Annotated in this window: 50 protein-coding genes (1 of these 50 running past the window's edge); 41 read left to right on the forward strand and 9 right to left on the reverse strand. The window is 39.6% G+C overall.

The annotated features are described in order from the left end of the window. The first annotated feature begins 530 nt into the window (after positions 1–530). From A5888_RS20565 to A5888_RS20600, 8 genes are all read left to right on the forward strand, one after another. Complete coding sequence (locus tag A5888_RS20565; protein WP_086349300.1) at positions 531–1,454, forward strand: helix-turn-helix domain-containing protein; 924 nt, start codon at positions 531–533, stop codon at positions 1,452–1,454. Between the two features lie 231 nt (positions 1,455–1,685). Further along, positions 1,686–2,771 carry an ABC transporter ATP-binding protein gene (locus tag A5888_RS20570; protein ID WP_086349301.1) on the forward strand — a complete coding sequence of 362 codons (1,086 nt, stop codon included), beginning with the start codon at positions 1,686–1,688 and terminating at the stop codon, positions 2,769–2,771. Next, positions 2,768–4,054: an ABC transporter substrate-binding protein gene (locus A5888_RS20575; protein WP_086349302.1), complete on the forward strand. Its 1,287-nt coding sequence runs from the start codon at positions 2,768–2,770 to the stop codon at positions 4,052–4,054. Before A5888_RS20570 ends, A5888_RS20575 begins: the two co-directional genes overlap by 4 nt. Further along, a complete protein-coding gene (locus A5888_RS20580) occupies positions 4,047–4,919 on the forward strand; it encodes a carbohydrate ABC transporter permease (RefSeq protein WP_086349303.1) in 873 nt (290 codons plus the stop codon). Before A5888_RS20575 ends, A5888_RS20580 begins: the two co-directional genes overlap by 8 nt. Next, complete coding sequence (locus A5888_RS20585) at positions 4,916–5,737, forward strand: carbohydrate ABC transporter permease (protein ID WP_086349304.1); 822 nt, start codon at positions 4,916–4,918, stop codon at positions 5,735–5,737. The genes A5888_RS20580 and A5888_RS20585 overlap by 4 nt, the downstream gene beginning before the upstream one ends. A gap of 53 nt (positions 5,738–5,790) precedes the next feature. After that, positions 5,791–6,687 (forward strand): prenyltransferase, encoded by an 897-nt coding sequence (locus A5888_RS20590; protein ID WP_086349425.1) that lies wholly within the window; start codon positions 5,791–5,793, stop codon positions 6,685–6,687. Further along, a complete protein-coding gene (locus A5888_RS20595) occupies positions 6,684–7,514 on the forward strand; it encodes a hypothetical protein (RefSeq protein ID WP_086349305.1) in 831 nt (276 codons plus the stop codon). The genes A5888_RS20590 and A5888_RS20595 overlap by 4 nt, the downstream gene beginning before the upstream one ends. A 243-nt stretch (positions 7,515–7,757) precedes the next feature. Then, positions 7,758–8,201, forward strand: a complete 444-nt coding sequence (locus A5888_RS20600) for a GNAT family N-acetyltransferase (RefSeq protein ID WP_086349306.1) — start codon at positions 7,758–7,760, stop codon at positions 8,199–8,201. Between the two features lie 74 nt (positions 8,202–8,275). On the opposite strand, the gene A5888_RS20605 is transcribed toward A5888_RS20600, so the two are convergent. The 6 genes from A5888_RS20605 to A5888_RS20630 all read right to left on the reverse strand — a co-directional run bounded on the left by A5888_RS20605 (position 8,276) and on the right by A5888_RS20630 (position 14,197). After that, complete coding sequence (locus tag A5888_RS20605) at positions 8,276–8,461, reverse strand: hypothetical protein (protein ID WP_086349307.1); 186 nt, start codon at positions 8,459–8,461, stop codon at positions 8,276–8,278. A 97-nt stretch (positions 8,462–8,558) separates the two neighbouring features. Continuing rightward, positions 8,559–9,032 (reverse strand): TspO/MBR family protein, encoded by a 474-nt coding sequence (locus A5888_RS20610; RefSeq protein ID WP_086349308.1) that lies wholly within the window; start codon positions 9,030–9,032, stop codon positions 8,559–8,561. Positions 9,033–9,175: 143 nt separating this feature from the next. Continuing rightward, positions 9,176–10,042 (reverse strand): restriction endonuclease, encoded by an 867-nt coding sequence (locus A5888_RS20615; RefSeq protein WP_339101822.1) that lies wholly within the window; start codon positions 10,040–10,042, stop codon positions 9,176–9,178. A 99-nt stretch (positions 10,043–10,141) separates the two neighbouring features. Further along, a complete protein-coding gene (locus A5888_RS20620; RefSeq protein ID WP_086349311.1) occupies positions 10,142–11,137 on the reverse strand; it encodes an aldose epimerase family protein in 996 nt (331 codons plus the stop codon). Next, positions 11,118–11,798 carry a beta-phosphoglucomutase gene (gene pgmB / locus A5888_RS20625; protein ID WP_086349312.1) on the reverse strand — a complete coding sequence of 227 codons (681 nt, stop codon included), beginning with the start codon at positions 11,796–11,798 and terminating at the stop codon, positions 11,118–11,120. The genes A5888_RS20620 and pgmB overlap by 20 nt, the downstream gene beginning before the upstream one ends. A gap of 116 nt (positions 11,799–11,914) precedes the next feature. Continuing rightward, positions 11,915–14,197 carry a glycoside hydrolase family 65 protein gene (locus A5888_RS20630; protein ID WP_086349313.1) on the reverse strand — a complete coding sequence of 761 codons (2,283 nt, stop codon included), beginning with the start codon at positions 14,195–14,197 and terminating at the stop codon, positions 11,915–11,917. Positions 14,198–14,434: 237 nt separating this feature from the next. On the opposite strand from A5888_RS20630, the gene A5888_RS20635 reads away from it, so the two are divergent. The 4 genes from A5888_RS20635 to A5888_RS20650 all read left to right on the forward strand — a co-directional run bounded on the left by A5888_RS20635 (position 14,435) and on the right by A5888_RS20650 (position 19,552). Next, complete coding sequence (locus tag A5888_RS20635; protein ID WP_086349314.1) at positions 14,435–16,606, forward strand: PTS transporter subunit IIBC; 2,172 nt, start codon at positions 14,435–14,437, stop codon at positions 16,604–16,606. Between the two features lie 210 nt (positions 16,607–16,816). Continuing rightward, a complete protein-coding gene (locus A5888_RS20640) occupies positions 16,817–17,653 on the forward strand; it encodes an endonuclease/exonuclease/phosphatase family protein (protein ID WP_086349315.1) in 837 nt (278 codons plus the stop codon). A 219-nt stretch (positions 17,654–17,872) separates the two neighbouring features. Further along, on the forward strand, positions 17,873–18,889 hold the full coding sequence (locus A5888_RS20645; RefSeq protein ID WP_086349316.1) for a LacI family DNA-binding transcriptional regulator: 1,017 nt from the start codon (positions 17,873–17,875) through the stop codon (positions 18,887–18,889). A gap of 258 nt (positions 18,890–19,147) precedes the next feature. Further along, positions 19,148–19,552, forward strand: a complete 405-nt coding sequence (locus A5888_RS20650; RefSeq protein ID WP_086349317.1) for a hypothetical protein — start codon at positions 19,148–19,150, stop codon at positions 19,550–19,552. Positions 19,553–19,881: 329 nt separating this feature from the next. Here A5888_RS20650 and deoD read toward each other — a convergent pair whose 3' ends face one another. Together deoD and A5888_RS20660 are read right to left on the reverse strand one after the other, a co-directional pair. Further along, the gene (deoD, locus tag A5888_RS20655; RefSeq protein ID WP_086349318.1) at positions 19,882–20,586 is read right to left on the reverse strand and encodes a purine-nucleoside phosphorylase; all 705 of its coding nucleotides are present in this window, start codon (positions 20,584–20,586) and stop codon (positions 19,882–19,884) included. 173 nt (positions 20,587–20,759) lie between these two features. Next, positions 20,760–21,470 carry a Crp/Fnr family transcriptional regulator gene (locus A5888_RS20660; protein WP_086349319.1) on the reverse strand — a complete coding sequence of 237 codons (711 nt, stop codon included), beginning with the start codon at positions 21,468–21,470 and terminating at the stop codon, positions 20,760–20,762. Positions 21,471–21,569: 99 nt separating this feature from the next. On the opposite strand from A5888_RS20660, the gene A5888_RS20665 reads away from it, so the two are divergent. The 29 genes from A5888_RS20665 to A5888_RS20805 all read left to right on the forward strand — a co-directional run bounded on the left by A5888_RS20665 (position 21,570) and on the right by A5888_RS20805 (position 56,790). Continuing rightward, entirely contained in the window at positions 21,570–22,766 is a 1,197-nt protein-coding gene (locus A5888_RS20665) for a phosphopentomutase (protein ID WP_086349320.1), read from the forward strand. Further along, the gene (locus A5888_RS20670; protein ID WP_086349321.1) at positions 22,763–23,782 is read left to right on the forward strand and encodes a BMP family lipoprotein; all 1,020 of its coding nucleotides are present in this window, start codon (positions 22,763–22,765) and stop codon (positions 23,780–23,782) included. The genes A5888_RS20665 and A5888_RS20670 overlap by 4 nt, the downstream gene beginning before the upstream one ends. An 89-nt stretch (positions 23,783–23,871) precedes the next feature. Further along, positions 23,872–25,392: an ABC transporter ATP-binding protein gene (locus A5888_RS20675; protein ID WP_086349322.1), complete on the forward strand. Its 1,521-nt coding sequence runs from the start codon at positions 23,872–23,874 to the stop codon at positions 25,390–25,392. Then, positions 25,393–26,466, forward strand: coding sequence for an ABC transporter permease (locus tag A5888_RS20680; RefSeq protein ID WP_086349323.1), 1,074 nt, complete (start codon positions 25,393–25,395; stop codon positions 26,464–26,466). Continuing rightward, positions 26,467–27,420: an ABC transporter permease gene (locus A5888_RS20685; protein ID WP_086349324.1), complete on the forward strand. Its 954-nt coding sequence runs from the start codon at positions 26,467–26,469 to the stop codon at positions 27,418–27,420. A 14-nt stretch (positions 27,421–27,434) separates the two neighbouring features. Next, entirely contained in the window at positions 27,435–28,721 is a 1,287-nt protein-coding gene (locus A5888_RS20690; RefSeq protein WP_086349325.1) for an NCS2 family permease, read from the forward strand. Between the two features lie 24 nt (positions 28,722–28,745). After that, a complete protein-coding gene (locus tag A5888_RS20695; protein WP_170924784.1) occupies positions 28,746–29,546 on the forward strand; it encodes a histidine phosphatase family protein in 801 nt (266 codons plus the stop codon). 349 nt (positions 29,547–29,895) lie between these two features. Then, positions 29,896–30,636: an ATP-binding cassette domain-containing protein gene (locus tag A5888_RS20700; protein WP_086349327.1), complete on the forward strand. Its 741-nt coding sequence runs from the start codon at positions 29,896–29,898 to the stop codon at positions 30,634–30,636. Then, positions 30,633–32,279, forward strand: coding sequence for a hypothetical protein (locus A5888_RS20705; RefSeq protein ID WP_086349328.1), 1,647 nt, complete (start codon positions 30,633–30,635; stop codon positions 32,277–32,279). Before A5888_RS20700 ends, A5888_RS20705 begins: the two co-directional genes overlap by 4 nt. A gap of 355 nt (positions 32,280–32,634) precedes the next feature. Continuing rightward, positions 32,635–33,330, forward strand: coding sequence for an ABC transporter ATP-binding protein (locus A5888_RS20710; RefSeq protein ID WP_086349329.1), 696 nt, complete (start codon positions 32,635–32,637; stop codon positions 33,328–33,330). Between the two features lie 9 nt (positions 33,331–33,339). Beyond that, a complete protein-coding gene (locus A5888_RS20715) occupies positions 33,340–36,030 on the forward strand; it encodes an ABC transporter permease (protein ID WP_086349330.1) in 2,691 nt (896 codons plus the stop codon). A 56-nt stretch (positions 36,031–36,086) separates the two neighbouring features. Continuing rightward, entirely contained in the window at positions 36,087–36,245 is a 159-nt protein-coding gene (locus tag A5888_RS20720) for a hypothetical protein (RefSeq protein ID WP_170924785.1), read from the forward strand. 154 nt (positions 36,246–36,399) lie between these two features. After that, on the forward strand, positions 36,400–37,491 hold the full coding sequence (locus A5888_RS20725; RefSeq protein ID WP_422389759.1) for an AAA family ATPase: 1,092 nt from the start codon (positions 36,400–36,402) through the stop codon (positions 37,489–37,491). A 46-nt stretch (positions 37,492–37,537) separates the two neighbouring features. Further along, positions 37,538–38,347: a nicotinamide riboside transporter PnuC gene (pnuC, locus tag A5888_RS20730; protein ID WP_170924786.1), complete on the forward strand. Its 810-nt coding sequence runs from the start codon at positions 37,538–37,540 to the stop codon at positions 38,345–38,347. 247 nt (positions 38,348–38,594) lie between these two features. Next, complete coding sequence (locus A5888_RS20735) at positions 38,595–39,386, forward strand: NUDIX domain-containing protein (RefSeq protein ID WP_086349333.1); 792 nt, start codon at positions 38,595–38,597, stop codon at positions 39,384–39,386. A 723-nt stretch (positions 39,387–40,109) separates the two neighbouring features. Further along, positions 40,110–41,222: a tyrosine-type recombinase/integrase gene (locus A5888_RS20740; RefSeq protein ID WP_086349334.1), complete on the forward strand. Its 1,113-nt coding sequence runs from the start codon at positions 40,110–40,112 to the stop codon at positions 41,220–41,222. A gap of 763 nt (positions 41,223–41,985) precedes the next feature. After that, the gene (locus A5888_RS20745) at positions 41,986–42,678 is read left to right on the forward strand and encodes a winged helix-turn-helix domain-containing protein (RefSeq protein ID WP_086349335.1); all 693 of its coding nucleotides are present in this window, start codon (positions 41,986–41,988) and stop codon (positions 42,676–42,678) included. A 143-nt stretch (positions 42,679–42,821) separates the two neighbouring features. Beyond that, positions 42,822–44,159 carry a pectate lyase-like adhesive domain-containing protein gene (locus A5888_RS20750; protein ID WP_086349336.1) on the forward strand — a complete coding sequence of 446 codons (1,338 nt, stop codon included), beginning with the start codon at positions 42,822–42,824 and terminating at the stop codon, positions 44,157–44,159. A gap of 45 nt (positions 44,160–44,204) precedes the next feature. Continuing rightward, positions 44,205–47,051: a WxL domain-containing protein gene (locus A5888_RS20755; protein WP_086349337.1), complete on the forward strand. Its 2,847-nt coding sequence runs from the start codon at positions 44,205–44,207 to the stop codon at positions 47,049–47,051. A 12-nt stretch (positions 47,052–47,063) separates the two neighbouring features. After that, positions 47,064–47,447, forward strand: a complete 384-nt coding sequence (locus A5888_RS20760) for an LPXTG cell wall anchor domain-containing protein (RefSeq protein WP_086349338.1) — start codon at positions 47,064–47,066, stop codon at positions 47,445–47,447. A 3-nt stretch (positions 47,448–47,450) separates the two neighbouring features. Then, complete coding sequence (locus A5888_RS20765; RefSeq protein ID WP_086349339.1) at positions 47,451–48,257, forward strand: WxL domain-containing protein; 807 nt, start codon at positions 47,451–47,453, stop codon at positions 48,255–48,257. A 32-nt stretch (positions 48,258–48,289) separates the two neighbouring features. Then, complete coding sequence (locus A5888_RS20770) at positions 48,290–49,051, forward strand: WxL domain-containing protein (protein WP_086349340.1); 762 nt, start codon at positions 48,290–48,292, stop codon at positions 49,049–49,051. 110 nt (positions 49,052–49,161) lie between these two features. Then, positions 49,162–50,256 carry a DUF916 and DUF3324 domain-containing protein gene (locus A5888_RS20775; protein WP_086349341.1) on the forward strand — a complete coding sequence of 365 codons (1,095 nt, stop codon included), beginning with the start codon at positions 49,162–49,164 and terminating at the stop codon, positions 50,254–50,256. 21 nt (positions 50,257–50,277) lie between these two features. Continuing rightward, positions 50,278–50,955 (forward strand): hypothetical protein, encoded by a 678-nt coding sequence (locus A5888_RS20780; RefSeq protein WP_086349342.1) that lies wholly within the window; start codon positions 50,278–50,280, stop codon positions 50,953–50,955. Between the two features lie 23 nt (positions 50,956–50,978). Further along, positions 50,979–51,764 carry a signal peptidase I gene (gene lepB, locus A5888_RS20785; RefSeq protein ID WP_339101823.1) on the forward strand — a complete coding sequence of 262 codons (786 nt, stop codon included), beginning with the start codon at positions 50,979–50,981 and terminating at the stop codon, positions 51,762–51,764. A 56-nt stretch (positions 51,765–51,820) separates the two neighbouring features. Continuing rightward, positions 51,821–52,417 carry a signal peptidase I gene (lepB, locus tag A5888_RS20790; protein WP_086349426.1) on the forward strand — a complete coding sequence of 199 codons (597 nt, stop codon included), beginning with the start codon at positions 51,821–51,823 and terminating at the stop codon, positions 52,415–52,417. A 21-nt stretch (positions 52,418–52,438) separates the two neighbouring features. Beyond that, positions 52,439–55,042: a YfhO family protein gene (locus A5888_RS20795; protein WP_086349344.1), complete on the forward strand. Its 2,604-nt coding sequence runs from the start codon at positions 52,439–52,441 to the stop codon at positions 55,040–55,042. Further along, positions 55,035–56,018: a hypothetical protein gene (locus A5888_RS20800; protein ID WP_339101824.1), complete on the forward strand. Its 984-nt coding sequence runs from the start codon at positions 55,035–55,037 to the stop codon at positions 56,016–56,018. The genes A5888_RS20795 and A5888_RS20800 overlap by 8 nt, the downstream gene beginning before the upstream one ends. 28 nt (positions 56,019–56,046) lie before the next feature. Continuing rightward, entirely contained in the window at positions 56,047–56,790 is a 744-nt protein-coding gene (locus tag A5888_RS20805; protein ID WP_339101825.1) for a hypothetical protein, read from the forward strand. A gap of 184 nt (positions 56,791–56,974) precedes the next feature. Here the strand turns inward: A5888_RS20805 and A5888_RS20810 are convergent, their stop codons facing one another. After that, positions 56,975–57,671, reverse strand: the 3' portion of a protein-coding gene (locus tag A5888_RS20810) for an Rgg/GadR/MutR family transcriptional regulator (RefSeq protein WP_086349347.1). 158 nt of this gene lie beyond the right edge of the window; only the last 697 of its 855 coding nucleotides appear in the window; the start codon falls outside the window, past its right edge; the stop codon is at positions 56,975–56,977.

Raw genomic sequence — 57,671 nt, forward strand, 5'->3', positions numbered from 1 at the left:
TACTTAGGACTACGGCATGTAAATGTCGTGGTCCTTTTTCTTTGTTCACAATTCCAAAAACGTAAGATGTTTGAGTTTATTACTGAAATTGTTGTTTTCTTAAATAATATTTTATATTAAAACTTTTAATATATCGTTTACATATAGTTTTTCAAACTTAGTTTAAAGATTTATTTTTGCTTCTATAAAACAAGTATTATAAAGAAAGACAGATTGTTATTAGCGCAATTTTTTGTTATAATAAGCTAATTATATTTGTGCTGTAGCTAAGTGATTGTTGCGTTCGTTTCAATGTGCAATAAACAGAAACTTTCACGTAGTGCTTACTAATAATCAGACGGTTCATTGCTTAAAATGAAGAAAGCACTCTTGGTGCACCTCTTTTGGTAGATACGCAAGCTTAATGTGAGCTTGCTTGTTCGTATTTCTATGAGATGTTGAAAGGGGCACAAACTAAATTTTTCAGTTAGTATTTTCGCGTTATTTTTTGTTTTGCCAAGGATAACATCATTGGATAGAGGGGGGAAAGAATGGATATTGGAGAGACATTAAAGTTCATTAGGAAAAACAAAAAGCAGTCACAGAGAGAAATTTCTAAAGGATATCTTGATTGGACAGCGTATTCGCGAATTGAAAGTGATGAACGCTCTGTTCGGCTCAATGATCTACAGAGTGTGCTAAATAAAATGTCTGTGAATGTACATGAATTTTTTTCCTTTGCTAAATTTGATTATGAGCAGCAGCAGTTTAGAGAGCTGTTTGTTCGCTGTAAGGATCAACCGGAGAACGAGAAGCTGAAAAAACAGTTGATTGCTTACTATAAAAAGCTGGCTATCAAGCCGACGAAAGATTTACGGGAGCTGTCCAATCATTTGGCCATAAAGAGTTGTTTTCATGAGCAGTGGGAAGAGATTCCAGCAATAAGCGAAAGTGACAAGAATTTGGTTTACCGATTATTGATCAAGAAAAATTACTATTTTCAATATGACTATATTATATTGGCTAACATGATTCCTTATTTTTCTGAGTCGCAAGCGAATGCAATCATAAAAAAGGCAATTCCAATCAAAGATGAGGAAAAAAGAGATGAGACAACGAAGAATAGTGCATTTAACGCGTTGTTGAATCTGATTCATGTCAGAATCTATGAGGGCGAGTGGCTTCTTGTAAAGAAATATGTGAAGTTGGCGAAAAGACAACCTGGATTTTTAAAAAGCTATAAACACAAACTAATTCTTTATTATTTAGATAGTCTGTTCACATTTCTTCTGACAGAGGACCCAAAAGCTTTAGAGAAAACGCAATTATTCATAAAATTAACAGAGGATATAGGAGACCAAGGCAAGGCGGAAGCTATGCGCGAAGAATTGGCTTTGCTTATTCAAAAAAAGAACAATACATCTGCTGTTGAAACGATAACTCAACGACCACTCACTTTAATTAGAGAAGGGTAATCTTATGTCAGGCACTTTCCCAAAAGGTAAAAATACTTTTTAGGCAGTCTGACATCTGGTTGCTCCTTTTTTTTACCTCTTCAAGTGGTAGGGAAAGAAAAGCTATTTCTCATGTGTCCCTCATTTTACAAGAAAAACACAAGAGATATTTTGACAATTTCATGGAGTAATAGTACCCTAATAGAGGCTTTGTTATAGTTTTCACGAATGAATCAGGAAAGGAGTCAGCCATTGACCTATGTAGCGTTGCAGAGCCTCTCAAAACAGTATGTTGGCAGAGAGGAATGGGCTTTAAGAGAGTTTCAGCTTTCAATAGAAAAAGGGGAGTTCATCGCAATTGTTGGACCGAGTGGGAGTGGTAAATCGACACTTTTGAATATGCTGACTGGATTTGAAAAAATAACAGAAGGAACGTTTGTCTTGGATGGTGAGGATGTGACCGCTGCTTCGCCAAAGGATCGGAATATTGCTATGGTTTTTCAGGAGTATGCTCTTTTCCCACATATGACAGTCGAAGAGAATATTTCGTTTGGCATGAAGGTTCGCCGTGAAGAGAAGCAAGCAATCAAAGAAAAGCTGCATTGGGCAGTGGAGAGTCTTGAACTAGGAGAGCTGTTGGGTGAGAAACCGAAAAATCTTTCTGGTGGTCAGCGACAGCGTGTTGCCTTAGCGAGGGCGATCGTCAGAGAACCAAAATTATTCTTACTGGATGAACCGTTGTCCAATTTAGATGCTAAGCTGCGTGAGCAGACGGGGACTTTGATTCGTCAAGTGCACGACAGGTTGGAGGCGACAACAATTTTTGTCACGCATGCGCAGGATGAAGCAATGACCTTAGCCGATCGAGTGGTGGTGCTGAAGGACGGTGTGGTTCAACAAGTTGGAACGCCGCGTGAGATATATGAATCACCGGTCAACTTATTCACTGCAAGCTTTGTCGGGCGACCTGAAATCAATCAATTTGCAGGAGATATTCTTGCGGACGGCTCGCTTATGATCCATTCTGAGCAGATCAGTTCGGCACATTATTCAGCAGAAGAGCAACCAGTGACCGTTGCTATTCGGAGTGAAGATATTCATTTGACGAATAAAGCAGAGGGGTTAAAAGGGCTCGTTCAGAAAATTCGCTATATGGGCAGTGATCAGCTGCTTTCAGTTTTGTGGAAAAAAGAATCATTGATTCTTAGGGTTTCGGCAAATGTGGATGTGGCGATTGGACAGGAAATCAATTTTATAGTTGATCAAAAAAAACTGTTCGTTTTTAGTTGCACCGATCAGAAAAAAATAAATGAAACACAAACGGAGGAAAATAAATGAAGAAGTTTTTGACTGCAGGGGTAGTGCTTGGATTAAGCTTGGTACTGACAGCATGTAACACTGCGAAGGATGAAAAAAGTGAGACGAGCGAGGAGACAGTGAGCGGAGAAATTACGGTTGTAACGAATCGTGTAGATGCCGATGAGCTGTATGAAAAAATCGAAACAGCGTTTAAGAAGAAGTATCCGGAAGTAACGGATATCAAGTGGGAGGCATCAGGTACTGACTACGACCAATACATCGCAACCAGAATGAATACAACGGACTATGGCGATGTTGTTTTCATTCCGTTTTCAATGGCGGGCACTCCGACAGACTATGAAAAATACTTTGAACCACTTGGTAAAGTGGATGCAATGGAGAAGGACTATATTGATGTGACGGAAGCTGATTATGAGGATACGGTTTATGGCCTCCCGACTGTTCTGAATTCTTTGGGCTTGGTTTATAATCAAACTGTTTTTGAAGAAGCAGGAATCAAAGAGCTGCCTACCTCTACGGATGAGTTGATTGTTGCAGCGAAACAGATCAAAGAAAAGACCGGAGCGATTCCATTTTATACAAACTACCAACGACTAGCGGTCTGGGCCGGTGCACTTTCTTCTTATGGTGGTGAGGATTTCAAATCAGCGACCTTGGAAAAGGGCACTGCGTTTTCAGAAGGTCAGCCAATTCGCGAAGTGATGGATTTGATTTATGAACTGGCTTCAAATGGCTTGATCGAACCTGATCCGGTGACTCTGGAAGGACAACAAGCACAGCAACAGTTGGCGGATGGGAAAATTGCGATGTTGATGAGCGGATCACAGGATGTAGCGCCGATTCAAGCTTTGACGGATGAAAAAGAGACGATCGATATCATGCCATTCCCTGTTTTACTCGATGACAAAACAAGTCTTGCGTTAGGTGCACCGTCTGTTATTGGGATCAATAAGAATACAAAGAACAAAGCAACAGCAAAAGCATTTTTGGAATTTTTCATTTCTCCTGAAAGCGGCTTTGCGGCAGATATGGGTGGAATGACCCCGGTTAAATCTGAGCTAAATGAAGAAGAAAAGAAACTTGTTGAAGAAAATAATGTGATTTTGACCGCACCCGCAGCTTCAGCTGAAGTTGAAACACGCTATTCTGCTATTGCTAATGAAGCAGGCGTCGCTCGTCTGACGGATGCGTTGCAGAAAATCGTCAACATTGGTCTGTACCCTGAGCAAAATGAAAGCTATGATGCGTATGTAAGTAGCTTAGAATCGAAATGGGAAGCAGCTGCTAAGAACCATGAGTGATCAGCTGACACGTGAGGAGAAGAGAATCATTTTTCTCTTTCTCCTTTTTCCTGTTGTATTGATGCTTCTTTTCGGTCTGATTCCGATACTGATGTTGGTTTATAACAGCTTTACCGATTGGGATGGTCTATCTGCTGAGAAAAATGTGGTCGGCTTTGCCAACTATATAAAAATCATAAAGGAGCCTGCCTATTTTGCGGCCTTCAAAAATAATCTTTATTATCTAGCTTCAGGCATCATTCAAATCATTTTGGCGTTGCTGCTAGCTGTGATTTTGTCGATGAAAACAAAAGGAAAGACCTTCTTTAAAGCAGTATTTGTTTTTCCTATTCTAATCAGCGGAGTTGCTGTATCAATGATTTTCCGACTGTTCTTTGAGCCGGACGGTTCATTTGATCAGCTGCTGCAGTTTTTCCATCTCGGCAAGCTTTCACGCTATTGGCTAGGTGATCCACGTCTGGTCAATGTTACCTTGGCATTTATTTCTTTGTGGCGTCATTTAGGGACCAGCTTCTTATTGTATTTTTCTGCAATCCAGAGTATTCCAACCGTATATTATCGAGTCGCCGAGTTAGAAGGGGCAAGCTTCTGGCAGCAGCTGCGTTGGATTATTTTACCTAATATCCGTACAGTATTGAAGTTGAATTTTGTGTTATTGACGATCGGTGCAGTCTCAGCCTTTGAGATCCCATTGATCATGACGAATGGATCAAATGGAACAACAACATTTTTACTCCAAACAATGAAAACTGCATTTGATCAAAAGCTGGTAGGACTTGGCTCGGCAATGGCGGTTGTCATGACACTACTCATTATTTTATTGAGTGTGATTCAACAGAAATTTCAGCAGGAGGAAAAGAGATGAAGCGATTTATTCGTATAGGTATAAAATATGTTTTGTTGCTTTTCTGGCTGTTCGTTTGTTTGTATCCGCTGCTTATCGTTTTGCTGGGGTCCTTCAAGAGCTATGAAGAATTTAATGCCAGCTCGGGTTTGACACTTCCAGAGCAGTTGGATTTCACCAACTACCAATTGGCGTTTCAACAAGGAAAAATCGTTACTGGCTTTATCAATACGTTTATTTTGGTTTTCTTTGGTGTCATTGGCAGTGTGCTGATTGGGTCGATGACGGCTTACGTCTTGAATCGTTTTTCTTTCCCTTTTAAAAAGCTGTTGATCGGTGGGTATTTTCTACTGTCGATGGTACCAATGGTCGTGTCGCAAATTTCGACCTTTAAAATCATTGTTGCATTAGGCTGGTATGACAAGCTGATAGCGCCAATCATTATTTACTTGGGGGCAGATGTCGTGATGATTTTTATCTACTTGCAAATGTATGAAAAAATTCCAAGAGAGCTGGATAAAGCAGCGATTTTAGAAGGAGCAAGCTATTTTCAAGTGTATTGGAAGGTGCTTTTTCCCTTATTATCACCTGCAACAGCTACTGTAAGTATGTTGAAAATGATCAGCATCTATAATGATTTTTATCTCCCTTTTCTTTATCTTCCGGGAGAAAATCATGGGACGATCGCGACTTCTTTGTATCGTTTTATCGGGCCAAATCAGACGAACTGGCAAGTCATTTGTGCGCTGATCATTATCAGTATTATTCCTATGTTGATTTTTTATCTTATTCTGCAAAAATATATTTATAATGGTTTGGCTGGAGGTGTCAAAGGGTGATACAGGAAGCATTCATATATTTAAGAGGTTTTGCGAAACGGAGCTATTCTGTGATGGAGATTCGAACCGGCTTTGCTACAGGACTGCCTGTGTTGAGCGGTGGTTTGTTTGGGGCCTGTCTCGTTGGTCAAATCAAGCTGCTTGAGTTGCTGTTGTTTACGATCGCCGGTTTTTCCTTTAACATTATTGCGAACACAGCCAATGAAATGAGAGCCTTTTTGGCCAACGAAGAAAACGAGGAAACGTTTACTGGGCATAAAGGAAGCGAGGGGCTGGTACGTGGGGATGCCCGTTTTACGGATGCTGTGCTGATTCTTCTTTTGATGCTGGGGCTTGGAGGCGGAAGCGGCTTACTGCTTGTCTGGCTGACGAAAAGCGTCTGGCTGTTTTTCTGGGGCTGTGTGTCAGTAGTTGCAGCAGTCACCTATTCGCTGGGACCGAAGCCCTATTTATTATACCCAATTACAGAGCTGGTTTCTGGCTTCTTTGTAGGCGGCCTGAGCTGCTATTTATCTGCCTATGTACAGACCGGTTACAATAGCTGGGTCCTCGTTTGGTATAGCTTGATTGCGATGATTTTTACGATCTTTTTGATGTCAACGAACAATATTGGCGACTATAAAAAAGACATGGGTGTTCGTGTTACATTGCCGCATGTGATTGGCTTTCGTAATGCCATCTTATTGTTGATTCCAGAAGCGATCATCATGCTTCTCGCATGGACCGGATTATTTTTTCTACAAGTCATTCCTTGGTGGCAGTACCTTATTGGCTGGTTGATTTTTTACCGTCAAGGGTACGTCAGGTGGTATAAGGATTACTACACTATTCAAGAGGTTTATCCTGAAATGGGGAGAGAATATGGGCCACGACCACTATTATTAATTTATCATTTTCACGGATGGATGAGCCTGCTTTTCATTATTCGATTGTTAGGAGAGAGACAATGACTACGATTCGACTATATCAAAATAAAGTAAACCCTTTAGTTTTACCAGTGATTTTGGCTGATCGCTTGGGCTATTTCGAACGTCGCCAAGTACCTGTTGCGCTTGAGCTTTCTGAGACCTTCCAATTTCATTCGAATAAAAGCTTCGTAGGCAATAATGTGGAGGCGGTGATGGGTGATCTGACCTTTTTCTTTGATTATTTGAACCAAGGGAAAGAAGCTGTGGTGACCTCTACCTTGACTCGGACAATCAAGCTGATTGGCTACCCGGAGACCGCAAGGAAAAAAGGAGTACGTGTTGGTGCCGCCAGTAAGGGGCTCTTTCCATTCTTTCTTGAGTATGACTTGAAAAACCGTTTTGATGCTCCTGAAATCATTTGGATTGATAATACCTTTGAACGTATTGAAGCACTAAGAAAAAATAAAATCGATGCCCTGGTTGCAATCGAACCATTTATTCATCAAACGATGCAGGAACTACCTGTTGATGTCCTTTGGGATTCGAAAGATAGTGACAAAACGATGGTTATGTGGTGCTTTGATAAGAAATTTTATTTGGAGAATCAAGCACTTGTTCAGAATTATCATCTGGCATTGGAAGAAGCAGCTGTTGATTTTAATCAGTTGTCACCTGAAGAGAAGATGAAGACCTGTATTGAGGTTGCCGATTATACAGCAGAAGCGGCACAAGAGATGAGAAATTTCCTATTTGAGCCTCAGAAAAATTATTCAAAAAGAGATTTTCAATTATTGGCTGATTGGCTAGCTGCTCATGAGAAGCTAGATAAACGAGTAGACGCAAAAGGGTACATTGCAGATATTTTTTAGCATTTTACTGTAGCTGATTTACGGAGCTGTATAGAGTAGAAAGAGAAGACGTCAATTAAGTCATTCGTATCATAAAGTGCTGTCTATTCACAGGATAAATCTACAGTACTCCGATTGTTTCTCTTTACTTAAGTCATTCGTATCATAAAGTGCTGTCTATTCACAGGATAAATCTACAGTACTCCGATTGTTTCTCTTTACTCAGGTATAATTAAGTAAATTTGATTTTATGGAGGTTAGAAAGTGAAAATTGTAGAGGCAAGAAACAGAGACGCATTGTTGATAGAACGGTTAGTAGTGATCTGGGAAAGTTCAGTAAAGGCAACGCATCTCTTTCTATCAGAATATGAAATAGAGAACATTAAGCAATATGTACCGCAAGCATTAAAAGAAATCCCTCATCTAATTATTGCAGAAAATGAGGAACAAGTTCCTATAGGATTTATGGGAATTGTAGAGAACCATCTTGAAATGCTCTTTATTTCTCACGAAGAAAGGGGAAAAGGAGTGGGGAAAGAATTGCTTGAATATGGAATAGAAAAATATTCGGTCAATGATTTAGCAGTTAATGAGCAAAACCCTCTTGCTAAAGGCTTTTATGAACACATGGGATTTGAAGTATATAAAAGAACAGAACGTGATGAACAAGGGAATCCGTATCCACTTTTATATATGAAATTGAATTGATACATTTCAATTTTTCTACAAAATGAGACCGCCAAACATTGTCGTGTTTGACGGTCTCCATTTTGTAGTACTAATTATCTAATTGCATCCAATGCCTCTTCTAAGGCTTCTACTTTCGCGTAAAGGCGTTGAATTTGAATTTCATTTTCGATATAGTTGATGGAATTGCCCAATTGCTCTTGCCGACGATCTTCTAAACGTTCTACTTCTTTTTTTGCTTCATTTGCCAATTTAGTGATTTTATCAATTGATTCTGACATAGGTTAATCCCTCCATATTCTTTATTCTATTTTCAGTTTACGCTTGCCTTATAGTATATTCAACTATTCAGCTTCGCCGGAAGTAAAGCGACCCTCACTAATTGAGCAAAGCCAAGCCAATGGAAAGATACGTAGCAAAGCTGATCCAAATCAGATAGGGGATGAGCAGATAGGCAGCCCAAGGTCTGACCTTATGGAAAACAACGATGGACAGAAGAACAAAACCATCCAGAAGCAGACAGACAATAACACCTAGCCACATGTATTCGCCACCAAAGAAAATCAAGCTCCAAATGAAATTGATCACCAGTTGGATAAAGAAAAGGCCTACAGCTTTTTGTTTGTCTTTTTTTTGCTGTTCGGCGGTCAATAATAGAAATAGGCTGACCCCCATAAGAAAATAAAGAACGATCCATACCATACCAACCAAACTTCCCGGAGGAGCAAATGGAGGTTTAACCATTTCTGCATATTTCCCGCTGATATCGCCTGTTAGAAATCCTGAAAGGCTTCCTGTCAGCTCGACTCCAATCACACAAGCTAGAAATAAAAGCACTCGTTTTATTGTCATATTTCTCTCTCCCTTCTATTCAAGTGTACAAGAAAGAAGCCACATTTTCTAAAATAAGGCTTGGCTGGAGCAGAATAAAAAAGCAGTTGGTCATCTAGAGAACCAAACTGCTTCAGTTTAAGAAAACGAATAGAACGACTTTATTAGAAAGTGTTTGTAATCGCTGAGAAACTGCTTTTACATTTTTCAGAGGTTTTGTTATCAGGACAAACAAAAGCAAATTGATGAGAATTTCTGAATTTGACCAGTTGAAGTGTTTTTCCACAATGCACGCATTTTGGAACAGTGAATGCCTTTTTGCGCTTCTCCTTTTCATAATTTGCACACCCAAGAAAATAGCTGTAGTTTCTGCCTTTTTTTACTGCCAACACATTTCCGCAATTTTCACAAGAGCAGGTCATTTTACCAGCTTCGGGTTTAACTGTGGATTGATTGACCGCATCCTCTGGTTTCCCTGATTGCAGAGTAAGCTCTAAGTATTTATCGTAAATAATGGTTGGGTTATTTGCAGTTATAAATAAGAAAATATCTTTAAAGTTTAATGTTAGAATATTTGCCTTTTCAGCGTACCGTAAAGCAGGGCCATCGAAGTAACCTGTGGTAATAATACATATTTTAGCGTTTGGTGCACGATAAATTTCTTTTCCACCGGCTGTCTTTTCTACCATTTCTCGGGTAACATAGTACTGTTTTTGTCCATGTCTTCTCTTTTTCGCCTGAATAAGATAAAGAGGAGGCTCGGACTCATGCCGACGAACAACTAAATCGATACCATAATCATTCGATTTTTTTGTCAATGATACTAAGTAGCCGGCATTTCGCAGTAAGCGTGCCAATAAGTCTTCAAACTCTTCACCAGTCATATGTTGAAAGTTTAACAGTTCTGTTAACAACTCGTTACTGGGAACATTTCCATTTGGGGCTAGTAAATCATTTATTTCATTTTTTTCGTTTGTCATCTTTTCAATGGTCGCATTTTTTTCTTTTGAGAAAGCTCTAAAAAAACCCATGATCTGTCACTCCTTTGCATATCCTTAATTCTAACATATTGTTATGCATAGAGACTATAATTCATAGGTTTTTTTGTTTTTTTATTTCATTCTTTTTGCTTAATTAGTATCTACTGAAAATTTAAATGAAGTGCAATGCTCTATTTTTGTTTGTGGTGGCGCTTCTATTGAGCCCCATTCTGGGTGATGGACAATATCTGGTATTTCCTGTGTTTCTAAGGCAATGCCAAGGTTACTGCGCATTGTTTGACCATTGACTAGGAAATCATCATTGAAGCCGGTTGCTGTAAAAACGACCACACTTTGCCGATTGGTTGATAACTCCATGACTCTGCCGCTATTAGGCTCGCTCAAAATAATTTGAGGTGTATCAATACTTAAGAGAAAGGGGTCATCAATGCCTTTGGAGATTTCTGATAAAGCTGCACCGATTTTTTTTGATTCTGTAAAATCATAAGGTGTCCCTTTGACTGTTGCGATTTCTCCCGTCGGAATAGCTTCATCGTCTGTTGCAATCATTTCCGCAGCATTTACTATCAGTGTGTGGCTTGTAATGTCAGCTTTGGCATTTCCTGAAAGATTAAAATACGCATGATTGGTTGGGTTGATCAGTGTTTGCTGCTCTGTACGATAAATCGAGGTCATGTGTAAAGTGTCTTCTGTTAGTTCATAATTGACGATAGCGGTGATTGGTCCAGGATAGCCGGAAGTCTTGTCAGTAAGAGTGAAGCTTACACCGACAGATGTCTCTGTTTGGAAGGTTTCGTAAGACCAATACTGAAAAGCCCAACTATTAGAGCCGCCGTGAATATGATGGGGACCAGCATTTTTTTCTAATTGAATAGCCTGCCACTGTCCATCTTTGATTCGTCCAGCAACAGGGCCGACGAAAGCCCCAAAGAAGGCTTTATCCTGTAAAATGGCATCCTTATCATCCAGAGAAAGCAGAATATTCTCTGATTTTCCGTCTCTATCGGGTGTAAACAGCTGATAGAGACGGGCTCCGAAATTCAAAAAAGTTGCTTTAAGCGGACCGTTTTCCAACGTAATCAAATCAAGCTTTCCGTGATAGCGTTTATGAATAGTGATAGTCATTTTTATTGCTCCATAGCGTTTCTAAATAGGTCAGAGTCAATGCCGCTGTTGTAGCGACAAGGGGAATATCTGATCCTAGATCTTCTGACTGACCAACACCGATTGGAAAGGCACCGCTTTTTTTTATTGCGAGGATACCGGCTTGTGCATCCTCAATGCCGATACAGGCTTCGATTGGAAGGGCAAGCTGATTAGCCGCTGCTAAGAAAATATCTGGTGCCGGTTTTCCTGCTTTAAGAGAAGCAGGATCAACGATTGTATCGAAATACTCAGATAAGCCCATTTTATCAAGAAGGGCAGGGCCGTTTTTACTGGCAGAAGCTAACGCGGTTTTTATGTGATTCTTCTTTAAGTCCTTCAGTAGTTCTAGGATTCCTGGGAAAACATCTTTCGGTGAGACTTCTTGAATCATATCCACGTAATTGTCGTTTTTTCTTTGGGCCAATGCAGCGAATTCTGCATCTGTGTGGTGATCCTGTTGTCCACCTTGGGCTAAAATCAAGCGTAGGGAATCCTCTCGGCTAACGCCTTTCAGTTGTTCGTTGAACGCTCGATCAATCGAGATACCCAACTCTTCTGCAAGCTTTTTCCAAGCCTTATAATGATATTCCGCTGTATCAGTGATCACACCGTCTAAATCAAATAGTACACCTTGAAACATTGTGTTTCCTCCTTTGTTTTAAGTGATCGAAACCGAAGAAACCAGCGTACTGCTAAAAATACAAAGCTTCATTTCATCGGTTCGAACACGTTTTTTCCTTTTGGTGATCGGTAATCTTAACTACGTTGCAAAGGCAGAATGAGCTTATCTGACAGCTCTCTTGTTTCTTCGTAAACCTTCAAAGTTAGAGGCGTGCCTTCAAGAAGCTCAATGGTCAATTGCTTTCCAACCTCAATAGCTAATAGACGTCCACGATAGTTGATATGGAACGCATATTTTGTCCAGTCAGATGGTAGAAAAGGGGCAAAGCTCAAGGTTTCGTTTGCGGTTTTCATTTGCGCAAAGCCTTGAACGATAGCCAGCCAGCTACCAGTCATTGATGTGATATGCAAGCCATCTTCAGTATCATTGTTGTAGTTATCCAAATCCAATCGCGCGGTTCGCTGATACATTTCGACCGCTTTTTCCTCCATACCTAGCTCAGCTGCCAGAACAGCGTGGATACTTGGAGAGAGAGAAGACTCATGAACAGTCATCGGTTCGTAAAAATCAAAATTTCGCTTCTTTTCTTCTGCGGTATAGTCCTCACCGAAGAAATAGATCCCTTGCAATACATCTGCCTGTTTGATGAAGCAAGAACGTAAAATCTTATCCCAAGACCAATTCTGGTTTAGCGGTAAATCTTTTGGATCTAAGTCTGTAACAGGTTTAAGGTCCTTATCAAGGAAGGTATCGTGTTGAACAAAAACGCCAAGCTCTTTGTCTTCGGGATAATACATGTTATCAATGATGTCCTGCCACTGAGTTAATTCCTCTTCGGCTATCGTCACGGTTGTTTGTGCAGCATGCTTTTTATAGCTTTCACTTGTATAACGTAATACCCAAGCAGCAATTGTGTTTGTATACCAGTTATTGTTGATGTTATTTTCGTATTCATTTGGTCCGGTCACACCATGGATCATATATTTTCCGGCTCTTTTAGAGAAATGGACTCTGTCAGCCCAAAAACGAGCAACCTCTGTCAACACCTCCAAGCCTTTTGTCTGCAAGTAGGTCGTATCGCCTGTATAATTAGTGTAGTTATAGATGGCATAAGGAATCGCACCATTTCGATGAATTTCTTCAAAGGTAATTTCCCACTCGTTATGGCATTCCACTCCGGTGAAAGTCACCATCGGATAAAGTGCACCTGCCAAGCCTTGCTGCTGTGCGTTGTGTTTTGCTTGCGGCAGCTGATTGTAGCGATAAGTCAACAAATTTTCAGTCACTTCGGGTTTTGCTAGTGCCAGATAAAGAGGGACGGCGTACGCTTCTGTATCCCAATAGGTGGCGCCACCGTATTTTTCTCCGGTAAAGCCTTTAGGACCGATGTTTAAGCGTTCATCTTCTCCATAATAGGTAGCAAATAATTGGAATAAGTTGAAGCGAATCCCTTGTTGCGCTTCATCATCACCTTCGATCACAACATCTGCCAAAGCCCAGCGCTCAGCCCATGCAGCAGCTTGTGCTAATTTTGCCTGTTCATAGGAAACACTCTCTGCTGCACGTAACAGTTCTTTTCCTTTTTCAACTTGCTGTATGTCTTTGACGTTACGACTTGTGACAACGATCACGCGTTTGGTAAGAGAGAGCTTCTCGCCATGTGTAAGATCGAATGAAAAGCTTTCTTCAATAGTTAAGTCGGATGCTGTTTTCTTTTTAGCTATAGGAGCTGTTGTTTCATGGCTCATTAAGCTAGTCACGGTGAATTGCTCGATGCCAAAATCATTAGGGATCGTACGAACAGTTAAGTAGCTGTCCTCTTCAGAGGAGGTACTTGCCTGTTGGGATTCCCAGAACATTTCTTCGTAATTACTATCTTCATTGTGAACGTGGTTGTCCAGTTTAGAAACAACGCGCAGGACAGCATCGCCTTCAAGCAGCTCGGCTTCCATTTTAATCAGCGCCAGCTCTTTCGTTTCTAAGCTTAAGAAACGTTCGAAATGAAAACGAACTTTACTATGAGCCACTGTTACAGTAAATTCTCTGGTCAGCACACCGTTTTTCATATCTAGTTCCAAATAAAAGTCTTCGGCATCAAGTAGCGCAAGATCGATTGGGGTATCGTTGACGAATAGCTCCATTGATAGAAAGTTGACTGCGTTGATTACTTTACCAAAATAATCAGGATAGCCGTTTTTCCACCAGCCGACGCGTGTCTTGTCTGGGTACCAAATACCCGCCAAATAGGTTCCTTGATGATGGTCACCGGAATAATGTTCCTCAAAGTTTCCCCGCATCCCCATGTAACCATTTCCTATACTAGTCAATGATTCCTGTAGCCGTAATTGTTCTTTATCTAACGTGGTCGTTGTCAATTTCCAAGGATCGACAGCAAATAATCGTTTTAGCTGTTTCATTATTTAACACTCCTTTTTTGTGATATTCATTTTATGCTTTAACAATAAACGCAATCGGTTTCGTTGTCAACTGTAAAAATGATTTATTAGTAATATACATTGGAAACTCATATTTATATGGTGCATCAATAAAAATAATATTTTCTCTTTACATTTTGAAACGAAGGTTATATAATCTAGTTACGAAATCGATTGCGTTAAGTGCGACAATTGATAATTGAAAAGGAGAGGGAGACAATGAAAAAATTTATTAACTTCGAATTTCTGCAAAAGTTCGGCAAAGCGCTGATGGTCGTTGTAGCGGTTATGCCGGCAGCAGGGTTGATGATCAGTTTAGGAAAATCATTGCCGTTGATCAATGCAGATATGGGCTTTTTAGTAACAACAGGCGGTGTGATCGAGAGTATCGGTTGGGCTATTATTGGGAATTTACATCTATTATTTGCACTTGCCATTGGAGGTAGTTGGGCGAAAGAAAAAGCCGGTGGTGCGTTTGCGGCAGGTATCTCGTTTGTTTTGATTAACCGGATCACGGGTTCGATATTTGGTGTGACATCAGAAATGCTGAATAATGAAGACGCTTTTACTCACACCTTATTTGGAACGAAAATCATGGTAAAAGGATTTTTCACTAGTGTTTTAGAAGCACCGGCCTTAAATATGGGTGTGTTTGTTGGGATCATTGCTGGATTTGTCGGGGCAGCAGCCTTCAATAAATACTATAACTACCGGAAGCTGCCGGATGCTTTGTCCTTCTTTAATGGCAAACGCTTCGTCCCATTCGTTGTTATTGCGTGGTCAGTCATCGTTTCATTAGTTCTTGCAGTCGTTTGGCCTTACATCCAAGCGGGGATCAATAACTTTGGATTGTGGATCGCCCAATCGCAAGAGACAGCACCTGTACTGGCACCATTCTTGTTTGGTACACTAGAACGGCTGTTACTACCATTTGGTCTTCATCATATGTTGACGATTCCAATCAACTATACACAGCTAGGTGGTACCTATGAAATTCTTTCAGGCGCACAAGCAGGAACGCAGGTATTTGGTCAGGATCCTCTTTGGTTAGCATGGGCAACAGATTTAGTCAACTTGAAGGATGCAGGGGACGCCAGTCAATATGCATATGTGTTGAATAACTGGACACCGGCACGTTTCAAAGTAGGGCAAATGATTGGTTCTTCAGGTATTTTGATGGGTATGACGTTGGCAATGTATCGAAATGTCGATGCGGACAAACGTCATAAATACAAATCTATGTACGTTTCAGCTGCATTAGCAGTATTTTTAACAGGGGTTACCGAACCCTTGGAGTTCATGTTTATGTTTGCCGCAGTTCCGCTTTATGCTGTGTATTCAGTGATTCAAGGACTGGCTTTTGCAGCGGCGGATATTATTTCTCTTAGAGTCCATTCATTTGGGAATATCGAGCTCTTGACACGAACACCATTAGCTATCAAAGCGGGATTAGGCGGTGATCTGATCAACTTTGTTCTGGCCACGATTCTATTTGCTGTAGTGACGTATTTCCTAGCGAATTTCATGATCAAGAAGTTCAACTTTGCGACACCTGGTCGAAATGGGAACTATGAAAATGATGGAGATACTGATAGTAGTGGTGGAAACACCGCGATCGCTTCCGACCAACAGGTGATCGATATCATCAACCTATTGGGTGGTAGAGAAAACATTACAGATGTGGACGCTTGTATGACCAGACTGCGTGTTACTGTAAAGGACACAACTCGTGTAGGTGCAGAGCAGCACTGGAAACGGGCAGGCGCAATGGGACTGATTCATAAGGATAACGGGGTTCAGGCTGTTTACGGTCCGAAAGCGGATGTTTTGAAATCAGATATACAAGATTTATTGGAGTCAGGGGCTGAAATACCGACTTCGAATTTTGAACAACAAGTAGTAGAAACAGCGGATCAACCAACGGCATTTACCGGAGCAGTGGAGGACTTGATCGCTGTTGCTGAGGGAGAAGTTATTCCGATAGAAGCCGTTGCAGATGAAGTATTTTCGAAAAAAATGATGGGAGATGGTTTTGCTGTCGAGCCTACGAGTGGTGCTATTTATGCACCGGTTTCAGGAACGGTCATCAGCGTATTTCCTACGAAGCATGCCATCGGACTACAAACAGATAGCGGGCTTGAAGTACTTGTTCATATGGGCCTAGATACAGTGGAAATGAAGGAGTCAGCTTTCACGATTTTTGTGAAGGATGGACAAAAAATTACTGCCGGCGATAAAATTGCAGAGGCGGATTTGAAGAAAATCAGAGCCGAAGGCAAAGGAACAACAATCATCGTTGTTTTCACCAACAGTGAGAAAATCCAGGAGATGCATTTGGATAAAAAAGGAATTCAGACTGGAAAAACGATTATCGGCTCTGTAAACTTATAGACAGAAATACGCTTGGAGCAGAAGTGACCAGTCTGAAATAGAGGTTGGGACAAACACTTATGAGTGTTTGTCCCACCGTTTATCCGGTTTTAGGTGTATAGAGGTGTGTGGGATTGAGTTATGTCCCACACTCTTTGCTTTTTTAGCTAGTTAGAGAAATCGCTCTGGCGGATACTTATTCCATATATGACAGTGAAAGGATATATGATGATGAAAATACTCACATTAAATACACACAGCTGGCTTGAAGAAGAGCCAATAGAGAAATTAAATCAGCTGGCAAGGACGATTGTTGACCGTGACTATGATTTGATCGCTTTGCAAGAGGTCAATCAAAGTATCACCGCAGAACCAGGACAAACGGATGCCTATTTTCATGATGCCTCTTTAACAGATTTATTCGTACACAGAGATAATTTCGCATTGCTGCTTTCTAAAAAGCTTCAAACCTATGGCAAGAGCTATCACTGGTGTTGGTTGCCGGTACATATAGGATATGATCGATTTCATGAAGGACTAGCGTTGTTTTCAAAACATCCCATCGAGCCGGAGGGCTTTTTAGTGTCTAAGCAACAGGCATTTAACGATTACCGGACAAGAAAAATTTTATTTGGAAAGACACAGTTAGATGGTCAGGATGTTCTCGCCATGTCCTGTCATTATTCTTGGTGGACGGAGGAACAAGCAGAGGGCTTCTTGAAAGAGTGGCAGCAAACCTTAGATCATTTAGCGGACTATGATTTACCGATTCTACTCTTGGGAGATTTTAATAATCCGGCAGAGGTAGCCGGTCAAGGGCACGAACTGGTTCTTAAGCATTTTAGAGATATTTATCAGCACGCTGAAGAAATCGATGGTGAGCATACCGTAATCAAAGAAATTGATGGGTGGTCTGGGAATGATCAGAAGCTGCGGATTGACTTTGTTTTCACGTCAGAGGATATTTCAGCAGAACGATATGAAGTCGTATTTGATGGTAGAAAGACACCTGTGATCAGCGACCATTTTGGTATTGAAGCAACGCTGCATTTTTCAACAGAGTCGTAATAATTGAAGAAAAAGGTACGTCTGTTCAAATGTATGATTAAAGTTAAGGATAACAGCTCCGATATCCATACACTGATTTATTGAAAAGCTGGAATGAAAGAGCTTTTCACACGTTTTTGCATTGACAAAGCAACCGTTTGCATTTATGCTTAAGGAAGAAAAAAGTCAATCAATTTAGGACGAATGTTCTGAAATAAACGAATAAAGAGGGTAACGAAAATGAGTGTGACAATCAAGGATGTAGCTCGAGAAGTGGGCGTAGCTCCTTCAACCGTTTCAAGAACTTTACAGGATCATCCGAGTATTTCAAAAGGGACAAAGGAAAAAGTCAGACGAGCAATGGAGAAGCTGGGCTATGTTCCGAATGCTGCTGCGCAAAATTTGGCAAAAAAATACGCAAACACGATTGGTGTTGTCTTTCCCGTGTTGTCTTCGTCGGATAGAAAGAGCAATCCCTTTTACTTGGAAGCAATTACCGCGATGAATCAGGAAGCCGGGAAGCAGGATGTGACGATTTCCTTTGCCTCCGGGGAAACGCAAGACGAACTTTTAGAAAATGTTCAGTTGATGTATAAACAGAAACGAGTGGATGGATTTATTCTTCTATATATTAGAAAGGATGATCCCGTATTAAACTATTTGGTGGAATACAATATCCCTTATACAGTCATTGGTCAACCTTATCGATATAATAATGGAACGAGTAGTGTGGATAATGATAATCAGCTATTGGGAAGAACTGCTGCTCAATACTTGATCGATAAAGGACATGAAAATATCGTGTTTGTTACGAATTATGAAAAGGAAAATGTGTTTCAAGAACGATTTTACGGATATGAAAAATGTATGGAGGAAAATGAGTTAAAGCCATTTCCTTATGTGGTCTTAAAAAAACCGGAGGATTACACAGCGTTCGAAGAGACCTTGAAGGAGTTGCAGCCGACTGCGTGTATTGCCATCGATGATATGTTTGCTTTACGTGTGATTCAGCTATGCAACCTATATGGCTACCAAGTGCCGGATGATATTTCAGTCATCAGCTTTAACAATTCGATCTTCACCTCTCTGATCCACCCATATATCACCTCTATTGATATTCATACAGAGGAGCTTGGAAAGGTTGCTGTTCAACAGTTTTTGATTCAGCTGAAGGATCAAGAAGCGATGAAACAGAAGGTGTTGATCCCACATACCTTGATTGAGAGAGAAACGGTGTTGGATCGAAGTAAAAAATGAAATGAACATGTAGCTGAGTATTATGATTCAGGAAACTATTCCTCTAGAAGCTGTGGAAGTAAATCCAGCTTTTAGGGGATTTTTTTGTTTAAGACTAGCTACACAAATCAGCTTTATCGTGAATAAGACAACTTGTCTTATGACCAGGAATATCAAGTTTGTTCCGCTCTGGTATTGAAACTAGTAAACTTTATATGGTATTCTGAACAGGTCTGTTTTTTTTATCAGGCAACTAATAAGCAAAAGGAGAAGGAAAATATGGAAGGAAAAACAATGAAGATTTGGCCGTTAGTTGGTATGCTTGCGGTTGTCGCGCTGAGTATTATCAGTGTGTTCTTACCATTGGCGACAATGGGCTCAAAAAATTATTCTTCGCTGATAACAGATAGTGGAGGCGAGGCTGGAAGAATCGTGATTATTGCAGCAGTAGCTGTTGGTATTTTAGCTGTGTTGGCTTTATTTACGAAGAAGACATTCTTAAGTAAAATTGCTGGGGTTTTTAGTATTTTAGGTGCGTTAGTTTTGGCAGGAGTAGGTGCGATTGCCTATTTTGCTGTCGAGCGTTTATCTGCATCACCAGCTACCGGAATTTATCTTGTCTTTGTAGGAGCAGCGTTGTTCCTTATTATGGGGATTGCGTCTATGCGTGCAAAGAAAAACTAACCTAAGCGTATTTTTTTACTCTTAGTCATTCGGATAAAAAATGAGTTAGGCTTGAAGAGGTTCACTTCTTCAAGCCTTTTTTGCTACGCAGTTTTTTGAAAGTCAACGTCTTTTTAGAACGAAGGAAAAGCAGCAGAGATCCATTTTTCATGAAAAATGATAGGATGAATAGAATAAAATCAAAAGGCATACTGACTCGCTAAGAAATGAGCGTGTAGGTGAAAAATGAAGCTGCTATTAAAATGGTGAGACAAACACCCCTGACAGCGTTCATCCGTCCAGGGGTGTTTGTCACTAACTAATTTTTCGGTTAAAGCTTACCAAAGTTTTTAAGAAATAATCGTTTCAAGGGCTAAAAGAATCATATCATTAAATGTTGTTTGCCGTTCTTCGGCAGTTGTTTGTTCCCCGGTAATTAAGTGATCGCTGACTGTCAACAGAGACAAGGCATCAACACCAAACTTGGCAGCCATGTAGTAAAGACCGGCTGTCTCCATTTCAACGCCCAATACCCCATAGGTTCCCAGACGCATGAACTCTTCCTGATTATCTTTATAGAAGGTATCATCAGATAATACATTTCCTACACGGACACTCATTTCTTTTTCCTTTGCAAGCTGATACGCTCGATTGATCATTTCAAAGCTTCCGATTTGCGGAAAATCATATTGCGGAAAATCATTTTTGATCATAGAAGAATTCGTTGCTGCTGCCTGTGCAATCAGCACGTCACGGATGGCAATATCTTCTTGGATTGCTCCGCATGTTCCAATACGTGACAGCTTATTCACTCCGTACATTTTAATCAATTCGTGGATATAAATAACAGCCGATGGCATGCCCATTCCTGTTCCTTGAATTGAAACTGGCGTGCCTTTGTAGGTGCCGGTAAACCCCAGCATTCCTCTAACCTGGTTATAACAGACGGCATCCTCCAGAAACGTTTCTGCGATATACTTTGCTCTTAGTGGATCTCCTGGGAGCAAAACCCTTTCTGCAATCTGACCTTTTTCTGCTTCAATGTGAAAACTCATAAAATCCCTCCTGTATTTTTTTGTATACGCTTACTTTTTATAATATAACACAGGAGGATTTCGAGGTGCCGTTAATAGGGTTACGTAAAAAGTGTGAATTGGCTCACATTTTTAGTGTTATCGGCATAACTGAAGAAAGCGATTTCAAGTGTTAGGATACAGATATCAGCAGGTTATTTCCATTTTCTAAGAGCTTGGATTTCTTCCGCTTCATCACAGATGGAAAATAATTTTTCTTTATCTATGATGTGCAGATATTTTCCACGAAAATTAATAATTTTTTCGTCCTGCAGCTCATTAAGAGTTTTGGAAACGGATTCTCTGGAAACACCAAGCATATTAGCAAATAGAGATTGATTGATTTTCATGTCGATTTTTAAAACACCGTCCTCATTGTTGCCAAAATTATAGTAGAAATCAGCAATTAGATTGGCCACTTTTCGACGAACATCATAGAAGCTCAGGTATCGAATCAAACGGTTCAATAATCTGGTCCTACTGGCTAAAACGGCATAGGCTCGCTTAAGAATACAGGAATGCTCATCAATTAAAAAAAGAAAATTCTTTTTGGAAATCGTCAACAGAGAAACATCAGAGAGTGCTTCTACGGTTGAGAGACGATACTCTACATCAGAGAGTGCTTCAGTTTCACCGATGACATCTCCTGGAGTGGCAATTCCCAAAATAATTTCTTTATCTTCATGCATTCGATATATTTTGAGCAAACCTGATTTGATGAAATAAATTTCTTCAGTATCATCATTTTCAAACATGAGGATATGGTTCTTTTTATAATTCCTTATTCTAAAAAAATGTCCATAAGAAGCCAATTGTTCTTCGGATAGATCCGAAAAGATTTCAATATCTTTCAAATAGTCAATCATCTTGATAAACCCTTTCTGTAATGCAGTTTATTAATCCAGTTTATTAATCCAGTTTACCATTTTTTTATATAAATGATTAGAGAATAAAGGAGGAGTTCGATGAAATTCAGAAAAATCTGTGTCGTTGTTATGGACAGTGTCGGTATTGGAGAATTGCCGGATGCAGACCAGTTTGGCGATACAGGGAGCCATACGTTGGGACATATCACTGAACGGATGCCCGATTTACATCTGCAAAATCTAAAAGCTTTAGGGTTGGGAAACATTGCGCCATTGGCTAATATTTCCGCTGCCGAGGAGCCTTTGGCTTGTTATGGAAAAATGAATGAGATTTCTGTAGGAAAAGACACGATGACCGGGCATTGGGAATTGATGGGCTTGGAAATTACAAAACCTTTTCAAGTGTACCCGAACGGATTTCCTAAAGAATTGCTGGACGTTTTTGAGGAGAAAACCGGACGAGGGATTCTGGGAAATAAACCGGCATCCGGAACAGAGATTTTAGAAGAATTTGGAGAGGAGCAGAGAAAAACCGGGAAATGGATCGTTTATACTTCGGCAGATAGCGTATTTCAACTGGCAGCGAATGAAGAAATCATTCCCTTAGAGGAATTATACCAAGCCTGCGAAATAATTAGAGCTCTTACTCTTGAACCGCCTTATATGGTTGGTCGTGTGATTGCCCGCCCTTATATCGGAAAAACAGGTGCCTATGTTCGAACCCCTAATCGGCATGATTATGCACTAGCTCCGTTTGGGCGGACAGTTTTAGAAGCGTTGGCAGATAAACAGGTGGAAGTCACATCCATCGGTAAAATCAACGATATCTTTTCAGGAAGAGGGATTGCCAATTCCTATCCAACCAAAAGCAACAAGGATGGGATTTTACAAACGATTGAACAATTGAAGAACGTTTCATCAGGATTTATTTTTACTAATTTAGTTGATTTTGATTCATTGTATGGCCATCGCAGAGACGTTGAGGGCTATGGGAAATGTCTGGAAGAGTTTGATTCCTATCTGCCGGATATGTTGTCAGAGATTACATCTGAGGATCTATTGATTATAACAGCAGACCATGGCAATGATCCGATCCATCCTGGAACAGATCATACAAGGGAATATGTGCCGCTTCTGGCTTATAACCCGGCGTTTGTAAAAAAAGAAGATAAGAATCTGGGGATTAGAGCAACTTATGGTGATTTAGCAGCGACAATTGCAGAGAACTTTGAAACAGAAATGCCGAAAATCGGCAGTAGCTTTTTGAAAAATTTATTTGAGGAGGAAACAAAATGAAGAAAACAGGATGGAAATGGGCAATCTCTCTAGGAGTGGTTCTATTTACTTTAGTTGGATGCGGCGGGAGTGATAGTGGGGGATCAGATAAAGCATCTGGAGACAAAGACTTGAAAATCGGTATGGTCACAGATCTTGGAAGTATTAATGACAAGTCTTTTAATCAAAGCGCTTGGGAAGGATTGCAGAAACTGAATGAAGATTTTGGCTATGAAGTGAAGTATCTGGAACCGAAAGCAGATGCGGATGTTTTGCCAAACTTACTTGAATTTGTGAATAACGGCTACGACTTGACTTGGGCAACGGCGGCTACTTTAGAGGATGCAGTGAAGCAGATTGCAGAAGAAAATCCTGATGCAAAATTAGGTATTGTCGATTCTGCGTTAGAGGTAGAAAATGTGGCCTCTGTGTCGTTTAAAGAAAACGAGGGAGCATTTTTGGTTGGTGTCATTGCCGGCTCCATGACAAAAACAGACAAAGTTGGATTTGTCGGTGGAATGGAAATTCCTGTCATTCAAAAATTTGCGGCGGGCTTCAGAGAAGGAGTAAAGGCTGTGAATCCAGAGGCAAAAGTCATTATCAATTATACTGGTTTGTTTAATCGAGTAGACATGGGGAAATCAGCTGCTTCCACTATCTACAATGATGGGGCTGACATTATCTTTCACGCAGCAGGGTTAACTGGAAATGGTGTCTTTAACGAAGCAACGGAACGTAAAAATAATGGCGAAGATGTGTGGGTTATTGGTGTGGATAAAGACCAGTCGCTTGAATTTGGTAATGAAGTCACACTGACTTCCATGATTAAAAAGGTAGATGAGGCAGTCTATAAAATCAGTCAGGACCTTGCTGAGGGGAACTTCCCAGGAGGAAAAGTCACGGAGATGGGGCTGAAAGAAAACGGGGTGGATATTGCACCAACTTCTGATGTAAATGTTCCGGCAGATATTCTTGAAAAAGTTGAAGAGTATCGCGAAAAGATTATTAATGGAGACATCACTATACCGACAGAATAAGTAAAAAAGATAGTAGTATTTACATGTATTAAGAGAGGGCAGCTTCCTTATATTCCTCTCTTTTTACTTAACAAAAGAAGGTGGAGTATATGGAGACAGTTTTAGAACTAAAACATATCAGTAAGGCATTTGGTTCATTTATGGCGAATGAAGACATTAATTTTCAGTTGAAAAAAGGGGAAATCCATGCCCTTCTTGGAGAAAATGGTGCAGGCAAGTCTACATTGATGAATATTGTTTTTGGTCTATATCAGCCTACAGAGGGTGAAATTTTTGTTCATGGAAAACCAGAGGTAATGGACAGCCCTAATAAGGCAATTGACTTGGGGATCGGTATGGTGCATCAGCATTTTAAACTCGTCGAACCGTTTTCTGTCACAGAAAATATTATCATCGGAACAGAGCCGAAAAAAGGGATAAAAATTGATATCGCGAAAGCCAGAAAGGATGTCGTTGCATTATCCGAAAAATACGGCTTGGAGATTGATCCGGATGCAAAAATCGAAGACATCAATGTAGGAATGCAGCAACGGGTTGAAATCATTAAGACGTTGTATCGTGGGGCAGAAATCCTAATTTTTGATGAACCAACTGCGGTATTGACACCTCAGGAAATCACTGAGTTTCTGGCTATTTTGAAAAAATTGGTTGCAGAAGGGAAATCAATTATTCTAATTACGCATAAATTGAAAGAAATTATGGCAGCAGCAGATTCTTGCACGATTATTCGCAGAGGAAAAGTCATTGATACGGTGACTGTGGCAGATACGACAACAGATGCGCTGGCGGAAATGATGGTTGGGAAAACGGTTCATTTTTCAACTGATAAAGTTCCAGCCTCACCCAAAGAGGTTTTGCTGGAAGTGAAGGATCTGGTAGTAAAAAACAGTCACGGTAAGAACAGTATCGATCACTTGTCTTTCTCAATCAGAGCAGGAGAAATTTTGGGTATTGCAGGTGTTGATGGCAATGGGCAAACAGAGCTGATTGAGGCTATTACAGGGATGAAAAAAGTAGACTCCGGGGAAATTCTGCTTGAAGGTCAGTCCATTACCAATCATTCGCCAAGAGAAATCACTCAGTCTGGCATTTCCCATATTCCGGAGGACCGACATAAATATGGGCTGGTACTGGATTTTTCAGTCAGCGAAAACAGCATTTTACAAACTTATTACAAGCCGGAGATAACTCCAAAGGGACTGATCGATCGGGAAGTAGTGAAGCAGCTGACCGAAGGTTTTATTGAAGAATTTGATATTCGTGTTCCTTCTGCTGAGACCACTGCACGCTCATTATCCGGTGGGAATCAGCAAAAGCTGATTATTGCTAGAGAAATGAACATGGGACCTCAGGTGATGGTAGCGGTTCAGCCAACAAGAGGCTTAGATGTCGGCGCCATTGAATTTGTTCATAAACAGCTGATTGCTCTTCGTGATCAAAATGTAGCGGTGCTGCTGGTTTCTTTTGAGCTGGAGGAAATATTGAATGTTTCAGATCGCATTTTAGTCTTATTTGATGGGCAGGTTATCGGTGAAACAACACCTGAAACAACAACGGATCGTGAGCTTGGCCTAATGATGGCCGGAAAGTATCAGGAGGAGGGAAAATAAATGGAAAGTAAAACACAGAAAAAATATGATGCTGTCCTGATTCCTCTACTCGCTGTCATCTTCGGTTTGCTCTTGGGGGCAATCATGATGCTGATCAGTGGTTACGACCCATTACTGGCTTATGGCTCACTGATTAAAAAAATTGTAGGCAACGGCTATGACCTTGGTGAAGCCTTTCGAACCGTTGTTCCATTGGTAATGAGTGGCTTGGCTGTTGCAGTCGCAAGTCGTGCCGGTTTGTTTAATATTGGGGTTGACGGGCAGATCGTCATGGGTTCCTTAGGCGCATTGATTGTGGGAACACAGGTAAGCCTGCCACCGATTTTACATGGACTGGTTGCGTTGCTCGCAGGTGGGATATTTGGTGCAGTTTGGGGTGGTTTTGTTGGTTATTTGAAGGCAAAACGTGGTATTAATGAGGTTATTTCTTCGATCATGCTGAATTTCGTTGCTCTTTACCTCAGTCATTATTTGATTCGTCTGTTCATGGATCAGCCTGGCACACAACGTTCAGCGTTAATCAAGGATTCTGCCAGTATTACAATCGGCTGGTTATCTCGCATGCTAGGTGGTGCTCGTGTTCACTGGGGCTTTTTCATCATGCTGGCAATGGTTGTTTTCTACCATATCTATATTAATCGAAGCAGACCGGGCTATGAAATTCGGGCAGTTGGATTTAACCCTTTTGCCTCAAAATATGCGGGGATGAAAGTTCCATCTGTGATGATTCGTTCCATGATGATTTCCGGCATGATCGGCGGTTTGATCGGCAGCTTTGAAGTGTTGGGCGTATTTAATTACATTGCAATCAGTTCAACCACTTCTGGCATTGGATTTGATGGGATTGCAGTAGCCTTGTTAGGTGGCGGTTCCGGGCTTGGCATTCTACTGTCTGGAGGCTTGATTGGCCTGCTGACCTATGGTGCACAGGGAATGAGCTTTGGCGCAGGTGTCCCGAGAGAAATTATCAATATGGTGATCGCGTTTATTATCTTCTTTGTTGCAGCTTCGGGGATTGTTAAAGGCTTTTTAGGATTGTTTTTCAAAAAGAAACTGGCAAAGGAGGAAAGCTAAATGGATATCTTAGCAAATTTACTGAATGGCATGCTGGTTTTTTCAACACCGTTGATTTTTGCGGCACTTGGCGGAATGCTCTCTGAACGCGTAGGCGTGACAAATATTGGGATTGAAGGTTTTATGGTTTCCGGTGCTTTTTCTTCAGCGATTACAGCCTACTATGCAGAGCAAAGCGGGCTGGGAAGTTTGACACCTTGGCTTGCATTGCTTGGCGCTTTTATTTTTACGGTTATTTTTTCCAGTCTTCATGCAGTTGCTGTGCTGAAATATCATGCAGATCAAGTGGTCAGTGGTGTAGTTATCAATATGTTAGCGACAAGTTCGACCTTCTTTTTAGTTAAAATGATTTTTGACGGTTCTGCGGAAACACCGATTATTACGCATGTGTTAAAAAAGATTCGAATTCCTATTCTAAGCGATATTCCAATTTTAGGAAAAGCTTTGTTTAACGCGTATCCAACTACGTACGTGGCACTAGCATTGGTTGCGCTGTTGTTCTTTATTTTCTTTAAAACGCCATTAGGCCTGCGATTGCGAGTAATTGGAGAAAATCCAAGTGCTGCTGCAACTGCTGGTGTAAATGTGATGAAGATCAAGTATTTGACGGTTATTCTTAGTGGTTCTGTGGCAGCGTTGGGTGGAGCGACAATCGTTTTGACTTCCAACAGTAACTTTGCCTTTAATACAATTTCAGGGCAAGGATATATTGCTTTGGCAGCAGTTATTTTTGGTCGTTGGCATCCAGTTGGCGTTATGGGCGGTGCACTCTTCTTTGGATTGGCTCAGGCAGTGAAGGATCAGTTTCAAATCTTTGATTTTGCGGCGGCTATCCCTAATGAATTCTTTTATGCACTGCCTTATCTTCTGACACTTCTGGTATTGCTTATTGCAGGTGGAAAAACGAAGGCTCCAGGGGCTTTAGGTGAGCATTATGATGTTGGAAAACGATAGAAGGAGCTGTTTTTTTGACTAAATTTCTTGAGACCAGATTCCAGCTTGAAGAAGAACAAACAACTGTACGTAAAGAAATTTTGGCGGGAATTACAACGTTTGTGGCACTATCTTATATCATTGCAGTCAACGGCTCTATCTTAAGTATGGCTGGCATGTCCTATGAATGGGTGACACTTTCAACTGCCTTGACGGCATTTATCGGCTGCATGTTGATGGCTTTTGTGGGAAATTCACCTTTAGTGGTTGTGCCCGGAATGGGAGACAACGCGTTTTTCGTCTTTGTTTTAGTTGCTTCGTTTGGTCTTACATGGCAACAGGCGTTAGCGGCAACACTGATAGCTGGAATACTTTTTCTGGTCATTGCGAATAAGAAAGTGACCAATTTTCTGATAGAGGTGATTCCGAAATCAATGATTGCTGCGATGTCCGGCGGTATTGGCATGTTTATTGCCTTTTTGGGATTTAAGAACAGTGGAATTATTATTGCTGATGAAAGTACCTTTGTACGATTGGCTGATTTAAGAGAGGTGATTCCTTTAACCGCAGTCCTTACTCTGGTCATTATGGTGATTCTTTTTCTGAAAAATGTCAAAGGAAATTTTCTAATCGGCATTATTTCAGGAACGCTGATTGCTGTGACTTTTGGCCTGGTGGATTTTTCTGGAATAGGTCAGGGAGCTGTTTCTTTTAGCGGATATAGCAGTCAATTATTTGCCTTTGATTTTTCAGCAGCTAAAGGCTTCAATTTTTGGATTGCTGTTTTCTCATTGACGATGATGATCGTTTTTCAGAATATGGGCGCACAGCTGAGTATGCTACCGGAAAAAGAGAAGTTTCCGGTTTCATTTCGAATCAATGCATTGTCAGTGATCATTTCAGCGATACTAGGCACCTGTGCAACAACTTCGGCGGCAGAAAATGCTGCTGGCTTAGCTGTTGGCGGGCGTACTGGGCTTACATCATTTATAGCAGGCATATTATTTTTACCGGCTATATTGTTCGTTCCGCTATTTAGAATTATTCCACAGAGTGCCATTTCACCTGTACTGATAATTGTCGGTTGCTTAATGGTAATGAATGTAAAGGATGTCTTGTGGGGAGATTTCAGTGAAGCATTTCCGGCTTATTTAATGATGGTGATCATGCCGTTGACATTTAATGTAGCAAATGGCCTTGCTTTTGGTTTTATCGCGTATCCCTTAGTTAAAGGTGTGATGGGGAAAAGCAAAGAGGTAAAGCCATTAATGTATGTACTTTCAGCTTTATTTCTCATTTATTTTATTTTGGGAAGTGGCTGATCAATGGAAAGGATGAGTATGAAAATGAAGAAAAAGAGATTAGTTGTATCAATGATCGCAGCTTTAGTGGTGTTTGCAGGATGTGGGAAAGCAAATGATCAGGCTGAACCAGCAGCGACCGAGAAAAATGAAGAAGTAACCATTTATTTGACACGTCACGGGGAGACGATGTTCAATGTTCTTGGAAAAGTTCAAGGCTGGTCAGACACACCATTGACTGAGGAAGGTGAACAGGTAGCAATTGATTTGGGGAAAGGATTGAAAGGCGAGATCACCTTTGATTCGGCTTATTCAAGTGATTTAAAACGAGCCTATGATACAGGAGTGGCTGTGTTAAACGGAATAGGACAGGAGGATATTGACGTCCAGCAGCTAGAAGGGCTGCGTGAGTCCAGCTGTGGTCAGTTTGAAGGAGAGTTGTTGAAGACAGTTGGCGACACTCAGGTAGCTCAAACAGAATACAAAGACTATGAAGCATATGAAAAAGCTATAAGAAAAGAAGGTGAAGACAATTGGTCGTGGTTCGCCAATGCGCACTATCATGCCGATCAGTCCGGTTTTGCGGAAAAACCGGAGACAGTCAAGAAAAGAATGAAAGAAGCAATTACGGAGATTGCTGAGGAACAGAGCAAAAATGGTGGTGGCAATGTTCTGGTGGTCAGTCATGGGATGTCGATCAATATTATGTTGTCGGATATGACCGACAAGTATACAGGAGAATCATTGAAAAATGCCAGTGTAACAAAAATTCATTATAAAGATGGACAATTGGATGTAGAATCTATCGGAGATATGTCTTATCTGGACAAAGCTGAAAAGGAGTAGAATATAGTGCGTTAACATGGAAGAGGTTGGGGCAGAAGTGTTCAGCTTCAAGCAATAAGGCGGAATTCACGAAAATTGCACAAATTTTTGTTGAATTTCGACTTATTGTCGAAGAAGTTGCTTCTGTCCCACCGTTTATTCGGTTTTAGATGTATAAAGGTGTGTGGGATTGAGTTATGTCCTACACTCTTTTTTTGCATATGTATCAAAAGGTAAGTGTAGAGAATGTACCAATTTTTTTATTTTTATCTGTAAAAATGTGTATAACTGAGCACAGATAGAGTAAAATTGTTCTTATAAGTATGTATGTTTTTTGTTGAAAAGGACTGGTTATGAAAGGAAAGAAAAAATGAAGCTAATATTAAGTGGTGTGACAAAACGTTTTGATAATAAAACAATTATCGAAGGGGCGGATTTTACTTTTGAAAAGGGGAAAATCTATGGCTTATTGGGGAGAAATGGTGCAGGAAAAACGACGTTGTTTAACTGCATTTCGCGAAACTTGATTCTTGATGAGGGATCGATCGGTATCGAAGAAGCTGGTGTATTAGATGAAAACTATGAAAATACAGCAATCGGCTTCGTTTATACACAACCGCATTTACCGGTCTTTATGACAGCTTATGAATTTATCAAGTTTTATATAGAGATCAACAGTGCAAGGATAGCACAACCGAAAACACCGGAAGAGTATTTGGATTCTGTTGGGATTGAACGAGAGGATCAGCATCGTTTGCTGAAAGACTTTTCTCATGGGATGCAGAACAAGGTTCAAATGCTCGTCTCATTGATGGTCCAACCGCCAATTTTACTTTTGGATGAACCACTGACGTCCTTTGATGTGGTTGCGGCGCATGAGATGAAGGAGCTCATCCTACAGATGAAAACAGAATCAATCGTAATTTTTTCAACACATATTCTACAGCTGGCACAGGATCTTTGTGATGAAATTGTGCTGCTCCACCATCACAAGCTGAACAAAGTGGATGCAACAAGGATTCATGACAAGGACTTTGAAGATGAAATCATTGATTTGCTATCGGATAAAGGAGCGCTAGATGAATCGAAAGAAAATGAGGTGCAGTCATGACTCTTTTTGCTACCTACCTGAAGGATTACTGGTATTTCAAAAGAGTTGGTATTGCCAGTAAGGTCAATGGACTGATCTATTATTTCAAGAGATTGCCGTTGATTGGGAAATATATTCCTTCAACGGTCTACAAAACCTATGGGATAAAACAGGCGTTGTCGGTTTTAGGGGTGATATTCAGCTATGTGACTAGCTTTGCTGCGAAATTCTTTTGGTTGGCACTCTATTACGGTGTTGCTATTTTGCTTAGCAGTATCTCAGGAGAAAAACTTGTCTTTTTCAGTCAGCAGATACTCCTTTCCGGATTGTTTTATTGGTGGTTGTTTGTTCCGATTTTTCTCGGATTTTATAATGGGTATGCTTTCGGGGCACACAAGCCATTAGTCGATTTTATTGATCAATTCACGCTCTCTCGAACGACAGTTGTTCGGGGCTATACAATCATGGATGTCGGGATTCAAGGACTTGCTTATATACCTGCCGGGTTGGTTTATGGCGCTTTGCTTGGTCATCCGTTAGAGGTCCTGCTTTTCATTCTATTCACGTATTGGGGCTTCAACTATCTCTTTCTTTATTTAGGTCGTTTACTCTATACTTGGGATTTATCAAAAAAAATTCGTTTGGTATTGGGAAGTATCGTCGCTGTATTGATTTTTGGAGGAACAGGTCTAATTTATTGGCAGCAGCTAGTTGTTCCAATTGCGACTACTTTCATATCAGGGATCGGTGTCACTCTTTCCGGCTTGCTTTTTGTAGGCGGCATGTATTTGCTTCTTCATTTTAAGCAGGAAAACGAGTATTTACTGTACTGGATCAATCAGGCAACGGTGTCTTTGGATAAGGTAAAAGCACAAGCGAAAACCAACAACACGTATATCAGTGAAGGCTTGGCTATGCAGAAAAAACTGGTGATTTCCAATGAAGGAGAATACAGTCAGCTTCATGGGAGTCAATATCTGAATGCACTGCTTTTCAGTCGTTACCGTACCATACTGAATAAGGCTTTGCGGTTGCGGTTCTTAGGTATCGCGGCAGCATTGGTTGCTGTAGCAGGAGCCAGCCTGTTTGGGCTTTTCCATTCAGTGACTGCTCATGAGATGACAGCGACTCTACCGATTTTGTTCTTTCTGATGTACCTAATGACCTTTGGGAAAAAAGTGGTTCAGATGGTTTTTGTCAATTGTGATGTTTCCATGCTGTATTACCCATTCTATCGTGAAGCAAGTACGATTATCAGCGGCTTCAATTATCGATTCAAACAGACTTTGTTTTATAATGGACTTTTGTCAGCAGGGATTTTCAGTGTGTATCTGTTGTTGAGTGTATTGAATAATTTCTTTTTATCATGGGATTTTTTCGCTGTGCTGCTCCTGCTCCTATTGGCGTTGTCTATGCTCTTTTCTTTCCATGAGTTATTTGTTTATTACTTGATTCAACCATTTACTGGGGATATGGAAGTCGTCAGCCCGCTGTACAAAGTAATTTCAGGTGTCCTTTATTGGATATCTTATATGAATATTCAGGTGCGTTTTACTGGCTTTTATTATGCGTTGATTGTCTCTGCGCTAAGCTTGTTATATGTGGGCATCGGCTTTATCGTTATTTACAAGCGAGCACCGCAGACATTTAGAATCAAGGGATAAGCCTAAATGGATACACATAGAAAGTAACGAAACGAGAAGTAAATACATGAAAGGTGTTTGGAAGAGTGTTCTTCTAAATGCCTTTTTTTGGCTTGATAAAACTTGTTGCCGCTAAATGAAAAAATTTCTTATTCTACATATTGATTTTTATCAATTTTTACTTAAAAAAGAGAAATTTCGTGTCGATTTTATCAATTACAGGATAGTTATTATATTATTTGTATGTTATTATTCATTCATATGGTAAATGTTATTTATCTTAAAGTTCATTAATGCGATTTTAATTTTCTTTTTGGTATAAATGCTTTTCCAAAAAAAGTGGATTTGGTGACAGTCATCAAAGTTAGGAGTAGGTATGATTAGATTAACAAGTGTTGAAAAAATTTATTCTTCAGGTGAAGGGAAAGTAAGAGTAAGTGATAACGTGAATTTATCTGTAAAGCCAGGGGAGTTTGCGATTTTTACAGGAGAATCAGGAGCGGGAAAATCAACGATTTTGAATATTATCAGCGGTCTTGAAAGGCCAGATTCCGGAAGTGTTCAAATCAATGGCAAAGATGTCAGTAAATATACAGAAAATGAACTGGCAGATTATCGAAAAAATCAGGTAGGGTTCGTTTTTCAATTCTATAATTTGATCCCAAATCTTACAGTTAGAGAAAATGTTGAACTGGCCGCTCGAATGAAGAGGGATAGTGAGAATACGGAAGAGGTTTTAGCAAGCGTAGGATTGAGTCATCGTTTGGACAACTTTCCAAGTCAGCTTTCCGGTGGCGAGCAGCAGCGAGTTTCAATCGCCAGAGCGATCGTTAAAAAACCAGATATCCTGCTTTGCGATGAGCCCACAGGAGCATTGGATCACCAAACGAGCAAGGATGTGCTCGTCTTGCTCCAACAGCTCTCGTTGAAAAATAGAATGACTGTCTTAATGGTCACGCATAATCGTGGATTGACACCAATGGCTAACCGTGTTTTTGAAGTATCAGATGGAAAAATAAAAAAAGAAATTGAAAATGAGCAGCCAACTTATGTCTCTTCATTGGAATGGTAAGTAATCAAGATGAGACGAATACTAAGACGAGAACTGGTGCGAGAAGTCAAGCATTCTTTTATGCGTTTTCTATCAATCGCTATTTTAATTGCTTTAGGTACCTCCTTCTTTATAGGATTAAAATCGGCTGCACCGAACATTTTGACCGCAGGCAATCGCTATTTTGCAGCCTTTGATTTTTATGATCTGCGATTGATTTCGGCAGATGGGATCAGTGAAGAGCAAGCAAAAGAAATCGCAGAGCTTGCTGAAATAAAAGTGGTAGCACGCAAACAGGTTGTTCACCAAATTATGGCATCTCATGAGTTGAGTGTAGAGGTTGATACGTATGAAAATGGACAATATGAAATTATCGAAGGCAGAGCGCCAAAAAATGCTACAGAGATTCTTTTGGATGCGAAGGTTCAGGAGCAAATTAGTCTTGGCGACAAAGTGTCGTTTAAACAAGCAGTGTCCGAAGAGGAACGTGTATTTCAACAGTCTGAGTTTAAGGTTGTCGGGTTTGCTAACTCCTATCGTTTTCTCAGTAAAGAGGCTAGAGGAGCGACGACGATCGGTAATGGGGAATTAAACTGTTTTGCTGCAGTGGTATCTGCTGCTTTTGCTTTTGAAGGAAATGTATTGGACATTCGGTTAACAGAGGATGGTAAACTAGTGGATCGTTTTGAGGTAAGCTACTTAAAGAGATTGAGTGAGGTTCGAGGTTCCTTGTGTCAGGTGCGAGAACGTCAACAGGAAGAAATGAAGCAATCATTTGAGAATAAGCTTTCTAAAAATGAGACGGAGTTGCAAGCCAAAATACAGGAAACAAAGGACGGATTGGGACAATTAGAGAATCAAATCAGTCAGCTTTCTGAGGTGGACAGCCAATCGCCGGAAGAGGTGCAACAGCTAATTTCTGCCGGTATAACGCCAACAGATACTGTGCGGAAGGAATTGGAAAAGGAGCGCGGCGCTGCTGCAGAAGCAATTACGACAATGGAAAATGAGCTGAATGGCATAGAGGATATGCGTGAAGCTTATCGACAGCCGACTTATGAGGTTCAAGGAATCAATCAGACGGTCACCTTCAATAGCTTTAAAGAGAATATTCAATGCCTTGATGCCTTGGGAAACATCTTACCTGTTGTTTTCTTTTTTGTTGCTTGCTTGATTACTGTATCGATTATTACACGTATGATTGAACAGGAAAGAAAACAAATCGGAACATTGAAAGCCTTAGGTGTCAAATCAAGTGTGATTATGAGGAAATACAGTATTTACAGCATTCTTTCCGGGAGTGTTGGATTGTTGCTTGGTATCTTAGCAGGGAATTTTTTATTTTCAAAACTACTGATTGATTTATATGTGCCATTATATATTTTAAAAGAGTACGAACTGATCGTTTATTGGCCGCTTTTCTGGATTGCAGTCAGTGCGAGTTTGTTGTCCATTGTTGTCATTCCTTACTTTTTCTATAGAAAAACCTTAGGGAGTCCGGCGCTCCATTTGATGAGAGCCAAGCCGCCGATCAAGGGTCGAAAGATACTTTTAGAATACATGCCTATTATTTGGAATCGATGCTCCTTCTCTTTAAAAATGAGCCTCCGTACTATTTTCCGTTACAAGCTTCGAATGCTCTTGCTTTTCATTGGCATTATGGGGTGTATGGTTCTTTTAGTTGTGGGGTATGGTGCAAAAAATGCGGTAAGTCAACTACAGGATCAACAGTTTAACCAGATACTTCATTATGATATGTTGACGGTTTTTAATGCGAATGTGGAAAAGGAAGAGCTGGAAAGCTATTATGAACTGATTGACAAGAAAGAGATGAAACGGCTTGAGACTAGGCAAGAAAAATGGCATGCGATTGTACAAGATGGGGAAGAATTAGAGCTGACGACGCTTGTGCCGTTAACGGATTCAGCTAAGAATGAGCTGGGACAATACATTCAGATGGTAGATAGTGTTTCAAAGAAGGTGGTCAAGCTTGGAAGAGATGAGGTCTTCATCAGTAAAAAAATGGCTCAGTTGCTACATCTAAAAGAAGGCGACTATTTAGAGATAAAAAATGCAGAGAATGAAAAAGTGCGTGTGCCAATCAGTCGCATTGTTGATAATTACTATCTCCACTACCTCTATATTGGTGAAGCTGCTTATAAAAGGCTATTCAATGAGACGATTTCTACCAACACAGAATTGCTTCGTTATCATTCTGTCTCTGAGAAGGATAAAAAGGAGATTCTTGAAGCACAAGCAGTAAACACGTTTACAACAAAGAGGCAAATGATTGAAAAAATGGATGAAGTCGCCGTTCAGCTAGATCACTTGATTGCGATAGTAATTATCGCCGCCTGTGTCTTAGGACTAGTTGTTATCTACAACCTGTCCTACATCAATATTTTGGAGCGCAAGCAGGAACTATCTGTTGTATATGCAATGGGGTATCGTCCTATTAAGCGAACCATGTACATCTTTAGAGAAATGAATCTACTGGTCATGGTATCAATTGTTGTGGGTTATTATGCAAGTTTGCCCGTATATAAGCTAGTTATAAATCAGCTTGAGCTTAAGTTTTTGAAATTCCCGGAACCGGATCAGACAACTATATTTTTACAATCAGCAGGAACATTAGTAGTTGTCTTTTGCTTGTTGGTTGTTATTATGCATCAAAAAATAAAGAAAATGGACGTCCTTGGTGCGCTAAAGGATAGAGAATAATTCTCACGGAAAAAGAGAATGTAGTGACATCCTTTTTTTCAGGAGTGGTAGAATTTATGATACGACTATCCGGTTATTTTATGATTCAGGAGCTAAGAAGCGAATGCAGCAATGTATTTTGTTCTTTAGCTCCTGTTCTGTTTGACAATCAGGCAAGCATCTACAAAAAAAGCTTTACAAGTCTGGAAATCAATGGTATCATGATTCTATATTAAAGGTAAAAATTACCTAAAATGATTCAAGGATAATAGCCTTCATTGGTTTTTTCTTTTAAATAATTAAAGGTAAAAATTACCTAAAGGAGTGGCGATAATGAGAAATAAATTGGCAGGAAAAAATATTGGTGTATTTTTCGGAACATGGGCACCGTTGCATATTGGACACATCTCAGCAGTTCATCAGGCGAAACGAATCTGTGATGGGGTAATCTTGGCAGTCAGTGGTCATGAGGGGGATCGAGGCGAGCAAATAGGCTTGAGCTTAGAGAAGCGTTTCCGCTATACCAGAGAAACATTTCGAGAGGATGAGCTGATTGTTGTTGACAAAATCGATGAAACAGCAATCCCGCGTTATCCGAAAGGATGGATACAATGGCTTTCATTATTGGAAGAAGTCATAGAGAAAAATTGTGAGGAAAAAGAAGTAGCAATCACGATTTTTGTTGGCGAACCGGAATATGAACAGAGGCTCAATCATCTTCGACCGACCTGGAAGGTTGTCTTAATTGATCGACAGTTGTTGCCAATCTCAGCAACACTGATTCGAGAAAACCCTCTGAAGTATTGGCAAAAAATCGCTCGTCCTTTTAGAAGGCATTTCAGCAAAAATATTCTGATTGCAGGATCTGCATCAGGCGGTAAAACTACCCTGGTCAAAGATTTGGCGAGAAGCTATGGCAGTCCATTTTCATTAGAATATGCGCGACATTATCAAGAAAAATATAATGTACTCGATGAAGAGCTGAATGCCAAAGATTATATTTATCTACTGGCAAACCAGTACCGTCAGACCTCAAATGAAATTGAAGGGACCGCAAACAATGGACTTGTTTTCGCGGATACCAATAGTACAGTTACCAAGGCTTATATTGATTGGTATTTGACTGACGATGTGCAAAAAGCGAAAGCAGAAGGAAAGACACTGATTCGTCCAGAAGAGCTTAAGGCTTTAGAGTGTCAATATCAGGCAACGATTCAACAAGAGAAGTGGGATATTATTTTTATTGTTCCACCAGTGACAAAATATGTGGATGACCAGTTTCGTGATATGACAATGGCAGAAGAAACGATTCGTTGGGCGTTTCATGTGCATTTATTGGAATTATTTCAACAAGCAGGCTTAGCAGATAAATTGGTCATACTTGAAGCCGAGCTGACTTCGGAAGATCCTCAGGGATTTTACGGAAGATATCAGCTGGCGCAGACAAAAATTGCAGAGTTGCTGGATGTAACGGTCTGGTAAGTGAATAGAGGACACCAATTGAAGAGAATGAGAAGGAGTGGAAATGATGGAAGCAGTTAAAGGGTTAAAATATTGGGTAATAGAAAGAATGCAAACGAATTATTGGAGAAATAGAAGGCGAGAAGTAAAGAACAATCTGTCTATGCTATTGGCTCAAGGTCGGGAACTTGGAGTGAAAGGAATCTTTCTGGCTTTGCTAAAGGATATTTTCTTAGGCTGGAAACCGCTGGAAGTTGTCTATTTACTTGTGTTGGTCGGTATTCAGATTGGTGTCTACCTCAAACAGCCGGAAAGTTTTTTAGGAATGATCGCCGGAGCTACAGGAATCATTAACGTTATCTTTGTCACAAAAGGGAAGATCAGTAATTATTTCTTTGGTCTTATAAATGTGGTGATCTATTTATATTTGAGTATTGTTAGTGGCTTTTACGGGGAAGTGCTGACATCGATTTACTTTTTCGTCATGCAGTTTACCGGAACGTATTTATGGCTGTTGAACTTGGAGAAACAGACGGATGGGAAAGAAGAAATGGCTTATGTGAAGCCTAAAAAGCTTTCTTTCGTTGGCTGGATAAAAGCGATAACAGGCATGATTTTTATTTGGGGGCTTTTCGGATTGATTTACCGTAGTATCGGAGCCAACCGCCCCTTCCGAGATTCTGTAACGGATGGGACGAATTATATAGGACAATGGCTGATGAATGGTTCTTATTCTGCACAATGGCTGTTTTGGATTGGGACAAATGTTTTTAGCATCTATCTCTGGTGGGGAGCCAGCCTTGAAATGGTCGTCATGTACTGGGTCTTCTTAATCAATTCAATCGTAGGGTATATTCGATGGAGTAGTAAGAGCTGAATAGGAATTGGTAGTGCTGGAGTAATAGAGTACGGTTGATCCTTGAAATTTGATGGTCGCACAATTTTTTTAGGAAAATCAGCGATTACTTAGTGCTGTAATAAGTGAGTTGTCATGTGCATTCGTTGGCTGAGCAATGAAAAATAGTTTCGTGAACAATCAATAAAAATAGATTGACCTGAGAAGTCTGGTAGAATAAGCTTAAAAGAGTGAACAGCTAATAATGAAGCAAAAGTGAGTGGATAAAATGAAATTCAACGAATATGCGGACGAAAAAAAATATTATGAACAAGAAGCCAGCCAGGAAGAATTCTTGAAATGGTATCAGCAGCAGGATCTTCCGAAGTATGAGAAGCCATCTGTCACGGTCGATAATGTTATCCTAGGTTGGGCTGAGGACGAGGTAAAATTGCTCTTGATCAAGCGCAAAGCAAACCCGTTTCGAGGGCACTATGCTTTGCCGGGAGGATTTGTCGATAAGAAGGAAGATACAACGGAAGCTGTATTGAGAGAGGTAAAGGAAGAGGTCGGGATAACTCTGGATGAGACCTATGTAGAGCAGTTGAAAACAATTGCTACGCCGAATCGAGACCCCAGAGCATGGACGATTACTGTTGCTCATTTGACTTATTTGCCAGACATGCAGGCGGTGACAATTACTGCAGGAGATGATGCAAGGGAGGCGCATTGGGTTACTTTACGTGCTGATAAAGACGGGACGCCCCAACTTTCTTATATGGGAAAAGAGATACCTTTAGATGATCTGGCCTTTGATCATAAAGAAATTATCCATGAAGCAGTCATCAGAATCAAGAATCGCTTGGATTACGTACCGACTGTTTTACAAATACTAGGTGCAACTTTTACATTAACAGAGGCGAGGAAGGTCTATAGCAAATTTTTAGGTATAGAACTGAAGGAACTCGATAATAGCAATTTCCGTAAAACTCATGGAAAATTTTTCATTGAAATTGGGTTTGAAACAAAACCAGTAAAAGGTAGACCAAAAAAAATCTATAAGCTAAAGAATCTGACTTGATCGGCTGCTTAAAAATAGAGAGTTGGAAGAGCAGTTTTCTTCTATAGTATAGTCAACTACCTCAAGCAAAAATTAGAAGTGTTTCTCTATACAATTCGATGTTATTCTTTTCATCGTCTTTCCAAAAATATTTTCAGGAAAACAAGTAGTAACAGAACAACATGAAATTTTAGAAGAGAAAAAACATTCGACTTGCTACGTTCATTTATACGAAGGAAATCTTTGGTTATTGTTAGAAGAGTTCGACTTATTTCTTTAAAAAGAGGATCTTTCGCCTATTTTTTATCTATAATCAAACTAAAAACGATGAATGGCACGAAATTTGTGTCATTCATCGTTTTTATTCGTAGGATATTAAAAAAATAAGAGAAATTATATAGACATATAATAATATCTGTTATACTATTGGATTTGTGATAAAAATACCAATAAATATATTATTTTTTCTTTTATGAAACGAGTATAAGAAAAAATGTGATAAATAGATTGTTGTATCCGCTCGTTTATTTGATTCTTTATTCATTTTAACGTATTAATTAGAAATAGTCTACACCAAAAAATGAATTTATTTGATATTTTTACTGAAACTAGGATAAAAATATTTTTCTTTTTGGTTGGAATGACATGGAAACTAACGATAAATTGAAAATAACACTGAAAAATCATACGTATTTTTGAACCGTCAAATAAGCCGTCAATTTTTTTAGGAGAGGATGTTATTTAATGAGCAGAAGAGGAGAAAATATTTATAAAAGAAAAGACGGCCGCTGGGAAGGTAGGTACATAAAAGCAAGGAATGAACAAGGTAAAATTGTTTATGGATATGTATATGGCCGTAAATACACAACAGTCAAGCAACGTTTAGCAGAGTTAAAGGTACAATATGTTGCCAGTTATGGGAGTTTGAAAATTTATGAGGGAACCTTGGAACAGTGGTTATGGTTTTGGCTGAATGGGCCGATGAGGAGTAGAATCAAGGTTTCAACCTATTCAAGCTATCAGTTAAGGATAAGAAAATATATCTTGCCCTATCTTGGACAGGTCAAGCTTATTGAACTGCAGCCGGCCAAAATTCAAGCGTTCATCATGCATCTAGGAGAGCTACATATTTCTGGCTCATCAATTCGATCAATTATCACCGTATTGAAAAGTGCGCTGAACCAAGCAGTTATGGACAATCATTTATTGAAGAATCCCTGTCAAAATATTAGTATAAAGAAGAATGATGTCGAGGATGTCAGAGCCCTAAATAAAGAGGAACAAAGACAGCTTGAACAGGCTTCATTACTGGAAAAGGATTGCTCTGCCGTTCTTCTGGCGCTGTATACAGGCATGCGGATCGGTGAAATCAGCGGCTTAAAATGGACAGATATTGACTTTGAAAATGGTAAAATATCTGTCAGTAGGACACTTTATAGAACAACAGTGAACGATTCTACAAGGAAAACACAGGTGGTCATGGATTCTCCGAAAACCAAGTCGTCGAAACGAGTGATTCCTCTTGCTAAAAATTTAAAAGGCTATTTATTGAGTAAGAAGGAACAGTCGAAATCGGATTACGTCATTTCGTGTAGAGATAGCTTTGCAGAGCCTCGACTGATCAACTATCGTTTTAAGAAGACGTTGAAAGCCACCGGATTGACCCATATTCATTTTCACATGCTGCGACATACCTTTGCGACACGCTGCATTGAACAAGGAATTGATATTGTCACAATCAGCAAGCTGTTGGGACACTCATCTACCAAAATGACTCTGGATGTCTATGCAGATTCTATGTGGGAAAATAGGCGTGACGCCATTGTGCTTATAGACAAGCAATTGGAGAGCGAGTAATGAATAAGAGGTTGAGGCTAGTTTAGAAGTGTTAACCTATTGTCGAAGAGCCTTGAAACACAGTGGTTTACCGTTGATGCATTTTTGCTTGTGGTTCGTCGCAGTATAGGCCTACAAGTATTGAGTGGATATCGAAGCAGCTGCTGCCTTTGCGATTAGCTAATTCCTATTAAGGGAGGAATTTTCTCAAATTCCTTTAACTATCCTTACGCATACCATTCTACTATTATCTTTCCAGTCTACTAATTTTCAAGTAGATGAATGGTGGAAAGAATATCTAGCTTATCTAGCAAATAAGAAAAGTAGAACTGGCAACTCGAGGCAAAGCAGGACATTTGAACCGCTTTTCTGTCCCACTGTTCATTCGGTTCAAATACAGAGAGAGCGTAGGACTTAAGTATGTCCTACGCTCTCCTTTATTTTCTAAAAAAAGAGTCCCAGACAGTTATTGTCTGAGGCTCTTTTTTTGTTTTAGGTCGTCAAAAAATGGTCAATGTTTCTTTTAGTTGTTATTAAAGCAGCTATTTCAGCTGCTTTTCCTCTATTCGTTTCATAAAAGAAAAAATGCGATGGAATAGTATACAAGTACAATCATCAAATTCTTTATTTTGTAGAAATTTCATATAATGCTGACCGTCAAATAAGCACAATATGAATGTTGTTATCCGCTGACTTATTTAGAGTATAACCCATAAAGGGGCATTTTGTAGAGCCAGAACCCTTAGGGATCAAACAAATGCGATGAAATATAGGAGGAGATAGGATGTATCAGATTGGCTATTTTGTGTCAAAAAATCAAAAAAGTGAATATATTGACCGTTTTTTGGATGACCAATTGTACAAATTCCATGAAATCAATGAAGAAGAGCTCTTTGATCATTCTTTATTGGATGGAGTCGTACTGGAAGAAACAGACTCAAATATCAATTGGGTATGTAGTTTACTAATGAAGCTAAAAGAAAGATCAAACTTATTAGTATGGGTATTGTCGCCGGGAGTTATTGTACCTAAATCCATTCGGTTGGTTTATCTGCAACTTGGCGCTAATGGTGTGGCGGACAGCTCAGATGATTTTGATGAGTTTAGCTTAATTGTAAGAAATACACTGGCGTGCGCTAAAGATAGCGAGAAGTCGGTGATAGGAAAACAGAGCTTGGTAGAGGAAGAAAATCATGACTTCCAACTACTTCCTAAAAATTTAAGTGTCATTTTAGAAGATGGCAAGGAAGTTGAACTGACAAAGTTGGAATTTATGGTTATTCAGTATTTACATAGACATGCTCAGGAGACAGTTACGTATGAAGAAATTTATGAAAATGTTTGGAAAAGCGGGGAACCTTGCAGGTATCGCGTAAGCAATATGATTTTTCACTTAAGAAAGAAAATCGAGAAGGATGAAAAGGAACCAAGATATATCAAGAATGTTCGTTCCTTGGGATACAAACTTGTCATTTAAGGGGAGGAGGGAGTAGACCTATGTATCGATCAGGCTATGTCGTCTGCCGCGAAACTGGCTAATTCACACACACAGCCAGGAGGGAGGAAATACCTAAGGTTTCAGGCAAAAAACACTTTACAAAAATTTAGGAGGAGAACAGTTTGAAAAAGACAAACATTCTTAAAAAAGGCATTTTAACACTAGCTGCAACTCTTGCACTAGGCGCGGTAGCAACATTAGGTGTGGAAGGAGTTCCTTTCTTGGCACCACAAGGCGTTGAAGCAGCAGCTGGTACGGTTCAAGTAGCAACAGTTGGGGAATTTGAAGCGGCATTGAAAGATGCAAATGTCAACGTGATCGTTGTAACATCAAGTATTTCTTTCAACAAAAACATTACCAATATTCCAAACCGTGATGTTGAAATCCGTGGTAGAAAAGGACAAGGCGTTGTTATCAACTCTGGTCATTTCTCTATCTATGGAAAACAAAACACTAAAGGCAAAAACACATTGACAGTCAAAAATGCTCGTATTATTGGAGACAGTGGCGATGGTCGCTTCTTTACAGGTGGTTCTGGGAACGGACCTTCAAGCTATGGTTGGGATGTAGTAGCTGAAAACGTAAATTATGATGGCGCACGTTTTGTTCATTTGAGCGAAGGAAAGCTTACATTTAAAGGTAAAAATGTTATCAATACAAGAGCTGAAAATGCTTGGGTTCATGATTTAGAGTTTGAAGCTGGATCAGAATATACAGGTGTAGCTGCAAACCGTGATCACTCTCAATTCTCAGCATTCTACTTCAATGGTGCATTGATCAAAGGGAAAGCAACCGGGGAAGTAAAAATTGGTGATAACGCGAAAGTAAACGTGAAGATTGGACCTCAAAGTAATGTGAATTACTATTATCCAGTATTCTACGATAAAGTTCACAAAGTTGACGTTGGTCAAAACGCTACATTAGATGTAGATGCTGCCGGAGTTGCATTTGAGTTTATTCCTCGTGCTGACTATGTAAACAAAGCACCTTCATTGAACTTGGCAAGCGGAGCAAAAGCTTACTTTAATGGACGTGGTGGTGGAGATTATCCAGCAGTTTACTTCCAATATTATGGCGCACAGTTGAACATGGAACCAGATTCTGAGTTTGTAGCAACAGGTAATAGTAAAAAAGGTGCTTTCCGTAGCGAATATAAAGGTGCAGTCATCAACCTAAATGCAGTAGCTAATTTTGAAGTTGCTAATAAAAAACCAGATGCTCAACTTTTCTATGCAACTGATACAACAATCAATGGTAAAGATATGGGCGATGTATACACTTGGACAAAAACTGGTGGGGAATATCTTGAATCACCAAGTTCAACATTCTATGGTGGTAATTTCTCTGTAAACTTCGGAAAAATTTGTAACAGCAAAACACTTTCTGTTACAGGAGACTTAACTCAACAGTTCAAGATGGAGAATTACGGGAAAATTTCTTTACAATCAATGATTCCATAGAAAATTACCATATTTGGTATTTATTTTAGCGAAGGGAGGAGAAAAATGAAACAAAATAATAAAAAACTCGCTATCGGATTAGCTTTGGTTGGTTTGATTGGTTTGAGTTACTCCTACTTTAATAATTACTCTATGGTAAAAGCGGCACCTCTATCTCCAGCAGATTATATTGATTTTGGTCCAACAACAACACCAGGTGCCCATATTTTAAGGGGCAATAGTACAGATATAGATGGGAATATAGTTGAACTACCAGGTGAATATGGAACTATTTTCAAAATAAACCCAGATACCTCATATGAGGTATCTGGTAATCAAGATTACATCAATGTTGGAGATGTAAAAAAATCAAATGGTACGATTGCCAAAACAAAATATTATCGTTTCAAACCATTTTCATCATCGTTACCTGAAAATGAGAAACCAACAGTAAAAATTAAAAATGCTGGGGTTTTTCAGGGGAAAACAATAGATTTGAAATTGGTCATAGATAGTGTTGATCTTACAGGGGCAGAGGGAGAATATTTCAATTTTATTGCAGTACATCCTGAAGATGCTGAGCTAACACCTACTCAGATGAATTATCCTGTAAGTGACAGTTATGCAAAAACTTGGGCAGAGCTATTTCTATTTTTAGGAAGTGGTAATAGAAATACTGGATCAACAATGAATCCACTCTATGATTTGTATATACAAGGAAATAGTGCTGAGTACCATTATGAATTTTACTATAGTGATGATAATACAAAAATCGATGATTTTAAAGGTGTTTGGAACTTCGGGAACATAAACAGACAAAAAGCGGTTTCTGTGGAACATTCTGATATGACAGATTTTTCTGATGTATATATTAGGGAGTATGATTCTTCTGCGTCCCCTGTCAACTATATTGGGGTCAAGAAAGACTATAAGAATAATGTAGCTACTCCTAATTTTGTTGAGTTCGGTGCAGCAGGTTCTGCTGCGTTTACCCCTAACTCTAAAATATCAAAGTTGATCGGTGGCGATAATATTGACATGGGAGTTCAATATCGTCATACAAGCAGAGGACCTATGGCGATCGTTTATGATTCCAATTCTTTGGTGCGTATCGCACCGTCTCGCCCAATTGTATTCGGAGAGAAGAATAGTACCGCTCATGGTCAATCCGGTTACAAAGACCTAAGATATACAATTCGTCAAGCAACTTCACCAAACACGTACGATAACGGAATTGATAATCGGAATGATGCGTTTGAAATTCAATCAGAGGTTCCCGATTATTACGATATCCATAAGGATTCTGTCAAGGTTTATCAGTATCCATCTGGTGTGGAGGCTACTAGTTTGTTTAACATTGAAACAACTGGAAATACGGTACGAATAATTGCTAGAGATCCGAAAAGTGATGAGTTTGACGGAGAAGTATTTGATGTAAAAGTTGTTGCAAAACCAAATGCGACCTTTAATCTTCCAGCAAATAAAACACTTTATGGCTATATGGAATCCGGTGATCTGAATGGATACATGACAAACTTTGAGATGGGTGGTCCAAAAACGAAAGTGGTTTATTCTTATGCGACGAAAAAAAATGTTGCATTAGAATCACTGGAAATAGAGGGGCAAACAAAGTCTCAGGTGCGTTATGATGGTATTCCATCGGCGAATGCCAGAGAAAATATCACGTATCCTGTAGGAATAAATTGGGTGACGGAGTTCGGTACAGATCTTGACAATCGAACAAAAATCGAGGCAGATTTAATCAAGGATATCGCTGTAGATACAGAGAATTTTCCTCATGATGAAATAACTTCTATTAAGCTCGATTCAACCCGATTACCAGATACTTCGACAGAAAGAGATGTAGTTGTATATGTGATTTTGACAACGGCCCAGGGGGTTGAAGCAACAGTTCCAGTTACTATAACCTTAGAACAAGGAAATGCTGATTTAACCGTTCGCTTTGTAGATGAAACCGATAACGATATTACCGGTTTCGGCCCAGTTATCTTGACAGGAACAATTGGTGAAACAGCAAATTTGACTAATGAACCAGAAGTTACAGATGTATTAGCTGCTTTGACGGCTGCTGGCTATGATATTGTCGCCAATGGTAAACCGGCGAATGAAACAGCTGTAGCGTTCGAAGAAGGTGGGTCAACGGTCAAGTATATTCTTGCGAAGGCAAAAAGTACGATAACTGTTGAATTTTATTATGTGTCTAAACAAGGCGTGGAAACAGCTATTCAAGAAGTAGCACCTGTTGTGCTGAATAATAAAGAAGTCGCAACATCAGTTGATTTGACTTTAGAAACAAGCGTGATGGATGCGATTTCTACAATTGTGAACACAGGACGTTTCACATTGCTGAATACAGGTCGTCCAAGTGATGAAACGGCAGTGGTTGTTGAACGCACAAATAAAACAGTGAAGTATATTTTTACCGGTCAACTGAAGCTGGAATCCGTACCAACATTAGATTTCCGCAAACAGGCTATTACAGCAACAGATGCGGTAAAGGTAGATAACCCAAGCTTGATTGACAATGAAAATTATACTGCAGCGGATAACGTGGACCACAAGGATAAGCTGATTGTTTCGGATTATCGTAGTGTAGCAAATGGCTGGACACTATCTGTTAAGCTATTGTCGCCATTACTTCCGGATGAAGCTAATCCAAATACAGCGTATGTCTTGGCAGATGCTATTCGTTATGACACAGGCAGTGAAGAAGTAATTATTACAGAAGATTTACGAGACATTGTTTCTGAAACACATGAAGGTCAGTATGATGTGAGTTCTACTTGGACTCCTGCGGGTAAAGGTTTCAAGCTAGAGCTTCCGGCAGGTGCTGTCAATAAGATGGGTAAATACAAGGCAACGATGCAATACGTACTGGCAAATACACCATAGGATGGAGGAAGAATGAACGTGAGAAAAAAATCGCTTGTTTTACTTGTTACTTCTTTCCTTTTGGTGCTGAGTGTACTTTCAGGTTTTGCAATGAATGTTGCAGCTAATGGAAACGGCGGTTCTGTTCAAACGAACGGCGTCATCAGTTTTTATGATGAGACAATTGCCTCTTCCACTACAGAACCAACAGATTCATCCACAGCAATTTCTTCAGAACCGGAACCGTCAACTACTGATTCAAGTATCGTTGAGAAACCGGCTGGTGGTAAGCTGCCTTCAACAGGAGAACTGGTGAAGATGAGCCTATCTGTCAGTGGACTGGCTGTTCTAGTAGCTGTTCTGATCTTCTTCTTTTGGAAGAAGCGAAAAGACAATAGTAAAAGAGAGGGGAACTAATCAATGAAGATAACGAAACTGCTTTCAGCTGTTGTATTGTTTTCAACTTCCCTGCTCTTTTTCTGTGGACAGACAGCTGCAGCAGAAGAAGGAGTCAATCAAGACGCAGTCATTGAATTTACAAATGGGACAGAGATCGATCATATCGTAGATCCGGAACATCCGGAAATACCGGTTAATCCAGGAGAAAGTCCGAGTACGTCAGGGAGATTGAGGCTTGATTTTGTTCCTCAGTTGAATTTTTCTGCTAACGCTATCGCGGATGAAGAGGTTTCCTATCCGGTCAACGCTCAATTGTTTTTAGATGACACAAGTCCACGAGGAAATTTCATTCAGGTTTCCGATTATCGGACGACAGCGACAGCTCAAGGCTGGACGCTACAGGTAAGACAGGAAAGTCAATTCACTAATTCAAATACGACAAACAGCTCATTAAATGGAGCGGTATTGTCCTTTGATAAATCATGGACGAGCACACCAAATTCTACAACAGGAGCTCCCGTTGTCTCAAGTGAAGTTATTCGTTTGAATAATATTGGTGATACCTATGTATTAGCCAATGCTGAAAAAAACAATGGAGCGGGAACCTGGAGTATTTCTTTTGGTGCCTCCCCAGAACATACAAATGGTCAAGCATCAACATTGACCCCTAAGGTTGGTAAGGATGGTGCACCTCTTTTAGATGCAGCATTCAATAATCAGCAAGTTCATGAAAATAGCGCAATAAAACTAACTGTACCGAAAGGCACGACCGTCGATCCGGTACCCTATTCAACGGTGATAACTTGGATATTAGCCGAGTTACCATAAATAACAAACACACATTTTAGGAGGAAATACAAATGAAATTAACACACAAACTTTGCGGAGCTGCTCTATTGGCAGTAGCAGGAGTTGCGATTGCAGCACCAAGTACAAAAGCGGTTGATAGCTCAACTCACAGTGGCGATGCATACATCGAATTTACTCGTAACACAGATGGTGGTCCAGATACAACAATTACAAAACCTGGTACAACAGATTCAACAATCACAAATATCCCTGATGTTACAGATCCAGGTGATTTCGGTATCGTAGCAGTAACACCATTAGACTTCAGTTCTCATGAAGTGGTTGCAGGATCTATTGCTAGACGTGAATACTTTGCACTTCCGTTCGAAGCGAATAAAGGCAATGCTGATGCGTATAAAGTAGAAAACTTTGTTAAATTCCGTGACAAACGTTCAACTTTGAACCGTAAATATAAATTGAGTGCTCAAATGACTCAAGAATTTACAGGTAAAGTTGGTACACAGGATGTAACATTGGATGGTTCTATCTTGACATTCAAGAACATGGAACTGAAATCTATCGAGCCAGATCATTTGAAACCAGTAAATCCTACAATTGAACCAAGTGTTACATTAACATTGGGTGAAACAGCAAAAGCATTTGTTGAGAATACAGAAGCTTCTAGAGGAGCTGGTAACTATGAGCTTACATTTGGTACTTACGATAACGGTAGTGCTGCTGATGCAGTAAAATTAGACATTGATGGTACAGCTCAAATTTTTGAAACAAAATATACAGCTAAAGTTCTTTGGACATTGGCAGAAGTAGAATAAGCTAAAATATTTAAAATGATATAGCTAAATTTTGTTTATAGATTTACCGGTTCGGTCGAACCGGTAAATCTTCTTGTTGAAAATATGAAAGGTAGTAAGGTAACCGAGCGATGAAGAAAAATAAAAACTATTTATGGCCATTATTCCTTCTGTACATAGTTACAAGTTGTATTTGGGGTGTCTCTACATATGCAGAAGAAACAGCAACGACAGAAGGCGGAGCGGAAGATCCATTAGGTGGGTTTAATTATCAAGTTATTCTTCCGGAGAATCAACACAAAAAGGATGTTGGGTATTTCAATTTGATGATGGTTCCGGGACAGGAACAGATTGTGGAAGTTCAACTGATCAACGATTCTGCGCATGAAATGACGATCAATATTTCATTAAATGGAACCAAAACGAATGGAAATGGTGTAATCGAATACGGGCCAACCGACATAGAAGATGATAAATCATTGAAATATAAGTTTACAGATATAGTGACTGGAGAAAAGCAGGTAATTATTCCGGCACAATCACTTGTTTCTTATTATTTAACGATCAAAATGCCGGAGGCTTCTTATGATGGCAAGATTGTCGGTGGGATTCAATTGCAGCAGGAAGTGGATCATTCGAACAGTCAAGGTGGGATTATCAATGAATATGCCTACATGATTGGTATGGTACTTCAAGAAAACGAGACAGTACTAGAATCCAATTTAGAGATGAATAGAGCTTATGCCGGATTATCGAACTATCGAAATGCTGTTTTTATCAATTTCTCAAATACAGTAGCTGATTTTCTCAGAGATATGACAGTGGATGTTCAAATCATGCCTGCTGATTCAGAAGAAGTACTTTATGATACAAAAAAAGCCGGCATGGAGATGGCTCCCAACACATTAATCAACTTTCCTGTGACCATGAATGGTGATCCGATGGAGCCTGGAGATTATAAGGCGCATATTTTAGTAACCGCAGGTGAAAAGCGTTGGGAATGGACAGAGAATTTTACGATTACTGATGAAGAAGCAGATAAGTTTAACGGTCAAGATGTGTCGTTGCTTCAAGAAAGAACGATTGATTGGAAAATGATTGCAGCGATCGTTGGTGGAGCATTAGCAGTTATTCTGATAATTTTTGTTATTGTGCGTATCATTCTTAAAAATAAAGGGAAGAAAAAAGGAAAACGTAAGCCTTCAAAAAAGGGGAATAGAAAATAGTTTGAAAATGAGGGAAGATCTATGGATTTGAATATGAGTATGCTGGATTTGACCTTCATAGGTCTGCTGTCATTGGGAATTCTTCTACTCTTGTTGGGGGTTCTGTTCCTTTTTCTTAACGCAGCTGCTAGACGAAGTTTAAAAAAGATCAAGGCTAGAAGACCAAAAAATAAGAAAAAGAGGAAGCAATGGCAACGAATCTGCAAGAAGACAGAGCAGACGAAAAAGAAACGATTACGTACGGGTATTTTACTGTTGATTTTATCTGTACTGCTTGGCGGCAGTGCATCTTACGCACGCTATTATCAATTGACAAGCTTGAGTTCGTCTAATGCAGCAGCATTAGCGAAAAGCTATTATCTTATTGGAGAAATTGAAGGTCAGCTAAATTCTTATGGCAATGGTGCTTCGATTGAAAAGACAACGAAAAATATTCGTGATCTATCTCAACAGCTTGCGGGAGCGGGGACAGAAACAGCTTATGTGGGGATGGCTGTTGACGGACAGAAGCTGGTCAATCGACATTTTAATTTAGTAAAGAACTTAGGGATTAACTTAAATGAACAAGCAAGAACGGTTTTGGAGAATCAAGAAGAAATGACCAACTACTTGTCAGATATCGAAAAAGTAAAAGAAAGTCAGCAGAAAGTATTCGAGAAATATCAAGTAAATGAAAGTGCTTTACAGCAGAAGAAATGATTCAGCGGTAAGAAGTGATAAGCATGAAGAAAGAGAATAAAAAAAATAGAATGAAAAAAAAATCAGCAAAAACGCAAGGGAGAGTTACTCCCTTACGTTCAGCTGAACGAGAGAAAGAGAAACAATCTGCCAAAAAGAAAAAGCGGATGAATGTGACAGGAAAGAAGCAACAACTGAAAAAAACGGCGGAAAAACCGTTGCAAAAAAATAGTCGATCTCAATCGATACAATCTCAGCGGAAAAAGAAAGTATCTGCCGGCAACCGAAAAAAAAAGAAGTTGAAATTATTTATGGTGGAAATTGGTTTGACATTGAGTGTCTTTTTAGGGTTGTTTTTTCTGGTGTATTTTTTTACATTCAGAGTGGTTCAGACACAGGGCTATTCGATGACGCCAACTTTGAATGATCGAGATCAATTGTTTGTAAGCAAAATCGGTACGATTGAGCATTTTGATTTGATTTGTATCAAAGAGACTGGAACAAATGACCTGCTCATCAGACGTGTAATCGGTCTGCCGGGAGATCGTTTGGAGTATAAAGCGGATCAGCTTTATATCAATGAAACGGAAAAGGTTGAACGCTATTTGACTACTGGCATAGCACAAAATGGAGAAGTCCAATTTACAGAGGATTTTACATTAACTGAACTGACCAAAAAAAGTCAGGTTCCAGAGAAAAGCTATTTTGTATTAGGAGATAATCGTCCTTATGCATCGGACAGTCGTCATTTTGGTTTTGTTTCAGAGAAGGACGTTGTCGGTGTAGTCAAGTTTCGGATTTTCCCTTTCCATACAATGACTGTTTTTTAGTCGTGCAAAAAGGTCATATGCCTAATGGATTTATATAGAGAAGGATAGGTTGCGTGATGAAAAGAAACAAACTAATTAAATTTCGTTTGAAAAAACGATTTCCGACAAAGCAGAAAGAGTTCTTTATTTCTGCTTTCTTCTTTATTTGTATTATCGGTTTACTTCTCCTGTTTTTCTTAAAGATACGCACACATCGGATTGATGGAGATTCGATGAAGCCGACATTGCATAATGGCGATCGTGTGGCTATTTTAAAAACGGATGAGTTGAAAAGATATGATTTGGTCACTTTCATACCGGAAGAGGAACCGAATGAATCTTATATTAAACGGATAGTTGGCTTACCAGGAGATCGAATCTGGGTAGAGGGAAATGCTCTGTTTATCAATTACCAAATGGGCGACAGTGAGCCGGAAAGTAATCTTCCGGCAAAAGAACTACCAGATGGAACATTGAAGGTAACAATTACAGAAAATGTCTGGAATGACGTGGAACATTTAGAGGTGATCCCTGCGGATTGTTATTTTGTATTGGGTGATAATCGGACACATTCAACAGATAGTCGTCATTTAGGACTGATTAAATCAGAACAAATAGAAGGGACTGTCCTGTTTCGGTATTATCCATTTTCGAGTATAGGAAATGTAAATTAATGTAGATGAAGTGAGGAATATATGAAGAAAAAAGTAGGCAGCTATATTAGAAGAAATTACATTGCTTTGCTGGCAAGCTTTATGGTGCCAATAATTATTATGGTCATCGTTTATGCGATGAATGACGTTTATTTAGGCAGTGATTATAGCATACTCGCTAGTGACAGCTTTTCCCAATATTCAAATTTTCATGCAAGTTTTAACAATGTTCTACATGGAAAACAGAATATTTTTTATACCTGGTATGGATCGTTGGGTTTAAACTATTGGTCATTTTCTGCGTATTATCTCAATAGTTTGTTTACACCATTGGTTTTCTTTTTTGACAATGGTGCGATGCCAGATGCGCTCTATGTTATCACATTGGTAAAATTCGGTGCAATCGGGTTTTCATTTTTTGTTTTTGCGTCTCAAACATTCCCCAAAATGTCCCCCTGGCAACATATCTCTTTCAGTGTTGCGTATGCATTGATGGGCTATACCGTTGCTTACTCACCAGTTATTATGTGGCTGGATGCATTTGTTTATTTGCCTTGGATTATTTTAGGCATCAATCGAATATTGAAAGGGAAAAGTCCTCAAGTATTGTTTTGGAGCTACCTTTTGCTCTTTTTGTCTAATTTCTATATGGCATTTATTGTGGGATTATTCTCTTTCTTGTTCTATATCGCCCATTTATTTATTGACTGGAAGCAATACAGGCGAAGTATTCGTTTTTATTTGATAACGGCGTTTTCGGCCGGCGGAGCGTCAATGGTAACGATTTTACCGACGATTATGGATTTAAGGAACAATGGCGAATCGCTAGAACCGATCAATAATTTTTTTACTGGAGATACAGGTGTTTGGGATTTTGTTGTAAAGAACATGGTAGCGGCTTATGACACCAGTAAATATGGGTCAGCTCCTTTTATCTATGTTGGATTGATCCCATTGATTTTCTGCTGCTTCTATTTCGTATCAAAGAAATTTTCTTTACGAAGCAAGCTGGGCTATGGGTTTCTGCTGCTGATAATTGTTGCGAGTGTATATGTTGAACCGCTGAATCTAGTGTGGCATGGCCTACATGCACCAAACATGTTTTTATTCCGGTTTAGTTTTTTAGTGTCGTTCTTAGTGATTTTTCTGGGCTGTTATGGCTTTGAAGCCTATGAAAAAGAAGACCGAAATAAGCTATTTAATATTTGTCTCGTACTTGGCGGTTTGTTCATAGCATCGATTCTTTTCTCAAACCCTAAAAGATATAACTATATTACCAATGAAACACTCTATGTAACGATTGGGTTGTTGATCGCTTATCTGTTTTTTATTTCCATTTATAAGACAAAAGGGCGTGTTGAAAAATTTGCACCTATACTGCTATTAGCGCTTATGCTTGTCGAGGTTTTCTTCAATACAAAGGGAATGGTTGCTGGTATACGGTCAGATTGGGGATACCCTAAACGAGAGTATTACTCCGAGTCTTATTCAGCTATAGAGCAATTAGTAGATCAGACAAAAACGGAGAATAATTCAGTATATCGGTTGGAAAATCTTGATCAGGTATCCCATAATGACAGCTTTAATTATGGGTATAGTGGCGTGACCATGTTTTCTTCTATTCGAAATCGTCACTCCTCAGCTTACTTGAATGGACTAGGCTATCGCTCGCTTGGTACCAATTTAACAATCAATTATGCAAACAATACACTTCTTATGGATGCTTTATTAGGCGTTAAATATAATCTAGCGAAAGAAGATCCGATGAAGTTTGGTTTTCAAAAAACTGCAGAAAGTGGTGACTATAGTTTATATGAAAATCAATATGCCTTGCCTTTAGGTGTGCTGACGGATGAAGAGATATTCGGAACAGATGCGGTAAAAAATCAAGTAGATTTATTCACTCATTTATCAGGCGTAAAGGATATTGGGATAGAGATTATTGAGCCAAGACAAGTAACCTTGGAAAATACAACACTCACTACATCAGGGAGAGAACAAATATATACTGAAATCAGTCCAACAAAACCGCAAACAATCACTTGGTCTGTTTATGTACCGGCCAAACAGCAAGCCTATATCAGTCTATATCCAACAGATATGAGTTATATGTTTGATAGTGGTGTCGAGGTCACTGTCGATGGCGTGGCTAGAGAATCGCAGATAGCTTCAACAGGTCAATACTATAATCTTGGATACTATGAGGAAGGCACGACTGTGCAGGTCACTACAGCATTTACTGGTGCCAGAATGGTTAAAATCTATAAACCCGATATTTTGTTGATCGATACACTAGACTTCAAAAAAGCTGTTGAGGCCATTCAGGAGAAGGGGGTGTCATTTCAAACAACAGGGCGAACGGCGACTGCAGCTGTTGATCTAAAAAAGGATCAAGTGCTTTTTACTACGATTCCCTATGATGCGGGATGGAGCGCCTATGTCGATGGCAAGAAGGTAGAAATACCAACATTCAAGAAAGCCTTTTTAACACTCAATGTGCCTGCTGGCAAACATAAAATCGAATTTGTCTTTTTACCTCAGGGATTCAAAATTGGTGCAATACTTTTTGTCAGTGGTCTTGTTTTATTTCAAGGATTTGCATGGTATGACACACGAAAAAAAGAAAGAGGAGCTATAAATGAATAAAAATGGATTACGTATACTTGTATTGCTACTCTTTATTTTGAGTGGCTGTTCAGCAAAACTGGCAGATGAAAAAACAACTTTTGAAGGTGCAGGACACCAATACGAATTCAGTCTGCCGGATACATGGAAACAGCAGGAATCATCCGTCTATAAAAAAAACTATGGTGAAACAGCTGTTTTTGGTGCAGAAGATGAAAAAAGTGATTCTTTCATGTACATTTTGACTTTTCCGATAGATGAAGTGGTACTTGAAGGATTTGGTGAAAAAACGAGAGAAGACCTGCAGAAGGTTCATGGGTATAAAAACAGTGAAGATATTTTTATGAAGGAATACGAAGTGAATGGTTATCCGGCATTTAAATATACTGTAAATACTTTTTATAAAGATGACAGTATTTGGGTGCATTATTATTATATTGTAACGGAAAACAGTTTGGTTCAAATCAATTATTATTCTGCGGATGATCGAAATTATGAGAAGCGTGTAGAGATCCTGAATGAATCGGCGGATAGTCTAAAAGAAATTGGCGAAGCAACGATTGAGACAGAGGAGTCTACCTCAGAAATAGAGTCTAACAGCTTGTATACTGAAAATGATCTTCTCCGATTTGATGTGACAGGCTATCGAAAGATAACGGTGGCTGACCAAGAGTATTTGGCTGTACGATTCAAAATAATGAACAAAGCAGATACAGCGGTGACTCCGGCACTCTGGTATGAGAAAACGACACTTAAACAGGGGGAAAACAAGCTGGCTCAAGCTGAATTTCCAGATGACGCAGAAGCAGCAAACTTGAAAGAGTTGGCTGTAACCAATAAGGAACCAGTGCTGAAAGGTCAAGAACAGGAAGGACTTGCTTTCTATAAAGTTTCTTCGGACGAAAATGAACGGATAGTGAAAGTCCTGTTTAATGAGGATGAGTTCGAACGGGATCAAGAAATCCAACTCGATTTAAGCACATTTGATGATGAATAATTTCAATAACATAACAGAGGTGAATTGGATGCTTTTTTGTAATAAGAGAAAAAATAAGGGCTTGTTGTTGGTACTCTTGTGTTGTAGTTTCATGCTAGTGGCTTGCAATGAGTCAAAAACAAGTACCAATAAATTAACACCTGAGGATCAAAAAATCAGTTGGTCAAAAGCAAGAGAGTCAGCTTTTTACAATTATTCGTTTGAAAAGCTAAGCAAGGAAGACGCAGATGAACTGCTGATAGACAAACTGGAGTTGGCACACACGAAAACCTTGACAGCTGCGTCAGAGGTCTTGGTGAATCAGCTGGTAGAAGAAGATAAATGTTGGATTGAATCAACACAGTATACTGTTTCGTCAGACAAACAGGAAACCAATTATTTGTCGTATTGGACATTCAAGACAAGTGAGGGCTATTATCCATTGTATGTTCAGACTCAGACAATATATACCTATGATAAAGAACAGAAATTGGCTTATGCTTCAAGAGAATTAATTGAAGTAAAAAATATTACTTCTACCGGAGAATTTAATGGAAAAGATTTGAAGAAATTAATTTCTCAGTTAGGCGATGTATACAATATTCCTGAAAAAGATTTTTCAGTCAAGCTTTCAGAAGTATTACAGCAAACAGATGCTACAACTGTTTTATTTGATACCTTGGAGGCAGCAAAAAAAGAAAACAGCATCGGAAAAAAACTTTATGTAAAAAGAGCAGAGAACGGTGTTGTTTCTCAAGTGGTCGTAGTGATGGAGGACCATAGCTTTGAATGACACTTAGTGCTGAAGAAAGTCATTTAGAATCATTTGTAGTACGCGAAAACAATCAGCTGACAGTTGAAATGAAACTGTCAGCTGATTTGTTACGTCTTGAGTAGATACAGGTTGGTGCATACCTAAAATGTTTAGATGTACGTTTTAGTCAATTATTGAGAATACTGAATGTTTCAGACTCGTTCTAATGAGACTCATAAAAGTCATAAATCGTGTTTAGACGATTGGCGTAATCGGTGTAGCCGAGTACTTCGGAAAAAATGTCAATGATTTTCTTACACTGCTCCTTCCCTTTTGGATCGTCCATTTTCATAAGAAATAGGCCGTGAACGTAACGAGCAAATAAATCATAATGAAGATAACAAAACTCTCTATTACCGGATAGTTGATCAAAGTAGGAATCCAGAAGCTTTCCTGCTTTTTCTAATTCGTTTGCCCTCAAAAGACCTAAGATAATATGAAGGGCAGCATCACAGCGCCATTGGTTGATGGTAGTAGACACCGATTTTCGCTTTAGCAATTGTTTTCCATATAGAAATGATTCGTCTGGGCTAAAGAGGGCTCTGGTGTAGGTCAGTAAAAATAACTCAAACTTCCCCCATTGCTCTGTTTGACGAAGATAGTTTTTGATTTCAGTGAGATCAACCGTGTATCGTTCGAAAAAAAGATAATTATAGTAGTCTTTCCCTATATCAGCTGCATACTTATATTTTTTGTCTCGCGTTTCTTGATAGTCTTCTTCCTGTTTTTCAATAAAACTTTTCATTAGAAAAGAATTGCCGGCATTAAAAGCATGGTCTAGATCCTGCTCTGTTTTTAATAACCAAGTGTCCATGTTATCGGTTATGTGGGCTAAAAATTCTTCAGTTGTTACATTCATT

The sequence above is a fragment of the Enterococcus sp. 9E7_DIV0242 genome (genome assembly GCF_002140975.2).
In the GTDB taxonomy this organism is placed as follows: Bacteria; Bacillota; Bacilli; order Lactobacillales; family Enterococcaceae; genus Enterococcus_L; species Enterococcus_L clewellii.

Excerpts from the sequence above, each read along its gene's own strand:
- A5888_RS20565 (WP_086349300.1), top strand. The coding sequence starts at position 531 with ATGGATATTGGAGAGACATTAAAGTTCATTAGGAAAAACAAAAAGCAG.
- A5888_RS20575 (WP_086349302.1), top strand. The coding sequence starts at position 2,768 with ATGAAGAAGTTTTTGACTGCAGGGGTAGTGCTTGGATTAAGCTTGGTA.
- A5888_RS20580 (WP_086349303.1), top strand. The coding sequence starts at position 4,047 with ATGAGTGATCAGCTGACACGTGAGGAGAAGAGAATCATTTTTCTCTTT.
- A5888_RS20585 (WP_086349304.1), top strand. The coding sequence starts at position 4,916 with ATGAAGCGATTTATTCGTATAGGTATAAAATATGTTTTGTTGCTTTTC.
- A5888_RS20590 (WP_086349425.1), top strand. The coding sequence starts at position 5,791 with ATGGAGATTCGAACCGGCTTTGCTACAGGACTGCCTGTGTTGAGCGGT.
- A5888_RS20595 (WP_086349305.1), top strand. The coding sequence starts at position 6,684 with ATGACTACGATTCGACTATATCAAAATAAAGTAAACCCTTTAGTTTTA.
- A5888_RS20605 (WP_086349307.1), bottom strand. The coding sequence starts at position 8,461 with ATGTCAGAATCAATTGATAAAATCACTAAATTGGCAAATGAAGCAAAA.
- A5888_RS20610 (WP_086349308.1), bottom strand. The coding sequence starts at position 9,032 with ATGACAATAAAACGAGTGCTTTTATTTCTAGCTTGTGTGATTGGAGTC.
- A5888_RS20615 (WP_339101822.1), bottom strand. The coding sequence starts at position 10,042 with ATGGGTTTTTTTAGAGCTTTCTCAAAAGAAAAAAATGCGACCATTGAA.
- A5888_RS20620 (WP_086349311.1), bottom strand. The coding sequence starts at position 11,137 with ATGACTATCACTATTCATAAACGCTATCACGGAAAGCTTGATTTGATT.
- pgmB (WP_086349312.1), bottom strand. The coding sequence starts at position 11,798 with ATGTTTCAAGGTGTACTATTTGATTTAGACGGTGTGATCACTGATACA.
- A5888_RS20630 (WP_086349313.1), bottom strand. The coding sequence starts at position 14,197 with ATGAAACAGCTAAAACGATTATTTGCTGTCGATCCTTGGAAATTGACA.
- A5888_RS20635 (WP_086349314.1), top strand. The coding sequence starts at position 14,435 with ATGAAAAAATTTATTAACTTCGAATTTCTGCAAAAGTTCGGCAAAGCG.
- A5888_RS20640 (WP_086349315.1), top strand. The coding sequence starts at position 16,817 with ATGAAAATACTCACATTAAATACACACAGCTGGCTTGAAGAAGAGCCA.
- A5888_RS20645 (WP_086349316.1), top strand. The coding sequence starts at position 17,873 with ATGAGTGTGACAATCAAGGATGTAGCTCGAGAAGTGGGCGTAGCTCCT.
- A5888_RS20650 (WP_086349317.1), top strand. The coding sequence starts at position 19,148 with ATGGAAGGAAAAACAATGAAGATTTGGCCGTTAGTTGGTATGCTTGCG.
- deoD (WP_086349318.1), bottom strand. The coding sequence starts at position 20,586 with ATGAGTTTTCACATTGAAGCAGAAAAAGGTCAGATTGCAGAAAGGGTT.
- A5888_RS20660 (WP_086349319.1), bottom strand. The coding sequence starts at position 21,470 with ATGATTGACTATTTGAAAGATATTGAAATCTTTTCGGATCTATCCGAA.
- A5888_RS20665 (WP_086349320.1), top strand. The coding sequence starts at position 21,570 with ATGAAATTCAGAAAAATCTGTGTCGTTGTTATGGACAGTGTCGGTATT.
- A5888_RS20670 (WP_086349321.1), top strand. The coding sequence starts at position 22,763 with ATGAAGAAAACAGGATGGAAATGGGCAATCTCTCTAGGAGTGGTTCTA.
- A5888_RS20675 (WP_086349322.1), top strand. The coding sequence starts at position 23,872 with ATGGAGACAGTTTTAGAACTAAAACATATCAGTAAGGCATTTGGTTCA.
- A5888_RS20680 (WP_086349323.1), top strand. The coding sequence starts at position 25,393 with ATGGAAAGTAAAACACAGAAAAAATATGATGCTGTCCTGATTCCTCTA.
- A5888_RS20685 (WP_086349324.1), top strand. The coding sequence starts at position 26,467 with ATGGATATCTTAGCAAATTTACTGAATGGCATGCTGGTTTTTTCAACA.
- A5888_RS20695 (WP_170924784.1), top strand. The coding sequence starts at position 28,746 with ATGAAGAAAAAGAGATTAGTTGTATCAATGATCGCAGCTTTAGTGGTG.
- A5888_RS20700 (WP_086349327.1), top strand. The coding sequence starts at position 29,896 with ATGAAGCTAATATTAAGTGGTGTGACAAAACGTTTTGATAATAAAACA.
- A5888_RS20705 (WP_086349328.1), top strand. The coding sequence starts at position 30,633 with ATGACTCTTTTTGCTACCTACCTGAAGGATTACTGGTATTTCAAAAGA.
- A5888_RS20710 (WP_086349329.1), top strand. The coding sequence starts at position 32,635 with ATGATTAGATTAACAAGTGTTGAAAAAATTTATTCTTCAGGTGAAGGG.
- A5888_RS20715 (WP_086349330.1), top strand. The coding sequence starts at position 33,340 with ATGAGACGAATACTAAGACGAGAACTGGTGCGAGAAGTCAAGCATTCT.
- A5888_RS20720 (WP_170924785.1), top strand. The coding sequence starts at position 36,087 with ATGATACGACTATCCGGTTATTTTATGATTCAGGAGCTAAGAAGCGAA.
- pnuC (WP_170924786.1), top strand. The coding sequence starts at position 37,538 with ATGGAAGCAGTTAAAGGGTTAAAATATTGGGTAATAGAAAGAATGCAA.
- A5888_RS20735 (WP_086349333.1), top strand. The coding sequence starts at position 38,595 with ATGAAATTCAACGAATATGCGGACGAAAAAAAATATTATGAACAAGAA.
- A5888_RS20740 (WP_086349334.1), top strand. The coding sequence starts at position 40,110 with ATGAGCAGAAGAGGAGAAAATATTTATAAAAGAAAAGACGGCCGCTGG.
- A5888_RS20745 (WP_086349335.1), top strand. The coding sequence starts at position 41,986 with ATGTATCAGATTGGCTATTTTGTGTCAAAAAATCAAAAAAGTGAATAT.
- A5888_RS20755 (WP_086349337.1), top strand. The coding sequence starts at position 44,205 with ATGAAACAAAATAATAAAAAACTCGCTATCGGATTAGCTTTGGTTGGT.
- A5888_RS20760 (WP_086349338.1), top strand. The coding sequence starts at position 47,064 with ATGAACGTGAGAAAAAAATCGCTTGTTTTACTTGTTACTTCTTTCCTT.
- A5888_RS20765 (WP_086349339.1), top strand. The coding sequence starts at position 47,451 with ATGAAGATAACGAAACTGCTTTCAGCTGTTGTATTGTTTTCAACTTCC.
- A5888_RS20770 (WP_086349340.1), top strand. The coding sequence starts at position 48,290 with ATGAAATTAACACACAAACTTTGCGGAGCTGCTCTATTGGCAGTAGCA.
- A5888_RS20775 (WP_086349341.1), top strand. The coding sequence starts at position 49,162 with ATGAAGAAAAATAAAAACTATTTATGGCCATTATTCCTTCTGTACATA.
- A5888_RS20780 (WP_086349342.1), top strand. The coding sequence starts at position 50,278 with ATGGATTTGAATATGAGTATGCTGGATTTGACCTTCATAGGTCTGCTG.
- lepB (WP_339101823.1), top strand. The coding sequence starts at position 50,979 with ATGAAGAAAGAGAATAAAAAAAATAGAATGAAAAAAAAATCAGCAAAA.
- lepB (WP_086349426.1), top strand. The coding sequence starts at position 51,821 with ATGAAAAGAAACAAACTAATTAAATTTCGTTTGAAAAAACGATTTCCG.
- A5888_RS20795 (WP_086349344.1), top strand. The coding sequence starts at position 52,439 with ATGAAGAAAAAAGTAGGCAGCTATATTAGAAGAAATTACATTGCTTTG.
- A5888_RS20800 (WP_339101824.1), top strand. The coding sequence starts at position 55,035 with ATGAATAAAAATGGATTACGTATACTTGTATTGCTACTCTTTATTTTG.
- A5888_RS20805 (WP_339101825.1), top strand. The coding sequence starts at position 56,047 with ATGCTTTTTTGTAATAAGAGAAAAAATAAGGGCTTGTTGTTGGTACTC.